The organism is Clostridium sp. ATCC 25772 (assembly GCF_001573875.1).
Lineage (GTDB): Bacteria > Bacillota > Clostridia > Clostridiales > Clostridiaceae > Clostridium_J > Clostridium_J senegalense.
In genome coordinates, this window is sequence record NZ_LFRG01000033.1 from 1 (window position 1) to 42,286 (window position 42,286).

Genomic DNA, 42,286 nt, shown 5'->3' on the forward strand with positions numbered 1-42,286 from the left:
TTCAATATTCATAGTATCATTAAATAATTTTACATAGTCTTTTACAGCAAAATATTTAAATTTGTTTAGTATGCTTAATATAAATTCGCTATCCACTACTTTAAATTCATCCATACCTCCTGTATATGATTTTATACTTGAAAATCTATAAGTTTCTGGAGTGTTTCTATAACCTATAATGTCTTTTGGATTTCTATGAATATATAATGATGCTGCTATTAGATATCCATCACCTTCTATTATGGTACTTTCAAATCTTTCTTTGTATAATGTTCCATTTGATCTTTTTTTCTTATTATAATAAAATGTATATCTCTCTTTTATGCTTTTCATAATAACTGAGATATCACCACCATATGAATCCACTATAAGATGAACATGCGTATCCATTAAACAGTAAGCATATATCTTAAATTTATATTTTTCCATGCTTTTTGATACTTTGTCCATAAACATTTCTTTATCATAATTATCTTCAAACAAAGGTTTTGCTTTGCATCCTCTTATTCTTACATGATATATTGCATTTTCTGCTTTGACTCTTGCCTGTCTAGCCAAAATAAAATCCCTCCTAAAATGACTATTCTTATCTAAAGCTTTGACAGTATATAAATAATTAATCAAGAACAAAGTAACTTTTATATAATAAAAAAAGTTATTGCAAAGCTAAATTGAATTTAGCTTTGCAATAACTTCTTAAATCTATAATTTTAATCTTTTTTTTAGTGTTAACCCTATTGTAATTGCTGCTATGTACTTTATTATATCAACTACGATAAATGGCGCTACACAAACTATTAATGCATCTTTTAAAGTAACTTGTGCTAGAAAAGCATATTGCATAGCCCCTAGTCCATAATTTATAATCATAGAACCTATTACACCTAATATCATATAATATAATTTATCTGTCTTGTATGATATATACCCCATTAACGCAGCTATTAAGGGAAATGATAAAATAAATCCTCCAGTGTAACCTACTATTAAATGAAAACCTCCACTAAGCTGTGTAAAAACTGGTATTCCTATAGAACCTAGTAATATGTATATTATTTGTGATATAAAACCTCTTTTGCTACCTAAAACAACACCAGTTAGAACCACTGCAAAAACCTGCATTGTAATCGGGACCGTTGAAAAAGGCAATGGAATTGCTATCTGTGCAAGAAGTGCGGTTATACTCACAAATAGCCCGCATATTATCATGTCTTTAACTGTAATTTTCATATTCCCCTCCGTAAACTTTAATTTATATTTTAAGTTTACAATCATTTTAAAGTATTGTCAACTCATTTTTATATTAGGTTTACAATGTGTTTTCATAGTAATTTATCATAACTTATTGCAACAAAATACATATTTAACTAAAAATAAGGCACTTTTTTAGTACCTTATTTTATACTTATTCCTATTTTAACACCAAATGATCTATTAATCCTTTTAAAGTATTGTCCTCTAATTTTTCATTCTCTATACTTGATTTTAATATGGTTTCAGCTTTATTTATATCAATATTTCTTTTTATTAATTCCTTTTCAAAAGTTTCATTCCATTTTTTCGCCCAAGATTTTTTATCATTTTTAATAATTATCCTTTTCAGCGATTGATTAAAGGCTAAGTAACAAGCGATAATTGTAGTTTCACTATAATTTTCTATCTCATCATTTAAAGCATAAACTATATATGATAATCCTTTATTTAATAGGTTTTTATATATATTTATTTCTTCTTTTCCTTCAGTGAATCCTATAATAGACTTAGCTGTATATAGTATTTTATCCTCACTAGTATCTAATATTGAATCTGAGAACGCTCCACTTGCAAATTGATGAGATGCTAAAATCCTCATCATTTCTTTTCTAGTAGCTTCTGAAAAATCTTTATTTAAAGAATTTCTGTAATATACTCCACAAAAATCATCTATATTGTCACTTTCTTCATATTTTATATTAACTGGTAGAAATTTTTTAAATGCAGTATTTAAAACTGGATCATATACTTCTTCTATAAGAATAAAGGATGTTTTACTTGTTAAGACTCCAATCTTTTTAGATAATTCTATAAGTTTATTTTTCATAGAATTATAAACTTCACTTCTTTCAAATCTTATTCTTTGTTCAATAGAATCGCATCTTTTTTTATACCAAACTTTTTCTATAACATTTGCATTTTCTTCAAGCTCTAAGTTATTTAAACTAACTCTTCTTTGAACTCTCCTCTCTCCAACCATTCCAGTTAAAGTAACTACCCCTTCTGCTTTTCCTCTTACTTTAGCAAATATAGAAAATGGCTCCTCATCATACATATACTCTATAGTTCTAGGATATGTTTTTTCAACATTCATATCTCCAAAATCTAATTTTATATCTGTAACTTGCAATCCCCTTATTCTATTAAATTGGTTTAATATAGTATCCTCAATTTTATTGTTATCATTTATATACTCTGCTTTACCATAAGTTATTCTAGCTAATTTGTTTATAAAATACGTATTTACTGATGCATCTATACCAAAAGGAAATATTCTACTATTTTCACAAACTTTTTCAACATAATCTAATATTTCTTTTTCATCATCTACTATATCATCAGTAAATAGTAATATAGTATTTTCCTTTCCTTTATGGTCATCTTTTAATCCATGTTTTATACCTTCAAATATTAGCGCATCATCTTCACATTGAAGATTATCAATAAATTTTGAAGCTAAAATTAAGTTTTCTTCATTATATAGGACTTTTCCACCTTCATTAAAATAATGAAGCGTATCACCCATAGCAACTATATTAAAAGTATCCTTATCATTTAAGCTTCTAAGACATATTTGAAGAGCATTTTTAGCTTGTAATAATTTTTCTCCCTCCATAGAACTAGATATATCTACCAAAAATTCATACTCATGTACCAAATTTTCTTCTTCCTCTTCTATATCTGGCATAAATCTTAAATACAATATATTACTATTATCTTTAGGGTTTTCATATATCATTCCTGTTGTTTCTTCTAATTCTTTTTCTGTTATATAGATAACTAAATCCCTATCTAAATATTCTGTCTTATTAAAATAAATTTTATATATATATCCATCGCCTTTTTCAACTGCTATATCATGAGTTGAGCTTTCAAATTCTACTTCATTAAAAGGTTCAACTAATAAATTTAAATAGCATTTATAATCATTTTCATTCATCAAATTCTTGCTATTTTCTATGTTTATCGGTTCAACAATTTGAGGTATTGTAAGTTTTAAACTTTTTTCTTCATATTCTAATTCTTCTATATATGATATTTTAAGTTTTATAGTTTCTCCTGATATAATTTTTCCTATAGATATTTTAAAATCATTTGCATTAATTTCTTCTAATAAAAAATTAGAACTTTCTTCTTTTAATTTATCACAAATCTTTTCTGCTTCTTCTTTACTTTCAATAGTAGTCTTTATAGTTCTTCCACCAATATTTGCCTCAAATCCTGAAAGTACTGCTGTTTCTGGAATTGGGAATGTAAATACCGCCTCTACATCATTTCCCCCTCTATTCTCATAAATATAACTTGTAGAAAACTCTACAAATTCTCCACATACGTAGCCAGTAACGTCTACTTTATCTAGTATTACATTGTTATCAGTATCGTATATTAAATTAGGACTTTTCATAAATTACCTCTCCTTTAAAGTTTATCTATCTTTAAATTTGTTAATAACTTTTTAAATACTATAGGATTCCAAATTAAATTTTAAACTTATTCATTTATCAAATGAGAAAATTTAAATTAATATTTTATCAATAACTAACAGATTATTTTAGTTAAGAGTGAATAGTGAACAGTTGTGGTTATTACTACTCACTTCGTTCCTAGTAATCCCCAACGTACCTTTTTATAAATTTGCAAAGCAAATTATATTGATAGATTTTTTTAAATCATTTTCAGAAAGTGGTTGCCACTTTCATCCTAAATTCATAATTCATAATTCTTAACTAACTATATTTGTACTTATTTTTCTCAACTGATAACAAAAATTTGATGTATAAATTTAAATTTGAGCTTGTTTCCCTATATCATTGATAATAAAACTTCAAAATAAACTTAGATTTTTGGCCTCGTTAATCACATAATTTATTTTAAATAAATACTTAATATATTATTCTTCTAGTTGTTCAATTATGTATTTATCTAAGACTAAAATCTTTATAAATTTATCATAATCATATATTAATATAAATTTTATCAAATAATTTAGAATAAGTTAAGATTATTTTGAAATTTGTTTATTTTTAAAGTAATAAATATATTTGTCGTGCTTAATTTTAAAAATAGAGCAAATTTATTTTGCTCTATTTCTATATTAATATTTATCTAAATCTCTAATAATATACTAACCAAATGCTTATCTTATTACTCTTAAATTTTCTTTTTTACGGCATTTTATAAAATTTCAATTTATATCAAATATTGATTTTCTAAATTATATTACCTTTTTTATTTAAATACATTTCAGATTCATCTTTTATAACTTTTGCCACTCCATCATAAAAATTTTCTACTTCGTCATACTCAAATGGTATTATCACTTGATTTCTTTCATCAACAAAACCCCATTTATCATTTAACTGTACTGAGAATAATCCTTCATTAAAATCAAATACATTTTCGTAATTACAAGGTATAACAATTTCACCAGATTTATTTATAAACCCATACTTATCCCCATCAAATATAGCTGCGTACTGAGAAATAAAATTATCACACCATATATATTTATTTTCTATAGCAAATTCACCTGTTTTATCTATAAAACCATAAAAATTATTATAACTTACCGCTGCTAGACCCTCATTAAATCCATTGGCAAATTCAAATTCTTTATCAAAAACTTTTTTTCCATTCTTATCTATAAAGAAAAACTTGTCATCTATAGCTACTACCGCTAGACCATCACTAAAACTGCTTCCAAAATCATATATAAAGTCCACTATAACTTCTCCACTACAATTTATAAATCCAAATTTTTCTCCTTTGCGTACTAAAGCCAATTCTTCTTCAAATTGACTTGCGTCATCATAAGAAAAAGGTATAACAACTTCACCTTTTTTGTTTATGTACCCATATTTCCCTAGTAATTTTACACTTCCAAGACCCTGTGTAAAACCTTTAGCTTCTTCATATTTAAGTTTTATAATTTCATTTCCACTCTCATCTATGTAACCAAACTTATGATGTATTTCTACAACTGCAACACCCTCATTAAAATAATTTATATCATCATATTTAGGATTTATAATTATCTTACCTTCCCTATTTATAAATCCACATAACCCATCTATTTCTACTAAAGCTATATCATTTTCAAATTCATCTGCAAAATCAAATTTATAATCTATAATTAAATTTCCCAACTCATCTATATAACCGTATTTATCATTTTTTTCCTTTGGGTATAATTTAACTTCCATTTAACAACACTCCTAACTATATTTCTATATCTTTCAAAATTATATAATACTCTATTGTACTTAAATAGTAAAGCCAATGGGCACTAAACCCATTGGCTTTTATATGGATAAAATTCAAGGTATGGTGCTATAGGTTTTGCACCATTTAATAAATCTCGTTAGCTATTTTATTTTCACATATTTAGGCAAACCATTCTCATATTGAATTTTAGGTTCACCAAATATTAAAGGAAGTGTATATTCATAAGCTTCATCAGTTACATTGTTACATTCATTATTAATCCAATTTTTCGGAAAGTATTTGACCTTGTTTGCAACTAAATTTGTGCTTAAAGTAAATACTTCTGATTTATATGGAATATTATTCACCCTTTTTATAGCAACCATATAGCCACTTTCTATGTTTTCACAATTCTCTAGAGCAAATTCTCCTAAATTATATGCTTCTTCTATATCCCTTTGAGATGCATAATGCATAGAACATCTTTGAAGTGTAGATAATTCAACTGCTCTTACCTTTTTCACACCACTTTGCTTTAATAAATTTTTAAGATAATTGGCTACACCACCTAATTGAGCATGTCCAAATTTATCAGTACCAAAGGAATTCATTTGTGATATAAAGTTCCCATCTCTATCTCTTAGCCCTTCAGAAACAACTATAGTTACTGTATTTTTAACTTCAAGTTTTTTCTTCACATCATATAAAAACTTTACTTTATCAAAAGGCATTTCTGGTATATATATAAAATCAACTACTGGCTTATTATTTATTCTTGCAATAGTTGCACTTGCAGCTAACCATCCTGTATCTCTTCCCATAGACTCAATTATAAAAACATTTTTAGTGTTGTATACATCAGCATCTAAACTATTTTCCAATGCCGTTGTTGCTATAAATTTAGCTGCACTACCAAAACCTGGTGTATGATCCATAACATCTAAATCATTATCTATAGTTTTAGGTATTCCTATAAACTTAATATTAGAATTTATCTCTTTTCCGAAAATGCTTAATTTATTTACTGTATCCATAGAATCATTACCACCGATATAAAAAAATGTATCTATATGATATTTAGAAAGTAATTCAAATAATTTTATGTACTCTTCTTTAGAACTATTAGCATTTTCTAATTTATATCTACAAGATCCCAATCCTGATGATGGAGTATATTTAAGATTACAAACAATATCTTTATCAATTTCAGATAAATTTACTATATTCTCATTTAATATACCCTCAATCCCATTTATACCTGCATACACATTATCAAATTTTTTATATGTTAAATTTTTTTCAAAAACACCTATTACACTTGAATTTATAACAGAAGTTGGACCTCCTGATTGAGCTATCAAACAATTTTTCATACGCTTTCCTCCAACACTAATATAATTTATATTTAAAGGTAAATCTATTTTAAATTATGTATATATCACTAAAAATGTTAAACACTATTTATTTTCAAAATATCAATATAGTATAATACTTTAATCAAAAATACTTTTTTCTTTAAAAAGTATATCACATTTCTTTTAATAACGCTATACTATTTATTTTATTTTTTACTATTTTTTATACTTATTTTTTATTATCTAAAATAACATATTTTATTTAATTATTAACTGTATGTTAAATAATGTTATAATTAGTATATAAATAACTATTGTGGAAAGGGATGAAAAATATGATTTCATTAATTATAGGGGCAATTTTTTTTATTTTAGGAATTATTATGTTTGTCCAAACTCTTATAAAAAAAGAAGCCTCATCTAGCAATTTATATGGCATTTCTAAAGAAAAATATATAGTTACAAACAAAGAAAACTTCACTAAAATTATGATTAGACAAAATTACATATGCTCAATATACATTATGTTTTTAGGAATACTTTTAATTTTAACAAAGGAATCTATACTGGCCAGTTGTGGAGCTTTTATTATGATTATACAATTAATATGTAGCCATTATGCAAAGAGATATGTTGAAATACTCTAATTTAAAAATGATTATATTTTTTAATATATACAAATTATAAATATATATGTATAGATTTAAATTCCGTACTATATATTAATTGATTTTAAAAATTAAGGGGAATTATAGTGAGAAAAAATAAATTATTAAATTTTCTTAGATTAGCTACTTTGTCAGTGTCCGTGGTATGTATTTTAATAGATTTAATTAAAGGTAAATTTGGTTCATATTGGTTAATAGGATGGATTTCAATGATTCTATCATCTATAATAAGTCTTAGTATACATAAGCTAGTAAAAAATAACTAATGCAAAATTTATTTTATTCCTAATTAATTATGTTATTAAATAAAAAGGACAGATATATTTGCCCTTTTTATTTAATATTCACATTTATTATCTTTACTCTAATGGGTCTACTTGTGGTGAATTTTTAACTAGAATTATATATTGAAAATAGTCTGTTGTTACTTTATCATTATCCAATATAATTTCATCTCCAATTAATAAATTTTGATCTAAAGTTTTTGAGTATGGTGATTTTTCTCCATTTAATTTAATTATGGAGTTATCAGTATTTATGTGTTTTTCAATTATATTGTTATTATTATAATCTGTGTAATTAATTACACCATTTAAATAGTGATTGCAGTTTTCATATAATGTCATTATAGTGATCATTTTAACATTATTATCTTCATTAATTAACGTACTAAAAGATTCATTTTCTTTTAACTCATCTGATAAGTTTATCCCTGAAGCAGTATAGCAATGTTGTCCGCCAAATTGTCCAAAATATTTTCCTTCATTAAAATATTTTGATATTGTTTTAAAATTGTTATACATAATATTGTCTCTAATATTAGTAATATTGCTTAATATCTCATCTAAATTTTTATTTTCATCATCAAAATTAATAGCATTTTGAGTATTGTATATTGAATTTAATACTAAAAATAAATCTCTATTATTTTCTTTGCTTAAATTTTTCTTATAATAATCTTTATAACCATTCATTTCTTCATATAGCTTTAATATGGATTGTTTTACATTGTTATAATCTTCCTTATTAACGCTATTATTATTTGCTACTTCAGTACTTATTTTATTAATTTCTATAATTTTCTTAAGATGTTGTTTACTTTTGCTATCTAATTTTATTTTAGATAATTCTTCTTGTAGATAATTTAATGTTTCATCAGTTGTTGCTGCATCTATGCCTAAAGTGATAATTCTATCCTTTTTATCTAAACTTGAGTTGAATTTATATAATTCTTTGTAAAATTCATAGTCCTCTTTATTTGAAAAATATATATCATCTAAAAGCTTTTCATCACCTGTATCCAAATATCTATTTATTTTTATACTATTAACATAACTACCTTCAAGCAATAGATATTTTAAATCAAAATTTTTACTCATATACTTTAAAAACTTCATCTTAATAGAATAATTAGCTTTAGTTCCATGGCCTTCACCTATTAAAATCAAATCTGATTTTTTCATATCTGAATCTAGAAAGCCTAAATTTGAAAAATCATCAACTTCTTCTAAATTTAATGCCTTAACATTTTCATTTAAATAAGCATTATACATTTCTTCTGTAATTTTTTCTTCTTCACAACCTATTAAAAATACACATAAGAACATTGTAATAATAATTACTGAAATTTTTTTCATTTACACTCCCCCCTATTCCTTAAACCCCTAGTTATATTATAATGTATATAAATGTAATTCAATACCTATGATAAGTATTCTTAAAATTTTAGTTCAATAAAATATATCTATAATTTCTTTAAAAATTTCACAGATTAACATTCTAAATTTTTTTATTATTACTCTTCCCACTACGATTTTCTAATTTTTAAACTTAATTTTACACCTATACTTTTTCTATATACTACTATCTAATTTTAAATAGATGCATTATTCAACTTATTACTTTTTCTTTTTCTACTACTAATCCATAAAATTAAAGCTCCTAACATCATTAATATTGTAGATAGATAAAAACCTATTACTTTTGAACCTGTTAAATCACAAACTACTGCTGTTATATAAGGGGATAGTACTGAACCGGACATTCCAAAGAAATTAAATATCCCTAAAGTTAATCCGTAATTCTTTGGTTCTGTAATCTCTGCAACATAAGAAACAATAATTGGATCTATTGCAAGTTTTCCAAAGAAGCCATAACAAATTAATCCAATCAATAATATTACTTTTGAACTAGCCTGCGCACTGACATAAAGTGCGATTGCCGAAAGTATAATAAGATAAACTATTATTTTTAATTTATACTTATTAAATTTATCAGAAATTTTTCCAAAAAATATTGCACTTGGTAATGCCGAAAATGCACTTACAGCAGAAATGTACCCCACCATCATCCCTTCAAATCCACGTTCAGCTTGTAGAAAATTAGGTAACCAAGTAGCCATCATGTAATATCCATAACAAATTGAAAAGTAAACAAATGAAACAGCTATTAATCTTAAATTTAAAATAGTTTTTAATGAAGTTTTTGAAGTTCCTTCACTTTTTGATTTTTTCACTATTGGTGTATTGTTTGGTAAAAATTTTATAAAAATTAATAGTACCATTACAATAATTGCGCTAGTAATAAATAATAGTGTTCTCCACTTTAAACCTAAGATACTTAAGAATGTAGATCCTATCATCCCAATTTCCATACCAATAGCCGTACCACTATTAATCACTGCATTTGAAAAAGTTCTTTTATTTAACGGAATATTTTTTATTGAAAGAGAGTAGGAACAAGCAAAAAATACACCACTAGCTAATCCACAAAAGAAATTAGCAATATACATAACTTCTATTGAAGGTGCTAATCCCATACAAAAGCTAGCTATTGCAAAAATAATAAAACTTGGTATTAAAATTCTCTTTTCCCCATATTTGTCTGACATTATACCTGCTGGTATTTGTATTAAAGTGTAAGCTAAAAAATAAGAACTAAATACTAATGCTAATCTTGAATCAGATTGAACATTTAACCCCTCTTTAATGTTGGGTAAAACAGGATTTAAAACTGTTCTACTAATCCAAATAATAGTCCATCCTAAAAATAATATGGTTATAATCTTCTTCCAAGAAACTACTTCCGAATTATTTTCCATTAAATTTCCCCCTAAAATAATAAATTTATGATATTTTACAAAATATTTAAACATATCACAACATTATAAATAAGAATAATAACATTAAACCTTCTTATATTTTACATAATTTATATAATATAGTAAACAAATCCACTATAATTACATAGAAAAGGTATGAAATAGTTAAAGCTCTAGTCTTCTTTACACTATTTCATACCTTTTATTTCACTTGTTTTTTATTCTAATCCTATTTATTTGATTCTTTAAATAAATCCATTAATCCTGCAAAAGCATCATTTATTGGTGCGTCAGCTTCTTTTTTCATCTTCTTCATATAATTATTTACATCTCTTTTATTAACTTTATCACTTTTTTTATCAAATCTTTTATTAAATGATGAAGCTTTTTCTCTAAAGTTACAGTTTGCACCAGAACATACATAAATTTGTCCTTCTCCATGTCCTTTTAAAATAAGCTTTTTCTTACACTCTGGACATCTTGCATTTGTTGTTCTACTTATAGATTCTCTATGTCCACATTCTCTATCCTGGCATACATTCATAACACCAGTTTTAGTTTTTACTTCTAACATATATTTCCCACATTTTGGACATTTACTTCCAGTAACATTGTCATGTACAAATTTATCACTACTTGATTTTACATCTCCAACAAGTTTAGTTGCATAATCTCTCATAGAAGTTATAAATTTTTTATCATTAGCCTTACCCTTGCTTATAAGTTCTAGATCACTTTCCCATTGCGCAGTTAAAAGTGGTGATTTTAAATCTTCAGGAACTAAATCTATTAGTTGTATTCCTTTTGATGTAGGAATTATATCTTTACCTTTTTTCTCAATATAAAACATATTATATAATTTTTCTATTATATCAGCTCTTGTAGCAACAGTACCAATTCCACCTGTTTCACCTAAAGTCTTAGCAGCATTTTTATCTACATGAACATATTTTTGTGGATTTTCCATAGCAGATAGCAATGTACCTTCATTAAATCTTGCAGGTGGTTTAGTTTCTCCTTTTTTCATGTCCACAGATAAAATTTTAACTTTTTCACCCTTTTCAAATTTAGGTAGCATTTGCTCTCTTAAATCATCTATATCCTCTTTGTCATCATCCATTTCTCTATCATATACAGCTTTCCATCCCTTAGACTGTACAACTTTACCTTTAGCTAAGAATCTTTCGCCTTTTACATTTACATCAACTGTTGTTTGAATGTATTCAAACGGCGGCAACATTACAGATAAGAATCTTTTTATAACTAAATCATACACATTGCGTTCTTCACTACTTAAATGTGAGATAATTACTCTTTCTTCCGTTGGAATTATAGCATGGTGGTCACTTACTCTATTATTATCTACAAAAGATTTATTAGCTTTAATACCTTTTCTTATTATATCATCACAAAACATTCTATAATTCCCAAAAGAAACAGATTTTAATCTATCTTTTAATGTTGGAACTATATCTGTTGTTATATGTCTTGAGTCTGTTCTTGGATATGTTAATATTTTATGATTTTCATAAAGTCTTTGCATTATAGATAAAGTCTGTTTTGCCGAATATCCAAATATTTTATTACAATCCCTTTGAAGTTCTGTTAAATCATAAAGCATAGGTGCATAATTCTTTTTAGCACTTTCCTTAACTTCTACTACAGTTCCTTCTTCTTTATTTGTTTTAGCAACTATACTTTCTGCCACTTTCACATCAAATATTCTAGAATTATTCTTACTATCTACATGTGTTAAATTAAACCCATTGCATTTCCCATTTATTGTATAGTATGCTTTTGGTTTAAAATGCTTAATTTCATTTTCTCTATTTACAATCATTGCAAGTGTAGGAGTTTGAACTCTTCCTGCTGAAAGAGATGCATTATATCTACAAGTTAATGCTCTTGTAACATTTAATCCTACAACCCAGTCAGCCTCTGCTCTAGCTGTTGCTGCCTTATAAAGATTTTCATATTCTTTTCCATTTTTTAAATTTTTAAAACCATCTAAAATAGCTTTATCCGTTTGAGAACTTATCCAAAGTCTTGAAAGGGATCCTCTATAGTGACATTTATCAAGTATCCATCTTGCAACAAGTTCACCTTCACGACCTGCATCTGTTGCAATTACTACAGACTCTATATCATTTCTTCCTAAAAGTTTTTTTATTTCATAAAACTGTTTCGAACTTTTCTTAATAACTTCAAGTTTCATTTTATTGGGAAGCATCGGTAAGTTTTCCATGTTCCAGCTTTTATATTTATCATCATAGCTTTCTGGTGATGCTAATGTTACTAAATGACCTAAAGCCCAAGTAACTATATATTTATTTCCTTCTATATATGATCTTTTATTTGAATTACATTTTAAAACCTTAGCTAAATCTCTTCCTACACTAGGTTTTTCCGCTAATACTAATATTTTTGACATTTTAATACCTCACTATATTTCTATATTTAATTTTAGTAATATTAACAAAATATAGGTCTGTAAACTTATTACATTGTTAAATAACAAAATAATTTTTCACTTTAAACCAACCTTTTGATAAAGATAAATAAAATTATTAAAAGTTAAATTTCAAATCTATTTACCTACTTTTAATTTACTAATTGAACATTTTGGTAGTTACTACATAAATGTTATACTATAAAATTTAAATTATCAACAATAACCGGTTAAATAATTATTTTTTCATTGCAAATAATGTTAACATTCTCTATTTAAAGTAATTAATATATTTTACTTTAATGTATTATTTTTCAATATGTTATACAATCCCAATGCCTTATTGTAATATTTTATGTTTTATCTTATTTTATGTAAATATATTTTTTTAAATTTAAGTGCCAACTTATCCGTTTTTCACATATATTAAAGTACAGAACTATATTTTAACTTACCATATTTTATAGTGAAACAAGCTCTAATTTAAATTTAGATTATTACAAGCTTTTATCACTATTTTATGTATTCAAGTTCTGAAATAAATAAATTTAATGTCAATTTGAAAGACCATAATAAACTATTTTATGATTAATTTTATACTTTACAGAGTAGTTTTGTAGAAGTATTTTATAATATACTAAGTTTTATCCCTTAGTAACTTCATACCATAGAGGTGTTAGTATGCTAGAAAATGCTTTTCAAAAAGATTTAAATATTCTTAAACAAAAACTTACTTTTGCAATTGGTAACTACTCATATATTAAAATAGAAGAACCTATATTCTTGAAAAATAATATATATCTTATAAATGTATTTGTAAATTGTAATGACAATATAGCAAAGTGTATTAGAGCAATACTTCCAAAGTTTTATAATCTAAAAGATACAACAGTATATGTTAGAGTGTTCGATTCTTCTAATACAGAAATTAATTTTGAATTTTCCTCTTTCACAGAAGAAGATGTTGCACATTTATTTTATATTGCACTTTATAATAATATGTATTTTAAAGGCTGTTTGCTTACAAAATACTACTTGCCTATAGAGATATTAGATTTTATAGGACAAGTTGTCATTGTAGTTTATAGTGAAGTTCTTTTCTCTAAAAATACAATTAAACTTTCTTCTCCTATAGAAACCATTTTAAATGAAGTTTTCATTTTATATTATAACCCTGATATAAAAGTTAGTTTTGTAAGTAATAAAAATATTTTCTTTAACACTAAATTCTTATAGTAGCAACGGGAGCTATTTAAAATTAACCTTTTGTTAAAACTGCAAAGCTCCCTTGCTTTTTTTATATTAAAATTATTTATTCTAAACAATTGTAATCCAAAAAAGTACTAAATTGTTTTGGAATATGGGAATTTATGTTGATGAATTTGATACTTCACCTGATGTAGTGTTAGGTGGAGATTTATGGCTGTCTATGGATTGGGCAAGATTAGGATTTTCAGCAATATTATGTGTATTATCTGGTGTAAACCTATTTAAAAAAATTGACAAATAATCTAACTTAATAAACTGGTACCTATTATAGACTGTACACAATACTAAAAGTGTCTTATCTATAGATACCAGCTTATCAAAGTTTTCTTTTTAATTTAATTATTTTTTAGCTTTTTGAATTTTAACCTTTTTTCCTTTTACAGATATTTCTTTATAACTGCTTAAAAGTTTTTTTCCTTTTCCGTTTAATATATCAACAAAAGAACATCCATCTTGAACATCTATTATACCAATGTCATCACCAGTAATTCCTTCAAGATTGCTTATAGCTCCAACTATATCTATTACTCTTATCTTCTTCTTCTTTCCACCATTTATATAAAGTTTTACAACATCACTATGTATAGTCTCTTTACTAATTTTCTTTTTATTATCTTTTAAATCATTTTGACTTTCTTTAAACTTTTTCTTTCCTTCTCTAACTTTTTCATCAGTTGGGAATTCTCCCTCTTTTATTTCATAGCCTACATATTCTTCTATTTGTTTTAAAAATCTTTTTTCATAATTATCAACAAAAGTTATTGCCTTTCCTTCCTTACCAGCTCTACCAGTTCTTCCTATCCTATGCACATAACTTTCCTTTTCCATTGGTACTTCATAATTAAACACGTGGGTTATACTATCTACATGTATACCTCTTGCTGCTATGTCTGTTGCAACAAGAATTTTAAACTCTTTGTTTTTGAATTTTTCCATAACTTGCATACGTTCATTTTGTAGCATATCACCATGAAGCTCTTCGACTAAAAATCCTTCTCTTTTCATAAGTCCATACACATACTTAACTTTATCCTTAGTATTACAAAATACTATTGCACTATCCGGTATTTCACTGTAGATATTAGTCCATAAAGCTTTAAATTTTTGTTTGTCTTCAACGTGTAAATAGCTTTCCTCTATTTTAGCCTTATTTAATACTTTAGATTCAACATTTAAAACTTCTGGAGATTTCATATAATTCTTACTTAAATTTTCAATTTCCTTTTCAATAGTTGCAGAAAATAATGAAGTAACCCTTTCTTTAGGTATCTCATTTAAAATTTCTTTTATTTGATCTATAAAACCCATATTAAGCATTTTATCTGCTTCATCTATTACAACAAAGTTTATGTTATCTATTTTTAATGTTCCTCTATTAATATGATCTATTACTCTTCCTGGAGTTCCTATAACAATATGTACTCTTTGTTTTAATTCTCTTATTTGATCGTTAAAAGGTTGTTTACCAAAAATAGCTGCTGCTCTAACCTTTTTCAATCTTCCTATGTTAGATATGTCCTCTTTAACTTGCATAGCTAATTCCCTTGTTGGAACTAATACTAATGATTGTACTACTGAATTTTCTACCTGTGTTTTCTCACATAAAGGTATACCAAAACTTGCAGTTTTTCCGCTTCCAGTTTGGGATTTAACTATAATATCTTCCCCTCTTAAAAGATATGGTATTGCTTTTTCTTGTACTTGTGACGGTTTATTAAAACCTAAATTTTTTAAAGCTTTTAATATATGTTCATCTAGATTTAAATCTTCAAATAATATATTTTCCATTAAAACTCTCCTTATTATATAATTATTTATAAATGTAAATATAGTGTTATAAAACAAATTAAAGGAGGCACATTATCCTCCTTTAAACCCACTATACACTTGATATATAAAAAAATAATAAATTAATACACTTATATATTAATTATTTTTTCTATATGTCTTGCATAAAATTCCACCTTTAAAGTCTCTATATATAGTATTATAATTTATTAAATAATTCAACACCTTTATTTTTTAATATATTACATAAAATAAATATAATACATATCAAAACTAAAGCTAAAATGCTAATAAATATATTTATATTTTTAATTTTTAAAAATATAAAGCTAATAACCGGTATAACTACAATAACCATACCAAGCATTACTCCTAAAAATGAACTTAAACTTTGCTTTACTACTACTGTTTCTGATGTCCAAACAAGCTTTGGAAAATATAAATTTATAATAAGCCCTCCTATAGCTACTGTAATTCCGTATAATGTAGGTATTATTAAATACCATAGCAACTGAATTAATGTTGCTTTAAATGCTATTGCTAATAATACCGAATTTATTATTACAGCTGGTAAAATTAGACTTAAGTTAAAGATAATTTTACTTTTAAATATATCTATTGTTCTTATAGGAGATGACTTTAATATCCACAAATTATTACTTTCTAAAGATATTGAAGATGAAGTTGTGCATGTCATTACTACACAAAATGACATGATTACTATTACAAAATTTCCAATAAGGTCCTTAGCTACTGGAATGTCTAAAATTTTCATTAATTGATCCTGTCCGAAAAACAAAGCTATTATTGACACTATTGTTAAAAGAACTATGCCAAAAAAAGTATTTAAAACATATACACTACTTGAAAAATATCTTTTCATTTCTTTTTTAATTAATGCCTTTAATTGAGATGACTCAGCTAAGTCCTTCATTTTATAGTTATCTTTTTTATAAGTTTCCATAAGTTTAGAATTTATAACTTTAAAACTTTTATTAAATACATATATAAATAAACTAAATACTGCTATAGAAAGTAATATAAAATTAGAAGCATATAAAAAATTTAAATCTTTTATTGCTAAAGTAAAGTAGTAAGATGGTAGATACGCTTTTTTAAGCATATTACAAATACCATTCACATCTAATGCTTCTGGACTAATACTATTATCTAAATTCATAGATATTGCCATAAATAATATTACTGCTATAAAACTCATTATTATTGTTGCTAAATTTTTATATTTCATTCTTGATGAAACATAACTTATTATAAAAGCTATTATAGATGCAACTACTATTGGTATAAATGGTACAAATATAAAAAGTATAATGAAACTTATAACATTTAAAAAGTTTGAATTACTATTTATAAAATAAATTATAGCTGGTGGAACCATTACTATAATCTCTACCAAATAATTTATAACTACTAAGTTGAGAAGTTTACTTAAAAGTATTGTATATGATTTTAATGGCAATGCCATTAAAAAGTCAAAATCCTTTTGACCAAAAAGAAATCCCTGTGCTTTATATAATGATGTGAAAAATATAAGAGCAGTACTCCCAATAACTCCAAAATATAATAAAATTTCTAATCCTCCAACAGTACTTAACAGCTTTCCTATTTCCATAAAGTATTTAGAGGCAATAAAAACTACCATTCCAATGCTTATAGCAACAGTTAAAAACATAAGTATTATTCTACTTTTCTCTTTTTTTGAAGTTTCTTTTAGTAGCTTATTTATACCTGTTAAATTTAAAAAGTCTACTTTTATAAGTGCAATTAAATTACTCATTATCAACCAACTCCATAAATAAATCTTCTAATGAACTATCTCCTTTAACTTCATTTACAGGTCCATTAGCTACAATTTTTCCACCTTTTATAATTGCAATTTTATCACAAAGTTTTTCTGCTACTTCTAAAACATGAGTTGAAAAGAAAATAGAATGTCCATTTAAACAAAGCTTTTTCATTATACCTTTTAATGTGTGCGCAGCTTTTGGATCTAAACCAACAAAAGGTTCATCTAGTACTAAAAGTTTAGGCTCATGAATTAATGCAGATATTATAGCAAGTTTCTGCTTCATTCCATGTGAGTAAGATGCTATTAAATCACCTAATGAAGTTGTTATTTCAAATTTTTCACTATATTCCTTTATTCTTTCTTCTCGTTCTTTTTTACTTACTCCATATATATCAGCTATAAAATTTAAATATTGAATTCCCGTTAAAGCATCATATAAATCTGGATTATCTGGTATGTATGCCATAATTTTTTTACATTCTAAAGACTTTTCTTTAATAGAAATATTATCTATTAGGATATCCCCTTCCTCAAAATCTAATATTCCTACTATAGATTTTATAGTTGTTGTTTTTCCTGCACCATTATGACCTATAAATCCAAATATTTCGCCATTTTCAACTTGAATTGAAACATTATCAACTGCTTTTTTTCCACCAATATAAGCTTTAGATAAATTATTTATCTTTAACATTGTTAATCCCCCTGTTATTTATTCTTTATTTCATATTAGATATTTAGACAATTATCTAAATATCTAATATGATTATATTACTTTTATTTTGTTTTGTCTATATTAAACATGATTTTAAATACCAACTTAGAACCCTATATAAAATCACTTTCCATAGTAAATTAAAATTTATACCATTAACTTAATAAAAGCTTATAAAATTAAATTTTACAAGCTTTTAATACATATTAAATCAATTTATAAATTAATTTCTAAAATACTTTATGCTCTTTCTATTCCTTCAACTAATTCATCCATTAACTCTTTAACTGTAGTTATTTTATCTATTTTATATCCATTATCTCCTATAAATATTAATCCGTCATCTACATTCCCTTTTACTGAACTTATAAGAGCTTTTGATATACAATATGGGGTTTTAGTTGGATCACATGGTATTAAACAATTATAACATCTTGTTATTTTTTCTTTTTCCTTTGAAACTTTTAAAATAAAATCATTTTTAACTGCTCTACCAGGCATACCTACAGGACTTTTAACAATTCCTATATCTTCTTTTCTTGCATTTACATAAGCCATTTTAAAATTTATATGAGCATCACATTCCTTTGTAGCAACAAACCTTGTTGCCATTTGTACACCATCTGCACCTAATTTAAGATAATTTGCAATATCTTCCCCACTATAGATTCCTCCAGCTGGCACTATAGATATATGTTTTTTATATTTTTCTTCATAAGTTCTTTTTAACTCTAAAATATCTTTAACTGTTTTATTAAAATCTAAGCTTTCTATATTTTCAAGCTCTTCATTATTAAATCCTAAGTGTCCACCTGCTCTAGGACCTTCTACAACAATAATATCTGGAATCCTATTATATTTTTTATCCCAAACTCTTAATATCAATTCTGCAGCTTTTACACTTGATACAATAGGCGCTATTTTTACATTATATCCTTCCACTAGTTTAGGTAAATTTCTTGGTATTCCTGCACCAGAAATTATAAGATCAACTCCAGCTTCTAATGCTACTTTTACATGTTCCTCATAATATCTTGTTGCCACCATTATATTAATTCCTATTATTCCATTTTTACACTCTTCTTTAGCTTTTAAAATATGTTTTTTTAAAGCTCTTAAATTAGCCTCTATTGGTTTTTTTTCAAAATCATCTTCGTCATATCCAATTTGGGCCGTAGAAATAATTCCAACTCCTCCACACTTTGCAACTGCTGCTGCTAAAGACGATGATGAAATTCCAACTCCCATTCCACCTTGTATAATTGGTAGCTTCGCTACTAAATCACCTATTTTTAATCCTTTAAAAAGCATAATTATAATCTCCTTTTACAAAAATTATTTTGATAATCAAAATATTTTATAATCAAAATAATATTATACATCTTAAAATTTGTCAACTTTTATTCCATAAAATGGTTTTGAGTTGAATTTATATTAATTTTAAAGTTTTAAATAAAAAATAGAGAACTCTACATTTTATATTGCAGAGTTCTTTATTAAATTTCTTTATAATTAATACCTAGTTAAAAAAACTTTTATTTTACTGTTAATTTTACCAGATAATATTTAATGCTATTTAACATGATATATCATATTTATTAGATTACTAAATAGAAAATACATAAATAATATTGTAAGAAATATATAAAATACAATTCTAAAAAACCTATATTTAGAACACTCTTTTAATATCTCTTTAACTTTTAATAAAATATCTTTAATTGCATAAATTCCCGCTATAGCAATTGTTAAATAAAAGACTAACTTTATATAGTAGTTACTCATTATTTTCTCATTTCTAAATAAAAATAAAAACGTAATAAGTAAAATAAAATTTAATATTCTTAGCATAGTATAAATCCTACTTTTCATTCTTTACATTACCTTTCTAATCTTTTACTTGAATTGATTATATCACATAACTTCCATTTCCTTACGTGGATTTTTCCTAATTCCAATTATCTTAAGTATTGTAATTTTATATATAAAATCAGCTCTATCAAAATAAACTTTACCTACCATATTAAATTTATATTAATTTTAAAGTTTTAAATAAAAAATAAAAAACTCTACATTTTAAATTGTCGTAGAGTTTTTTATTGGTAATTTAATTTCAAATATAGTTTTTTCATCATCGCTATATGCACATATCATTCCATCATGTAATTCAATGATATTTTTAGTTATAGCTAAGCCTAATCCAGACCCGCCTATATTACTATTTCTTGACTTTTCTACCCTATAGAATCTATCAAATATATGAGGGAGATCTATTGATGATATTGATTGACCATAATTTATAATTTGAATTACAGCCATATCTTCTTCAGCTTTTGTTTTTATATCAATATAATAGCCATCTTTTCCATACTTTATCGCATTAGACAATAAGTTTTCAAATGCTCTTACTAATTTATCTCCATCTGCACTTACTACCAACTTATCTTCTGAAAAATCAACCCTTGATTCCATTTCTGCACTCTTAAATTGGTACTCAAAATAAGCTACTACCTGTCCTAATAAATCAACTAAATTTATATCTTGCTTATGTATATTAATAGTATTATTTTGCATTTTAGTAAGTTCAAATAAATCATTTATAAGTACATTTAAACTCTTCGACTTTTCATATGCTATATTAACATAATACCTAAGTGCAACTTCATCTTTATATTTATCATTATCAATAAGTTCTAAATATCCCATTATTGAAGTTAGAGGAGTTCTTAAATCATGCGAGACATTAGTTATTAAATCACTTTTAGTCTTTTGTGCATTTCTTTCTGCTACTGTTATATTTTTAAGTTGTTTAGATATATCATTTATATTGTCTGCTAAATTTTTAATATCTCCTTTTCCATCAATATGTATTTCCTTATCTAAATTTCCATTAGCCATTGTTTCAGTTTCTTGTATAATAGCTATAAAATTTTTATCCTTTTTATAAGTTATAATTAAATAGAAAATTAAAAATAAAACTAATCCTACTATAAAATTAATATATACTCCTACTATCTCATACTTAAGCACTCTCCAAAAGAACCAAAAATAATAAGCAAAATCATTATCAAATTCTACATATAAATAATTTAAAAATATTTTTATAATATATGCTGTTATTAAAGTTAATATTGAAGACATTAATATATCTCCTAATGAAGATAAGCGATATTTATATAGTCTTTTATTTCTCAATTTTATAACCAACTCCCCATACTGTATGAATTATCTTATTGCCTTCCATATATTCCTCTATTTTATCTCTTATTCTACTCATATGTACCATAACCGTATTGTTTGACTGATAATACCTTTCTTTCCACACCTTCTCAAAAATTTCTTCCGCACTAAAAACTCTTCCTTTATTATTAGCTAACAAATATAAAATTTCAAATTCCCTTGCTGTCAAATTTATTTCTTTATCATTTATAGTTACTTTATGTTTGTTTTTATCTATGATCATTGATTCTATTCTTATCACATCTTCTAAATTTTGCAATTTAGCATTTAGAAAGTATGCTCTTCTAAGTAATGCTCTTATTCTTACTGTAAGTTCCAACTGATTAAATGGTTTGCATAAATAGTCATCAGCACCAGTCATGATTCCTTGTATTTTATCTATATCTTCAGATTTTGCACTTAACATAAGAATGGGCATATTATATTTTTCTCTTATCTTTTTGCAAGTTTCCAGACCATCCATTCCTGGCATCATTATATCTAAAACTATTAGACTGATATATTCCCTATTCAATATTTTTAAGGCCTCATTTCCACAACTTGCTTTAAATACAGTATACCCTTCATTTTTAAGATTTATTTCTAATAAATCTCTTATTTCCTTCTCATCATCTACTACAAGAATATTATTATTCATTTAATCCTCCATATATATGATTATTTTTCAAGTATTCTTCTAAGGTAATTTCATTATTATAAATAGACTTAGCATTTTCTTTACCCACATACCTAATATGCCAAGGTTCATATTCTACTCCCGTTATATGTTTTTTTCCATAAGGATATCTTATAATAAATCCAAATTTATAACAATTTTTTTCAAGCCAATCAGCTTCTTTTGTTCCTTTTACAAAATATCTATCTTCATTAGTAATGTCTATACATAAACCTGTTTGATGTTCACTAAATCCTGGTTTAGCTACATAATCATCTGCACTTTCTTTGCCCTCCCACATTACCCTACTTCCATAAGTCTTTTTTTGTAATTTATACGACCTATATCCCGAGTTTCCAAGTAATGTTATTCCATCTAATTTAGCTTCATTTACTAATTCTTCTAATGGCTTTACAATAATTCCTGATACATGTTTCTCCTCATCTGTAGCTTCATCTGTAAACTCTATATTAGGTATAGTTAAATCTTTAGGTTTATACTCTTCATCTAAACCATATTCATAATTTACTAACATTAACTCTGTATCTTTATTAATAATCTTTTTTTGCTCTGACAAATGGTTACTTTTTAAGTTCAGATTAATTCCTTCTAAATTTAAATCATATAATCCTACAGATAAATAAATAACTATATAAAAAAGTCCACAAATTATTATAGTAATTCTTAAGATATTTTTAAATATATTTTCCATAAAACTTACCCCTTTTTCTATGTGATAAATATATTTTAGAAAATAGAGTTTACAGTATTTATAAAAATTTCTTAAGAAATCTTAAGTTTTAAAACATATATATAGTATTTTCACATACAAAGTTACTTTCCTTTAGTTATACCCCATTAATTTTTGAATAAAACCTTTAATATTTATAAAATCTAATAATAATTTAAAAAACATATTAAGATTTTACTTTATATCAATTGTATATTTTTAAAATACCTAGACCTAATTTTTTATGACAAAATAGAACTTAATATAATAAATTAAGTCCTACTCTATTTTTATTATAAGTAAATTTAATAAATTTTCATTTACTATTCCTTAAGTTTATATCTTCACCTTTGTATATTATTTCATAAACTTATCAATTGCATTATTTAAATCTTTAAGTACCTTATCATCACCTGTTTCTATGGCATCAACAACACAATTTTCAATATGATCTTGTAAAATAATTTTACCAATATTATTTATTGCTGATTTTACCGCAGAAACCTGTATTAATACTTCACTACACTCTCTACCTTCTTCAACCATCCTTTTTACAGATTCTAAATGTCCTATTGCTCGTGAAAGTCTATTTACTACAGCCTTTGTATTCTTATGTGTATGCTTATGTTTATTATTTTCATCCATATAACTATTCTCCTTTTTATTCATTATATTAATTATATAACTATCTTCTTCCATTTTCCATTTAAGAAGCGCTTTAATAAAAGAATCCCTCTAATTGTAATATCAATAACATAAGCCATCCATACACCTATCAAACCAAACCCTAATAAAACACCAAATAAATAACCTATCCCTACTCTAATACCCCAAATACCTATCAAAGTGGAATACATAGGGAACTTAGTGTCTCCAGCCCCTTGTAGCGCACTAGTAAATATTTGTGTTATAGCTACAAAAGGTTGAAATAGAGCTATCAATCTTAAAACTTTTATAACCATTTCTTGAACTTCTTTTGTATTTGTAAAAATGCTTGCAAGTTGTGGCGCAAAAATAAAAAATATAATTCCAATACTAACCATCAAAATAGTGGTTATAGAATATGATAGAAAAACCATTTCATTAGATCTTTTAACATTATTCTCTCCAAGAGTTATTCCAATAAGGGTTGTTGTGGCAACACCAAATCCCATTGCTGGTATATAAGAATAACTTTCAATATTCCCAGCTACATTATGGGCTACATATGCTGATATACCAATAGAAATAATCATACCATTATAAACTATTTGACCTAATCTCATAATTAATTTTTCAATTCCTGCTGGTATTCCTATTTTTACAATAGACTTAATAGTTTCCTTTTCAATACTCCATTTTTTCAATTGAAGATTAACTCCATTTTTATTTTTTTTCAGTTTTACTATAAGAATTACAACATTCATTATACGTGAAACTGTTGTAGCTAGTGCTATTCCAACAATACCCATTCCTATATTTATAAAAATGAAATTTAATATTATATTTAATATATTTGCAATTCCAGTAGCTATCATTGGTGTCTTAGTGTCCTTTGTTGCTCTTAAACAACTAGATAAAATAAGTGCTAAAGAAAGAATTACTGATGGAACTACCACAATTATGTAATAAGGTGTTGCATAAGATAATACTTTATCAGAAACACCTGATATCATTAATATTTGTTTATAGAATATAAAATTAATTAAACCAACTATTAAACCAATTATTGCACCTAATATAATAGATTGTTTTATAACAGAATTTACTTTATCAATGTCTTTTTTTCCAAAATTTCTAGCTACAATAGCACTTGTTCCTATACTAATAGCTGTAAAAAATGTAATAAACACATTAACTATTAAATTTGTAACTCCAATTGCTGCAATTGCACTATCATTAATTTTACCTGCAAAATATGTGTCAACGGTTCCTAAAAAAGTTTGAAGAATATTCTCAATAACTACAGGTATAGCTAAAATACAAATAGAAGCAATATTATTTTTATTTTTCCTTAAATATGACATTATCTCACCCTTTCATATCCCCCTATAGGGGATATGAAAAGAATATCATTTATATGTAAATTTTACAATACTTAATCTTCACTTTAATTACTCCCGTATTTTATCATCTTAAATTTTTTAAAAACATTTTTAATATAAGCATAACTAAAAAAAGAGATGGATTGCTTTTTTAAAGTACTCCATCTCCTTTATTCTAATATTTTACTTATAATAATTATCTTTCTACTACAGGTATATAAATATCCATTACAGTGTCTTTTCTTCCATGACATCTCTCATCGTAAAATTCAAAATCCAATTTACTTTCATCAAATCTATATTTACTATCTTTAAACCAATCTTCAAATATATATTTCCAAGTTTCTTTTATTATATTAGCAAATTCTTTCTGTTCTATATCATTACTTGTGTCTACTGGTGGAGTTGTAAATATAGCATATGTTGCTTCTGGTACATCTACTGATATCATATCATCTGTAACCTTTGTAAAATCATCAACTATAACCCCAAGAAGATATATTGCATCTCCACTTTCATCATTTGATGACACACACAATCCTACTTCGCCATGTTTTGGTGGATTTAAGATTTCATACATTTTACTTTCTAAATTTTCACCATCATAATTACTCCAAAATGAAGCAATATCTTTTGTATAATTTCCATTAGTAACATTTGTTTTAATACCATATCCAGCAACCTTAAATGCTGATTTTTTTAATATAACAGGATTCATAATATACCCTCCAATTTTCAAGATTGATTTTTCATCAAAATATCCATCCATACGTTTTAAATACTCTGTAGGACTAAATCCATATTCTTTTTTAAATGCCTTTGAAAATCCATTATGTGTATCAAAACTATACTCAAGTGCAATATCAATTATTTTCTTTCCACTAAATAGGTCTATTGCTGCTAATGCAAGTCTTCTTTTTTTTACATAATCCATTAAAGTCATTCCTTGATTAATATTAAATACTCTAGAAAAATGAAAAGTAGAATATCCACATTCTCTAGCTATTATTTCTGGTGTCAAATCCATCTTTATATTTTTTTCAATAAATTCAATGCACTTTGATATAGACTTGCTGTAATTCAATGTATCACCTTTCCTTTTCTCACTTGTTAATTATATTTTATCAATAAAACTTAAACTCTACTGTTCCTAAATTGCTAAAAAAATGTTAGTACTAATAACCCCTCTACTATTTTCTTTCCAACAAAATAAGTTTAACCTATTATTAAAATTAATCTTCTATACGTTAATATATCCATTGAATAAATTATACTTTTATAAATACTTTTTAATTTTCTTATTTTGAGATTTGTACACATTTTTATAAAGAAAATAGAGCTATTGCTCTATTAATTTTAATTAACTTTACAATAGCTCATTTAACTTAAATTCTAAAATTGAAAGTATTTGATTTACATAATAGTAATAAAAGATATATATTTTAAAGGAACTATATAGAAAGTTGGTGGAAAACCAATTTCTACACTTTGAACCCATACCAATTGAGAATCATAAGCTACTATTCTACCTCTTACAGGATTGAAAGAACGATCAATAGCGTCTACACCTATTTCATATACAGCAGTACTATTAAATGGATTACACTTGCAATTAACTAGTACATCTAGTATATCTTTATTACATGAACAATCATTACTATAAATTTTTATGCCTTTATATAATCTTTTTAATTCTCTTAATAAAATGTCAACGCCTCGTGGTTGAACTACAAATGCTACAGCTCTTAAAGCACATACTGGTATTATTGTGTTTCTATCTGTATTATCAAATGCTGGATTATAGCCAGCTGGTACACTTATATCTGCTTGTAAAGATACAAAATCATCATAAGTCAATGAAGGAGTGATTCCTCCAACTGCATCAAGTCTATTAAATAAAGTATAAAACCTCAAGCCATAATGTTGAGCAGGAACATCTATAGTTAAATCTAAATAATCAAAATTTAATACTAGTTCTAAAGCTTTTATTAAACTGTCTTTTAAACATAAACTGTTTTTTGGACATAAATTATTGTGTTCTGGTTTATTATTACAATAATATTTTTCTGAATATTCACCCATGCAAAAACACTCCTCATAACTATAATTTATAGGTAAACTTCGACCTATACTATATTATATTTAAGTTATGCATATAAGTTTCCTTTTAATTTAAATTTTTTTAATTATGAATACTCATTATTACTTTTCTGTATTATAATTGAAAGCCACTAACTATGTGGTTTTCACAATATTTTATTTTTTTATAATTAATTGTAAAACTTTTTAAAGTAAACAAATTTATATTACTATTTCTTTTTATTTTTTAAAAATATTTTAAATTTTCAAAAAATTATTTAAATAAGTTCATAAAAAGTACAATAGTTGGAATACCTATAACATCAATTAAAAATGCACCTACCAATGGAACTATTAGAAAAGCTTTTGCAGATTGTCCATATTTTTCAGTAACTGCACTCATATTAGCTATAGCATTAGGAGTCGCCCCAAGTCCATGTCCTGCCATTCCAGCTGCCATAACTGCTGCATCAAAATCTTTTCCTACTAACTTAAATACAACAAATGTAGTGTATAATATCATAAATACTACTTGTGCAATAACTATTATTAATAATGGTCCAGCAAGTCCTGATAACTCCCATAGCTTCAATGTCATTAATGCCATTGATAAGAAAATTCCAAGACATGTATTTCCCATAATATCTATTAAATTAAAATTTAATTTTACAATATGTTTTTTATCATTTATATTTCTAAAGATTACTGCTATAAACATAGCACCTACATAGCCTGGTAAAGAAAGCCCTGTAACATTTGAAAACCACTCACTTACAATTGACCCTATTGTCATACACACTGTTATTACAGCTAGATGAATCATAATGTTCTTAGTTGTAACTTTTGAGCTATTTTCATCATTTACTACTTCATCATAGGATGTTGTATCATACTCACTAATTGTAGACGGTTTCAATTTGTATTTATCTATTAGTCCCTTTGCAATAGGTCCTCCTATAAGACCTCCACATATGAGCCCAAATGTAGCTGCTGCTATAGCAACTGTTTTTGCCCCACTAACGCCCATAGTCTCAGCAGTTTTTCCAAAGGCAGCTGCAGCTGCATGTCCACCTTCCATAGATACCGAACCTGCCATAATTCCAAACATAGGATGAATGCCAGTAATTTTTGCAAATACAACGCCAATAACATTTTGAGAAATAGCAAGAACCCCACAAAGAATCCAATATATAACTAAGCACTTTCCACCCTTTTTAAGTAGTTTAAAACTTGCACCAAGTCCAATAGTTGTAAAGAAAGCTATCATAAAAGGTGACTGAAAAGTTGTATCCATATCAATTGTTACTAAATTGCTTTGTTTTAAAATTAAAGTAAGTATTGAAAATAGTAAACCGCCAATTACAGGTGCCGGAATACAGAATTTTCTTAAAAAAGATACTTTTTTTATAATCCAATAGCCTAATAATAATAACAAAATTGCAATGGCTAAGGTCGCCACCATATCAACTTTAAGAACAAGTAAACCTTCTATTATTTCTGTTTTCATGATTCTACCCCCTATAAGTCATATAAAAATAGATAATAAAATGGCTTTATATCTTACTAGTATTTTAATATTATTTCCATATATTATCTACACATATAATAACTATTAATAAAAGGTTTACATTGTTTTTGCCTATTGGTTCAAATGACTTAAACTATTGAAAATCCATAATATATATTATCTTAAAATTAATGTTATAATCAACTGCTAATATATAAATAATATCTTATGAAAAAAGGAACAATATGCAAATATTTTTATAGAATTAAATTTTTAGATACTGTATTCTGTAACTATCCTTATGAAAATAGAGAACTACTTACAAGCGCTTATATATATATTTGTAACTAAATTTATAATTATTGAGTTGAAACAAAAGGAATTTATCTTTTTATATATTTTAATATTGTAATTCCATTGTCAATAATACATTCTTGTAGGTGTAAATCTATTTTAGGGTTATTTTTTAAAAATAGCGGTCTTCCACTTCCTAATATGGTAGGTATTATACCAATTATATATTCATCTATAATATTAGCCTTTATAAAGTTGTCAATAAGAACTCCACCACCAAATAAAAATATGTCTTTACCTTCTTTTTTTCTTTCTTCTAATATTTTATTACATATGTCACCATTAATAAAATGTATATTGTCATAGTCCTGTATGTTTTGGGATGTTGCTACATACACCTTTTTCTCTTTAAAATCACTTAAAAAGTTTTGCTCATAACAATTTTTACCCATAACTACAACATCTATATTATTTAAAAACTCATCATAATCCCATTTCTTTTCTGTATTTAATTTATCATAGCCATCTCCAACTATCCAATCAAATCCTCCTGTTTCTGATGCAATATATCCATCAATACTTATTGCTAAATTTAATATTATTTTTCTGCCCATACTATTCTCCTAACTTTCTATTATATCTAGTGTATTGCCCCACTAATACTTGTATTTATATGTTTCATACATAGACTACATATAAATAATGTAGTCTATACTTTTTTATTTAATATACATTCAATATTGTAATATTGGACATTATAATAACAAATTATTACATCTTTTATACTGATGTATCCTTAATTCATACTATCCAAAAGTTTTATAATGCATTTGGATGTGTAATTCATCTGCTCTTTATTTGTTATAGTAGCTTCTCCATCGCCACTTTGATGTCCATAATCCCCAAAGCCTCCATGATTTCCACCTTTTATTTCAATGAATTCTGAGTTACTTGGCATAACATTTTTAGCTTCTTTTACTTTATTTAAATTTGCTACCTTATCATTGCTTCCCCATAAAGATAAAGTTTTTATGTTGCTATTTCTAAAATCTTTTTTATCTTGAGGATATGATGCTAACAATACTAACCCCTTTATACTATCATTTTTAAGTGCATAATCCGATGCCATAACTCCACCTAAAGAGTGTCCTCCTATAACCCAATTATGGATATCATTATACTTATTTATTATATCATCTGCTCTATTTGGAGATAAAATTGCTAAATTAAATCTCATTTTAGCAATAACAACGGTATATCCATTAGAAGCTATTTCTTTAGCTATAGGTGCATATGCTGACATTTCTACCTTAGCACCTGGATAAAAAATAAATCCTATATCTTTACCATTAGCTACTGGTTTAAATAAAATATCTCCATCTTTTTCTACTTGAACTACTGAATCAGATTTTAAGTTATCCAATGCTAAAGAACTAGCTCTATAATAAGAATTTACATAAATAAAAAATGTTGAAACTAATATTACTAATAAAATAGTCATTGCTGTAACAATCTTAAATTTTAAAGATTTTTTTCCTTTCATATTAAACCTCCTTTACTTAATCAATTTATCTATTTTAAATAAATATTTTGCCATGTTTAAAATCTCATATTATAACCACTTTTTTATTTTTTTATAATATAAGATTTATATTATATTCATCCCACTTATACATACTTTTAAATATATATATAATTATTATATAACTCATTTCTTAAAATAAATTATTATTACGCTATTTATTATAAATTGATTTATCTTTTAACTTCTTACCACTTGAATTGATAATTATTTTTAATATATTTCCAAACCCTTTTTTAAACAAATTAATATTTACATCATAAAAATAGTTTGAATTAAGCCAACCTTTTTCTTTCCAAAAATCATAGTCTGCTTGAGAAGTAAATGTCTTGGTTCTTAAACAGTTAAACATAAAAATATCATAAAACGTAGGAATATGTGGTATATTATCTATTATAATTTTTATAAATATTTCCGATAACCTTTCAACCTTTTCAACCTTTCTTTTATGGTAATTTTTATCATATACCCATGCTGAATTTTCATTTTCAAAAAACATAGGAGATACAATGCCAATTGTCCCCACTAAATTACATCCCCAACCACATACAGTCATTTTGAGATATTTATTTACTTGCCTATGTCCACCACCACCTGTGGTCACAACTGTTAATACTGGTTTTCCTATTAACTCCTGGCGGTGAAACATATACGATAATCTATCAAATATTCGTTTTAATGGTGCAGGCACTTGATATGCATATACTGGTGAAGCAAAAATAATACCATCAGCATTTAAAAACTTATCCTTAATTTTATATAAATCATCTTTACATGGACAAAACTTTTCACCCTTTTGAAAACACATATCACAGCCTTTGCATTCCTCAATTATATAATCATTTAAAAATATATATTCAAAATCTACAGTATAATTTTTTTTAAAATTCTTTTCAATTAATTTACATATGTTATAACTATCTCTTTTTCTAGGACTCCCCATCAATACAACAACTTTCATTTAATTAACCCTTTCTTTCTAACACATCAAACATGTTATATTTGTATTATATATTCAATATTGGTTAATATCACGTATCAATTAAAATTATTTTATACATTTTTATTTTTTGCAATACATTTATATTAAATACAACAAAAGCGTGCATTCACACGCTTTTACATGTATTTTATAAGTTTTTATAGAAATTTACAAATGAAGTCATTTCAGAAATTTTTAGCTACTATTTTAAAGTTCAAATTTCTCTAGAAAATCAAGTTATAAGATAGTAAGCATTACACTTACTAAGTAACATTATAGATATTTTTTATCTGTAAGCTGTTTTTAATGCATCTTTTAAAACCTTTGGATGTTTTTTATAAGGAGTCACAGGACGTACTTTTTTATTTTTAACATTAAATAATGTATATATGGCAGTTCTTGCTGCACGTACAGAATATTCTTCTGTAAATACCATATCTTCTGGTATTTCAACAAATTGACTAATCATAGCAAAATTTGTTGAACCCTTTGGCACAACCTTTGGACGATCTGTCATCTTACGTGGTTGAAACTGTGAATCTATATATGGCATCATACATGGAATAACATTTACTACCGTCTCTATTATCTCCTCAAGTTCATCTTCCATATGTAAATGATGTAAAAGTTCTATTAATATCTCTTCACCGGTACAATTGCGCATAGGCTTTTTAACATAATCACCAATTTTATCTGTATATAGACCATATCCCCAAAAGATAGTTGTATCCATTGGTTGATTTTTAAAATGTGGTTGTGCTGCAACAACAATACTCATTAACCAACTAGAATCTTTAAATGTCATCAAAGCTCCACTACCAGGAATATTAGAAGAATATTTTTCAATTAATTTTAAAAGCTTATTACCTTTACAAGTTACAGTAAAGCTTTCCCAATTAGTTTCTTCTGGATGTCCGAAGAAAGGTTCTGGATTACCTAATCCATCCTTCTTATCAGCTACTTTCCTCCAAAGTTCTCCGGATATTGGATTTTCCGGTTTATACTCAGCAGGTGTGTACATATCACCTAAAGTTGCACAATCAGTCATACATCCATTTGTCATAATACAAACATCTCCAGGATTTAATTTTATGATTTCTTTGCCATTATCATTTTCTATATGTATAGCAGTTACTGTAATACCTTCTCCCTGTTTAAAATCTAAATCTGTTACATTTGAATTAATACTAAAATCAACTCCAAATTCATCTAGATAAGCCCTTAATGGAAGAATAACCGATTCATATTGATTGTATGCTGTACGTGTAACACCTTCTAAAGTTTCAATACGGGAAAATTCAAAAATCATACGTTCCATATAACGTTTAAATTCAAATAGACTAGACCATTTTTGGAACGCAAAGGTTGTTTGCCACATGTACCAAAAGTTAGTTTCAAAAAAATGAGGGGTATTTTCAAACCATTCCTCAATAGTCATATCATCTAAACTCTCTTCTGGAGTAATCATTAATTTACCAAGAGCAATCCTATCAGAATTATTAAATCCCATGGTAGTAACATCTTGAATAAATCCATATTTGTCTATTAATCGTGCTTGTGCATGGGTTGGATGTAAATGGTCAAAATTAAGAATTTCTTCAGTAACGCTTTTGCCTGGCAACTCTAGAGATGGAATACTTGAAAATAGTTCCCAGAAATTTTCATAGGTTTCTTCATTTAACATTCTACCACCACGACATACAAAGCCATATTCTTCATTACCTGCACCATCATTACTACCACCAAGGACTTTCATGCCTTCTATAATATGAATGTTTTCACCTTTAAAATTACAATCTCTTATAAGGTAGGCTGCACCAGCTAAAGAAGCCAATCCACCACCAACAAAGTATACTTGCTTATCTTCATTATCACCATATGTAATTGATATTTCAAATGTTTTTGAGTTATTTTTAATCTTTTTCGCTCCTACAGATGCTATAGTTACTGCACCAGCTAAAGCTCCTAATATAATCAAGGGATTTATACTATTTTTTTTACTCATATAACTATCCTCAACTTTCACTTTATTAATATATTATTTTCTATATTAGTTTAAAACAGATTAGTTATAATTATTCAATTTGTACATTTTATCTTAAACTTATACCTTTTTTTATAATACTAAAAACCGTATCACTTAATTAGTAATACGGCTAAAACTTATCTATAAATATAAACTAATATCTTATTTATTAATATCTACATGTTCTATGTTTTTTATAGATAAATATGCAATAAATACCCCTATAAGAGCAAGAGTTATTGGTACTGCAATAATGGAATTTAATGAAATCTCATTACTATTTGAACCTACAAGTGATAACTGAAATATATCTATAATATTTTTCTTGACCATTTTGGCATCTCTTTATTACTCCATATAAGTTTTCCATGTTGAAATTTCATTATTTCATTAAGTTTATATGTATTATCATAAATATTTATTTCATCACATAACTCAATTAAACCTATTAAATTTTCTAGCGAATCATAATATCTTCTTTCAATAGCCTCATCTGGTATTCCATGTCCACCTTTACTAACTCTTATTTTAACTCTTTCTTTAGCAACCTCAGGACTTTCTACACCTATATAATTCATTACAATATAAAAATTATTATTTTTTGCTTTCTTTATATTATTAATAATACTTTTACCTGATAAAGTTGTTTCTTGATTAAATGATGTTCCTTCCAAAATATAAGTCTTTATTAATTTAACAGCTTCTCTTGCACATCTTATTTGAAGCTTATTATCTTTCCATGAGCCGATTTTTCCCACCATTTCATCAGTGTTTATTCTTTTTTCATCTCTATTTTCACTTAAATACATACACTTATACATTGATGTTTTTCCTGCACCATTTACACCTGCAAAAATAGTATAATGTTTCAACTTATCTTTCATACTTATAAACCTCCTGAAAAACTATTTATACAGTATTATATATCTAACTATAATTTAGTTGTCAAAACTTCTTGCTAATTCCAGAATATATTTTTACATATATAATTTTCTAACTTAATAGAGTCTATCTTGCAAAAATACGTGAAAAAAGCTGAAATAATGCAACTAAACCACCAATAGCAATACCTATACCTAATTTTAAAATAATGTAAAGTTTAGTACCTATTAATGGGATTGTTTTAATTTTTTCATATTGAACACATGAAAGGGCTTCTACTCCCCAACCAGCAAAAAATAAATAAATACTGCAAAATAAAATCAATACAAATTGGCGTTGCCCTTTAAACCCTTCCATATATGTCATATACATAGGAACAGTGGCAATTCCTATACCAAATAAAATTTTTATCATAAGTTTTATTTCTTTAATATAAAAAAGGAAAATATCTCTTTTATGATTTTTGCAATACTCCTTATAACTAGCTTTTATTGTATTTTGAGTGTGAAACCCCATTTTATTCATGTTATTATAGCGCATTTTCACTTCGCTAAAACTACTATTTGATGGGATTTGTAAAATTGTAAATATATCGCTTTTCATTTCATGCTCCTTAAAAGGATTAAAATCTGACTTAAAATATTCATTTTAGACAAATATAATCCTTATTTAAACTCTTTTATTATTTTATTTTCTTATGTCAACATAATAATATGACTTTAAATCTTTTTTTAATTTTCCTTTAAAATTATTTTTATATATTTTTTATGTAAAAATAAATTTCCTTATCCAATTCATATTAATCCTATGCTTGTTAAATTTCTATAAATTAACACAGCTATAGGGTTCCAAGTTGACTTTTAAAATTACCCATTACAAAACTTGGATACCCCAAATAGTGAGACATGCTCTGAATCGCTTAGAATTCAACACTATATCTTGTATGAAAATATTTTAAGGTTATTGAATAAATTTAAATTGGAGCTTGTTTCCCTATAATTCTTATAATTAAAACTTACTTAAAATATGTTTCAAACCCATTGTTCACAATATATGAACCCTTTGGAACTTGAATTGTTACAATACATATGTTTAAACAATCTACACATGATCCCATTGCATTTATTAAACATAAAAATATAGTAAACCAATTTAATAATCCAAAAATATTAAGAATGAAAGGTAATAGAATTGATAATAAAATGAATGGCATAATAGAAATAATTAAAAACCTGTTCTTTTTTATTTTTTCAGTAGTAAAAACAAATCCACAAACTCCATTAATACCCCAATATGTTTTATCTGATTTTAATACATTAGGTATGAAACAAGCATGTAGAAATTCATGTATTGTCATAAACAATAAAATCACACCAATATATATTAGCGAAAATGAATCTAATTTGAATTCAATACTAAAACTATGGGTACTACTAAAAAACTCTTTTAACGGTGGATACAAATAAAATGCAATAGCAACAGAAATAATTCCATTTATAAACATGAAAGGCACTGAGAGTAAAGTTGCCATAGCTAAATTAGATGGTTCCTTTAGTTTTTTCCATCCTTCACTTATTAATTTGTTGCTTAACTCTTTATCCGAATTGGGTATTTTTTTTATATATTTCATTAATCACAATCCTTCCTTTAAATATATGATATATTACCTATATAACATACTGAAAATACTATAACATGCTACTATTTTTCATTAAATTGTATTTTATATAATATTTATTGTAACATAATTTACAAAATATCACATATATTAGACTTATATTTACAAAAATTTTACTTTATTATAAAATTTCAACTTATTTTTTTTATAAAGTAATTTTTTCACCTTTTTAATACGTATAAACTCCCATAATTTTGCATGCAAAACAAAACAAGATAGAACGTTTAAGTCCTATCTTATTAACTTTATAAAATTTATTAATTATAAATATATATAAGAGTATCTAATGCAACAACTAAAATTCCTGCTAATCCACCTAAAATTCCTATTATTTTTACTACATACTTTTCAGGAAATACTTTTTTTGCAAACTTATAAATAATAATTCCTAAAAAACCACCTAATGTGTTTAAAAAAACATCATTTATATCTAATGCTCCTATTCTAAATATATATTGAGTTAATTCCACAATTACACTGATTTCTAAAGATAATAGTAAAGATTTTTTCCAATTATCTTTTATAACTATATTATAAAGAATAGGAAGTGGTACGAATAACAAAATATTTCCTATTATTGAATTTTTATTATAACCTACAGAACAATTAGCATCCCAAATATCTTTAAATAAAATTAGATTTATTCCTCGATAATCTGGATGATTCCATGTAATTAGCTGCAATGGATTATCTAAGTACTTAAATATTAAAATATTAAGTAATATAAGAGTGTAAACTATTATAATAAAACCATATATAAATTTCCATTTTTTCTTCATTTTTAAACTTCCTTTCTATTAATGGAAAAAGTTAATGCTATAAAAGAGATTATAAATACTATTAATACTTCAATCATAATTTCATATGGTTCCCAAATTCTGAAATCTAAAGAAAATTCATTCATACTGATAAATACCTGATGAGTTGATATAGGAATTGCATTTAGTAAATATTTTATTAAATTTGTTGAAAATGACATAAACTTACTTACAATTATATAAAACATATTTAAACCAACACCTATAGCTATAACTACAGTGGTTTTCTTTAATTTTAAAGATAAATATCCCATTACCGTAGATAACGCAAAAACCCCTATAACTTCTGCCATTGCCATAATTAATATAGTTTGTCCTATTGTAAAATTACCATAAGAAAATAATGAAATCATTTTAAAGCTACTTTTTAATCCTTTAAATCCAAACTTAGAACTTATTATAAATACTGTTCCTAGAGTAGCTATTATAGTCAATAAAACTCCATAAATAATTACTGGTAAAACTCTTATGAACATATTTTTTTTATAAAATTTTGTTGTCATAATAATATCCATACTACCATCTTCAAAACTCTCTGAATAAGTACTTGTTGCAAAGAATGTTACTAGAAATGCAATTATCATATAAATGATTTGAATGTTTCCTAATACAAAAGGATATATGCGATGTTCATGATATTGCTTAAATGGAATCTTAACTTGATTTAATTTCTCCTTAGCTATTTCTTGTTGTGAAGAAGGAAGTTTCTTGATTAATGCCTCAAATTTATATTTCCAACATTGATAAAAATCTTTTGCAAATTTATCTGGGTAATCCTTGACTTTCCCCTCAGTATATAAAATACCTGGATAGGTATTAACAAGACTATTAATAACCTCTAGCTCATATATATAATTTAACTCTTCTGATTTTTCATCACGAACTTTTTTAAGTGCAATTAAAAGTTCATCTTCTTTAATATCTCCCTCATAAAAATACTCTTGTTGCAAATTATAGTTTATGTCATTTTCATCATGTATTAACATAAAATTTAAACCTAGTGTAATAATTAAAATGCCAATCACAGAGAATAAAACATATTTTGTAAACAAGCGGCGTTTTATTTCTTGAAACAACATTTTATTCCCCTCCTAACGTAAGTCCATGAAGCCAATATTAAACTAATTAAAATTAGTAATAGACTTATTGTTAATCTTAGTTTGAAAGATAATATTGCTTTGCCAAAAATAGAAACCACCGGTACCCCAATATTTAAAAAAGAAAATATTACATTACCTGGTAAAATAAAATTAATAAAGTTTAGTATTGGATTGCTTAAACCCATGGATACAGATAATATAAATCCACTAATAATCACTAGCACTATAATAATCATTACTATTGAAGTTTTCTTACTTATAGATGAAATGAAAGTGGTAAATGCAGAAATAGTAATTGTTCCTATTAATCCAAAAATAATTATATTTTTCATAAGTTCATCTAAATTATAAGGCAACACTGTTTTCATAAATACTTGGGCTGATGTTTGAAGGGCATCTGCTGGTAGATAATGCTTTAAAATTACTACATATGTTCCCATTCCCACAGTATATATTAGAACTGCCATAATTAGTGGTAACAAAAGTTTGGGACATAATAAATTTTTTCTTCCTTTTTTAGTTGTGGATATAATTTCATCTAAACCACTTTCTTTATCCCTTGCAACAATACCACTTGAAAAGAATCCAGCTATTATTAAAAGAACAAAAGTAAAAATTTGTATATGTTCAATACCATCACTCCAAACCTCAGAACCTCCATAGTAAGTGTATGGTTTTTCTACTTCATTCCACATTTTTAAAGATAATTCTTTTTCAGCTTCATTTTTCAACTTTAAATTCATCATATACTCATAGCATATATCTTCATTTTCATAAAAACTTTTTCCTGCATTCTCAGGAAGTTTTGCATATCCATTTATAGATTCTCCCCTAATGTTTTTCAATTGAATATTCTGCATTACTAAACTATCAGCATAAACAGCATATTGTAATAAATCTTTAGTAATTTTTACATCACTTTCATCATCACTTCTTAATGCATTAACAAATGTATCACGCCCTTTTTGAAATTTACCTTCAGTCATTTTTCCAGCAGTAACATTTCTATCCTTAGCTGCAATTTCTATTGCTGCTTTACCTTTATATTCTTTATAACATCCTGTTTGCATAAAATCTGCTGTAGCTCCTCCTATAATAAACCAAGCCCATAAAACAGCAAAAATTATAGGAATTAAAACATATAATATAAATCTTTTTGCACTTATTTGACGTTTAAATTCAGAAATAAACAGATCCATTATTTAACCTCCTTTATTTTTGAAAGGTAAAAATCATTAAGATTAGGTTTCACTTTTTTACTATTTTCTAATGGTTCTTTTGCAATATATCTAATTGCTACTAATCCATCTCCTTCATTTCTAAAATTCATTACTTTATACTTCTTTTCTAACATATGAACCTCTTCTTCTCTTACCAATGCTTCAAAAACCATACCGTCAATAGAATTAATTAAAGCATTACTTTCTCCATATTCAATAATTGCTCCTTTTTCCATAAGTATAAGATAGTTTGCAATAAATTCTATGTCAGAAACAATATGAGTAGATAAAATAATAATCTTTTCTTTACTAATTGTTGTTAAATATTGACGAAAGTTTTTTCTCTCTTCAATATCTAAACCAGCTGTTGGTTCATCAACAATTAAAATATCTGGATTATTTAACATTGCTTGACAAATACCTACTCTTCTTTTCATACCTCCAGAAAGCTTATCTACTTTTTTACGTCTTACGTCAGATAGGTTAAACTGTTGTAACAAATCTATAATCCTTTTATTTCTTAATTCTTTATCAATTCCTTTTAAAGAAGCTATATATTTTAGAAAATCCTCTACGGTTTGATTTTTATCATAACCAAAATGTTGAGGTAGATAACCTATTTTATCTAAATACTTTCCACCTAAACTAGAGATTGAATGACCATCAAAAAATATTTCTCCTTTACTAGGCCTTAAATTTCCTACCATCATTCTCATAAGTGTTGTTTTTCCAGCTCCATTATGTCCTAGAAGTCCCCATATTCCAGGTGTAAAATTTAAATCAACATCCTTTACAGCCTTTAAATCTTTGAATTCTTTTGTCACTTTATCAATTTTTAATTCCATGTTATTCCTCCTAAAATAAATAAACCTTTGTTCTAACATTAGTTTATCAATGATTGGACAAAGGTTTATTTATGATTTATTTAGAATTTATAAAGATTTTATAAAGATTTTGGTAAATGAATAATAAATTTAGTATGTCCTTTTAAGCTTTCTGCTTTTAATATTCCATCATGTCGTTCAACAATTTCTTTTGCAATAGCAAGTCCTAAACCAGAACCAGATGATTGACTTCTAGCCTTATCTCGACGATAAAATTTTTCAAATATAAGCTCAAGTTCTTGCTTAGATATTATATCTCCATCATTTTCAACAATTATAATTACTGAATTATTTTTCTCTTTACCAGTTACTTTAATAATTGAATCATTATTACTATAACTAATTGCATTTTTTAATAAGTTATTTAAAACTCTCGCTAAAAGTGTTCCATCACCATAAATTCTAAGATTTGATGAAACATTCAAATCTAATTTCAATTGTTTTGGTAATAGTAATGGATATAATTCGTCAGTTATTTGTTCAAGAAAAAACTCTCCATTAATTTCTGTTTTATTTAAAGGTATATCTTGAAGATTAAATCTTGTAATATCAAAAAATTGATTAGTTAAATCCTCCAAATGATATGCCTTGTCCAATACCCTCTTTAAATATTCTTTACGTATATTTTCAGCTACTTCTGATTCTTCTAAAATATTAAGATAGCCAATAATACTAGTTAATGGTGTTTTTAAATCATGGGCAAGATATGTAACTAAATCATTTTTCTTTTGTATTTCCATTTCTATACGTTGTCTTATCTTTTCTTTTTCATTTAAAATTGATTTAATTTCCATATCAATCACCTTAAATTCTTGAACTTCACTTGGATTTTCTCCATTTTGAAATAAACTTATTCTTTCTTCAACTTGCTCTAAAATTTTTTTATTTTGTCTATTACTTGATATTTTAGAAGCAAAATGAACACATATTTCTAAAATTAAAAATCCTCCAACAGCAAGAAATGTTAATATATCTCTTAATCTATCCCATCTAAAACTTCCCCTTATAATATGAAATCCACCTACACTTAATGCTTCTTCTCTATCATCAAGAATTGTTCTTACAAAATACTCTGCTACACTTCCTTGTAAATAACCATCAATAAATATAAGTACAAATATATATGCTATAAATGCAATAATATAAAAATTCCATTTCCACTTCTTACACTTCAATTATGTAACCTACCCCCCATACAGTTTTAATATATTGCGGTTTTTCTGACGAATCACCTATTTTTTCTCTTAAATTTCTAACATGTACTGTAATAGTATTAGTTGATTTTGAGAAATACTCATCATTCCAAATTAAATGAAATAATTCCTCTCCACTTAAAACTTGTCCTTTTCTGTCTAACAAAACCTCTAAAATCTTAAACTCAGTTGGTGTGAGCTTGACATCTTCTCCATTGATGTTTACCTTTTTGCTTTTCTTGTTTAATATAAGACCCTTATAATAGATTTTATCTGAGTTATCCATATCAAATTCATTATCTCCGTATTGATTATAACGCCTAAGTTGTGCTTTTACCCTAGCAATAACTTCTAATGGATTAAATGGTTTTGTAATATAATCATCAGCACCATAACTTAATCCTAATATTTTATCCTGATCTGCATTTTTAGCTGTAATCATTATAATAGGAAAATGATATTTTTTTCTTATATTTTTGCAAATAGTAAGTCCATCTATATCAGGAAGCATTAAATCTAAGATAATTAAATCTAGTTTATTATCTATTTGTTTCATAGCTTCATATCCATTTTCAGCTTCTAAAATCTCATAAGACTGACCTTCTAAATAAATCTTTAAAATTTTTCTAATATCTTCATCATCTTCAACAATTAATATTTTCTCCATAATGTCCCCACCTTTATTAATTCATATATTTATTATACTATAATAGTGCAAAAATACTTGAATAATTTTACAACTGAATAAAATAAAAAACATTTATGATAAATCCTTGTTATA

Annotated in this window: 38 protein-coding genes; 4 read left to right on the forward strand and 34 right to left on the reverse strand. The window is 25.9% G+C overall.

Annotated elements, in window-relative coordinates; all coding sequences use genetic code 11:
* The 5 genes from AZI32_RS11950 to AZI32_RS11970 form a co-directional block, all read right to left on the reverse strand.
* Nucleotides 1-558, reverse strand: a 558-nt coding sequence (locus tag AZI32_RS11950; protein ID WP_206406636.1) for a transposase, incomplete at its 3' end; no start/stop codon positions are given.
* A gap of 144 nt (nucleotides 559-702) precedes the next feature.
* Nucleotides 703-1,230 carry a biotin transporter BioY gene (locus AZI32_RS11955; RefSeq protein WP_061996060.1) on the reverse strand — a complete coding sequence of 176 codons (528 nt, stop codon included), beginning with the start codon at nucleotides 1,228-1,230 and terminating at the stop codon, nucleotides 703-705.
* Nucleotides 1,231-1,411: 181 nt separating this feature from the next.
* Entirely contained in the window at nucleotides 1,412-3,658 is a 2,247-nt protein-coding gene (locus AZI32_RS11960) for a VIT and VWA domain-containing protein (RefSeq protein ID WP_061996061.1), read from the reverse strand.
* 805 nt (nucleotides 3,659-4,463) lie between these two features.
* Complete coding sequence (locus tag AZI32_RS11965) at nucleotides 4,464-5,456, reverse strand: WG repeat-containing protein (RefSeq protein ID WP_061996062.1); 993 nt, start codon at nucleotides 5,454-5,456, stop codon at nucleotides 4,464-4,466.
* A gap of 162 nt (nucleotides 5,457-5,618) precedes the next feature.
* Complete coding sequence (locus AZI32_RS11970; RefSeq protein WP_061996063.1) at nucleotides 5,619-6,830, reverse strand: 6-phosphofructokinase; 1,212 nt, start codon at nucleotides 6,828-6,830, stop codon at nucleotides 5,619-5,621.
* Between the two features lie 317 nt (nucleotides 6,831-7,147).
* Here AZI32_RS11970 and AZI32_RS11975 point away from each other — a divergent pair, with 317 nt between their 5' ends.
* On the forward strand, nucleotides 7,148-7,459 hold the full coding sequence (locus AZI32_RS11975; protein ID WP_061996064.1) for a hypothetical protein: 312 nt from the start codon (nucleotides 7,148-7,150) through the stop codon (nucleotides 7,457-7,459).
* A gap of 107 nt (nucleotides 7,460-7,566) precedes the next feature.
* Entirely contained in the window at nucleotides 7,567-7,746 is a 180-nt protein-coding gene (locus AZI32_RS11980) for a hypothetical protein (protein ID WP_061996065.1), read from the forward strand.
* A gap of 93 nt (nucleotides 7,747-7,839) precedes the next feature.
* Here the strand turns inward: AZI32_RS11980 and AZI32_RS11985 are convergent, their stop codons facing one another.
* The 3 genes from AZI32_RS11985 to AZI32_RS11995 all read right to left on the reverse strand — a co-directional run bounded on the left by AZI32_RS11985 (nucleotide 7,840) and on the right by AZI32_RS11995 (nucleotide 13,011).
* Entirely contained in the window at nucleotides 7,840-9,117 is a 1,278-nt protein-coding gene (locus AZI32_RS11985; RefSeq protein WP_061996066.1) for a hypothetical protein, read from the reverse strand.
* A gap of 236 nt (nucleotides 9,118-9,353) precedes the next feature.
* Nucleotides 9,354-10,580, reverse strand: coding sequence for an MFS transporter (locus AZI32_RS11990; protein WP_061996067.1), 1,227 nt, complete (start codon nucleotides 10,578-10,580; stop codon nucleotides 9,354-9,356).
* Nucleotides 10,581-10,809: 229 nt separating this feature from the next.
* Nucleotides 10,810-13,011, reverse strand: coding sequence for a DNA topoisomerase III (locus tag AZI32_RS11995; protein ID WP_061996068.1), 2,202 nt, complete (start codon nucleotides 13,009-13,011; stop codon nucleotides 10,810-10,812).
* Nucleotides 13,012-13,710: 699 nt separating this feature from the next.
* Here AZI32_RS11995 and AZI32_RS12000 point away from each other — a divergent pair.
* Both AZI32_RS12000 and AZI32_RS12005 read left to right on the forward strand, forming a co-directional pair.
* The gene (locus tag AZI32_RS12000) at nucleotides 13,711-14,265 is read left to right on the forward strand and encodes a hypothetical protein (RefSeq protein WP_061996069.1); all 555 of its coding nucleotides are present in this window, start codon (nucleotides 13,711-13,713) and stop codon (nucleotides 14,263-14,265) included.
* Nucleotides 14,266-14,389: 124 nt separating this feature from the next.
* Nucleotides 14,390-14,539, forward strand: coding sequence for a hypothetical protein (locus tag AZI32_RS12005; protein ID WP_207710428.1), 150 nt, complete (start codon nucleotides 14,390-14,392; stop codon nucleotides 14,537-14,539).
* A gap of 98 nt (nucleotides 14,540-14,637) precedes the next feature.
* Here AZI32_RS12005 and AZI32_RS12010 read toward each other — a convergent pair whose 3' ends face one another.
* From AZI32_RS12010 to AZI32_RS12135, 26 genes are all read right to left on the reverse strand, one after another.
* The gene (locus tag AZI32_RS12010) at nucleotides 14,638-16,077 is read right to left on the reverse strand and encodes a DEAD/DEAH box helicase (RefSeq protein WP_082761237.1); all 1,440 of its coding nucleotides are present in this window, start codon (nucleotides 16,075-16,077) and stop codon (nucleotides 14,638-14,640) included.
* Nucleotides 16,078-16,285: 208 nt separating this feature from the next.
* Nucleotides 16,286-17,884, reverse strand: a complete 1,599-nt coding sequence (locus AZI32_RS12015; protein ID WP_061996072.1) for a hypothetical protein — start codon at nucleotides 17,882-17,884, stop codon at nucleotides 16,286-16,288.
* Nucleotides 17,877-18,590, reverse strand: coding sequence for an ABC transporter ATP-binding protein (locus tag AZI32_RS12020; protein WP_061996073.1), 714 nt, complete (start codon nucleotides 18,588-18,590; stop codon nucleotides 17,877-17,879). Before AZI32_RS12020 ends, AZI32_RS12015 begins: the two co-directional genes overlap by 8 nt.
* Before the next feature lie 261 nt (nucleotides 18,591-18,851).
* Entirely contained in the window at nucleotides 18,852-19,922 is a 1,071-nt protein-coding gene (locus AZI32_RS12025) for a nitronate monooxygenase family protein (protein ID WP_061996074.1), read from the reverse strand.
* Between the two features lie 765 nt (nucleotides 19,923-20,687).
* Entirely contained in the window at nucleotides 20,688-21,806 is a 1,119-nt protein-coding gene (locus AZI32_RS12035; RefSeq protein WP_061996076.1) for a HAMP domain-containing sensor histidine kinase, read from the reverse strand.
* The gene (locus AZI32_RS12040; protein WP_061996077.1) at nucleotides 21,796-22,488 is read right to left on the reverse strand and encodes a response regulator transcription factor; all 693 of its coding nucleotides are present in this window, start codon (nucleotides 22,486-22,488) and stop codon (nucleotides 21,796-21,798) included. Before AZI32_RS12040 ends, AZI32_RS12035 begins: the two co-directional genes overlap by 11 nt.
* Nucleotides 22,481-23,218, reverse strand: a complete 738-nt coding sequence (locus tag AZI32_RS12045) for a M15 family metallopeptidase (protein WP_061996078.1) — start codon at nucleotides 23,216-23,218, stop codon at nucleotides 22,481-22,483. Before AZI32_RS12045 ends, AZI32_RS12040 begins: the two co-directional genes overlap by 8 nt.
* A gap of 375 nt (nucleotides 23,219-23,593) precedes the next feature.
* Nucleotides 23,594-23,881 carry a metal-sensing transcriptional repressor gene (locus AZI32_RS12050; RefSeq protein ID WP_242865299.1) on the reverse strand — a complete coding sequence of 96 codons (288 nt, stop codon included), beginning with the start codon at nucleotides 23,879-23,881 and terminating at the stop codon, nucleotides 23,594-23,596.
* Nucleotides 23,882-23,913: 32 nt separating this feature from the next.
* Nucleotides 23,914-25,242 carry an MATE family efflux transporter gene (locus tag AZI32_RS12055; protein WP_061996079.1) on the reverse strand — a complete coding sequence of 443 codons (1,329 nt, stop codon included), beginning with the start codon at nucleotides 25,240-25,242 and terminating at the stop codon, nucleotides 23,914-23,916.
* A 214-nt stretch (nucleotides 25,243-25,456) separates the two neighbouring features.
* Nucleotides 25,457-26,344 carry an AraC family transcriptional regulator gene (locus AZI32_RS12060; protein WP_061996080.1) on the reverse strand — a complete coding sequence of 296 codons (888 nt, stop codon included), beginning with the start codon at nucleotides 26,342-26,344 and terminating at the stop codon, nucleotides 25,457-25,459.
* 329 nt (nucleotides 26,345-26,673) lie between these two features.
* Nucleotides 26,674-27,342 (reverse strand): hypothetical protein, encoded by a 669-nt coding sequence (locus tag AZI32_RS12065; RefSeq protein WP_061996081.1) that lies wholly within the window; start codon nucleotides 27,340-27,342, stop codon nucleotides 26,674-26,676.
* A gap of 271 nt (nucleotides 27,343-27,613) precedes the next feature.
* Nucleotides 27,614-28,846: a sodium/glutamate symporter gene (gltS, locus tag AZI32_RS12070; RefSeq protein WP_061996082.1), complete on the reverse strand. Its 1,233-nt coding sequence runs from the start codon at nucleotides 28,844-28,846 to the stop codon at nucleotides 27,614-27,616.
* Nucleotides 28,847-29,229: 383 nt separating this feature from the next.
* A complete protein-coding gene (locus AZI32_RS12075) occupies nucleotides 29,230-29,754 on the reverse strand; it encodes a dihydrofolate reductase family protein (RefSeq protein WP_061996083.1) in 525 nt (174 codons plus the stop codon).
* Nucleotides 29,755-29,936: 182 nt separating this feature from the next.
* Complete coding sequence (locus tag AZI32_RS12080) at nucleotides 29,937-30,683, reverse strand: alpha/beta family hydrolase (protein WP_061996084.1); 747 nt, start codon at nucleotides 30,681-30,683, stop codon at nucleotides 29,937-29,939.
* A 193-nt stretch (nucleotides 30,684-30,876) separates the two neighbouring features.
* Nucleotides 30,877-31,683 (reverse strand): NAD(P)H-dependent oxidoreductase, encoded by an 807-nt coding sequence (locus AZI32_RS12085; RefSeq protein WP_061996085.1) that lies wholly within the window; start codon nucleotides 31,681-31,683, stop codon nucleotides 30,877-30,879.
* Between the two features lie 307 nt (nucleotides 31,684-31,990).
* Nucleotides 31,991-33,709, reverse strand: a complete 1,719-nt coding sequence (locus AZI32_RS12090; protein WP_061996086.1) for an oleate hydratase — start codon at nucleotides 33,707-33,709, stop codon at nucleotides 31,991-31,993.
* 183 nt (nucleotides 33,710-33,892) lie between these two features.
* Nucleotides 33,893-34,063, reverse strand: a complete 171-nt coding sequence (locus AZI32_RS18845; RefSeq protein WP_199870174.1) for a hypothetical protein — start codon at nucleotides 34,061-34,063, stop codon at nucleotides 33,893-33,895.
* Nucleotides 34,042-34,602 (reverse strand): ATPase, encoded by a 561-nt coding sequence (locus AZI32_RS12095; protein ID WP_157450904.1) that lies wholly within the window; start codon nucleotides 34,600-34,602, stop codon nucleotides 34,042-34,044. Before AZI32_RS12095 ends, AZI32_RS18845 begins: the two co-directional genes overlap by 22 nt.
* Before the next feature lie 136 nt (nucleotides 34,603-34,738).
* Complete coding sequence (locus tag AZI32_RS12100) at nucleotides 34,739-35,215, reverse strand: hypothetical protein (RefSeq protein WP_061996088.1); 477 nt, start codon at nucleotides 35,213-35,215, stop codon at nucleotides 34,739-34,741.
* Between the two features lie 412 nt (nucleotides 35,216-35,627).
* Entirely contained in the window at nucleotides 35,628-36,242 is a 615-nt protein-coding gene (locus AZI32_RS12105) for a DUF3267 domain-containing protein (RefSeq protein ID WP_061996089.1), read from the reverse strand.
* 305 nt (nucleotides 36,243-36,547) lie between these two features.
* Nucleotides 36,548-37,069, reverse strand: a complete 522-nt coding sequence (locus AZI32_RS12110) for a VanZ family protein (RefSeq protein WP_061996090.1) — start codon at nucleotides 37,067-37,069, stop codon at nucleotides 36,548-36,550.
* A 2-nt stretch (nucleotides 37,070-37,071) separates the two neighbouring features.
* A complete protein-coding gene (locus AZI32_RS12115; RefSeq protein ID WP_061996091.1) occupies nucleotides 37,072-38,187 on the reverse strand; it encodes a hypothetical protein in 1,116 nt (371 codons plus the stop codon).
* On the reverse strand, nucleotides 38,169-39,407 hold the full coding sequence (locus AZI32_RS12120) for an ABC transporter permease subunit (protein ID WP_061996092.1): 1,239 nt from the start codon (nucleotides 39,405-39,407) through the stop codon (nucleotides 38,169-38,171). The genes AZI32_RS12115 and AZI32_RS12120 overlap by 19 nt, the downstream gene beginning before the upstream one ends.
* Nucleotides 39,407-40,273 carry an ATP-binding cassette domain-containing protein gene (locus tag AZI32_RS12125; protein WP_061996093.1) on the reverse strand — a complete coding sequence of 289 codons (867 nt, stop codon included), beginning with the start codon at nucleotides 40,271-40,273 and terminating at the stop codon, nucleotides 39,407-39,409. The genes AZI32_RS12120 and AZI32_RS12125 overlap by 1 nt, the downstream gene beginning before the upstream one ends.
* A 98-nt stretch (nucleotides 40,274-40,371) precedes the next feature.
* Nucleotides 40,372-41,487 (reverse strand): HAMP domain-containing sensor histidine kinase, encoded by a 1,116-nt coding sequence (locus AZI32_RS12130; protein ID WP_061996094.1) that lies wholly within the window; start codon nucleotides 41,485-41,487, stop codon nucleotides 40,372-40,374.
* Nucleotides 41,477-42,172, reverse strand: coding sequence for a response regulator transcription factor (locus tag AZI32_RS12135; RefSeq protein ID WP_061996095.1), 696 nt, complete (start codon nucleotides 42,170-42,172; stop codon nucleotides 41,477-41,479). Before AZI32_RS12135 ends, AZI32_RS12130 begins: the two co-directional genes overlap by 11 nt.
* Between the last annotated feature and the right edge of the window lie 114 nt (nucleotides 42,173-42,286).

What these genes read in the sequence shown, in the direction of transcription:
- AZI32_RS11955 (WP_061996060.1), bottom strand. Translation starts at nt 1,230, where the DNA reads ATGAAAATTACAGTTAAAGACATGATAATATGCGGGCTATTTGTGAGT.
- AZI32_RS11960 (WP_061996061.1), bottom strand. Translation starts at nt 3,658, where the DNA reads ATGAAAAGTCCTAATTTAATATACGATACTGATAACAATGTAATACTA.
- AZI32_RS11965 (WP_061996062.1), bottom strand. Translation starts at nt 5,456, where the DNA reads ATGGAAGTTAAATTATACCCAAAGGAAAAAAATGATAAATACGGTTAT.
- AZI32_RS11970 (WP_061996063.1), bottom strand. Translation starts at nt 6,830, where the DNA reads ATGAAAAATTGTTTGATAGCTCAATCAGGAGGTCCAACTTCTGTTATA.
- AZI32_RS11975 (WP_061996064.1), top strand. Translation starts at nt 7,148, where the DNA reads ATGATTTCATTAATTATAGGGGCAATTTTTTTTATTTTAGGAATTATT.
- AZI32_RS11985 (WP_061996066.1), bottom strand. Translation starts at nt 9,117, where the DNA reads ATGAAAAAAATTTCAGTAATTATTATTACAATGTTCTTATGTGTATTT.
- AZI32_RS11990 (WP_061996067.1), bottom strand. Translation starts at nt 10,580, where the DNA reads ATGGAAAATAATTCGGAAGTAGTTTCTTGGAAGAAGATTATAACCATA.
- AZI32_RS11995 (WP_061996068.1), bottom strand. Translation starts at nt 13,011, where the DNA reads ATGTCAAAAATATTAGTATTAGCGGAAAAACCTAGTGTAGGAAGAGAT.
- AZI32_RS12000 (WP_061996069.1), top strand. Translation starts at nt 13,711, where the DNA reads ATGCTAGAAAATGCTTTTCAAAAAGATTTAAATATTCTTAAACAAAAA.
- AZI32_RS12005 (WP_207710428.1), top strand. Translation starts at nt 14,390, where the DNA reads ATGGGAATTTATGTTGATGAATTTGATACTTCACCTGATGTAGTGTTA.
- AZI32_RS12015 (WP_061996072.1), bottom strand. Translation starts at nt 17,884, where the DNA reads ATGAGTAATTTAATTGCACTTATAAAAGTAGACTTTTTAAATTTAACA.
- AZI32_RS12020 (WP_061996073.1), bottom strand. Translation starts at nt 18,590, where the DNA reads ATGTTAAAGATAAATAATTTATCTAAAGCTTATATTGGTGGAAAAAAA.
- AZI32_RS12025 (WP_061996074.1), bottom strand. Translation starts at nt 19,922, where the DNA reads ATGCTTTTTAAAGGATTAAAAATAGGTGATTTAGTAGCGAAGCTACCA.
- AZI32_RS12040 (WP_061996077.1), bottom strand. Translation starts at nt 22,488, where the DNA reads ATGAATAATAATATTCTTGTAGTAGATGATGAGAAGGAAATAAGAGAT.
- AZI32_RS12045 (WP_061996078.1), bottom strand. Translation starts at nt 23,218, where the DNA reads ATGGAAAATATATTTAAAAATATCTTAAGAATTACTATAATAATTTGT.
- AZI32_RS12050 (WP_242865299.1), bottom strand. Translation starts at nt 23,881, where the DNA reads ATGGATGAAAATAATAAACATAAGCATACACATAAGAATACAAAGGCT.
- AZI32_RS12055 (WP_061996079.1), bottom strand. Translation starts at nt 25,242, where the DNA reads ATGTCATATTTAAGGAAAAATAAAAATAATATTGCTTCTATTTGTATT.
- AZI32_RS12065 (WP_061996081.1), bottom strand. Translation starts at nt 27,342, where the DNA reads ATGGGTGAATATTCAGAAAAATATTATTGTAATAATAAACCAGAACAC.
- gltS (WP_061996082.1), bottom strand. Translation starts at nt 28,846, where the DNA reads ATGAAAACAGAAATAATAGAAGGTTTACTTGTTCTTAAAGTTGATATG.
- AZI32_RS12075 (WP_061996083.1), bottom strand. Translation starts at nt 29,754, where the DNA reads ATGGGCAGAAAAATAATATTAAATTTAGCAATAAGTATTGATGGATAT.
- AZI32_RS12080 (WP_061996084.1), bottom strand. Translation starts at nt 30,683, where the DNA reads ATGAAAGGAAAAAAATCTTTAAAATTTAAGATTGTTACAGCAATGACT.
- AZI32_RS12085 (WP_061996085.1), bottom strand. Translation starts at nt 31,683, where the DNA reads ATGAAAGTTGTTGTATTGATGGGGAGTCCTAGAAAAAGAGATAGTTAT.
- AZI32_RS12090 (WP_061996086.1), bottom strand. Translation starts at nt 33,709, where the DNA reads ATGAGTAAAAAAAATAGTATAAATCCCTTGATTATATTAGGAGCTTTA.
- AZI32_RS18845 (WP_199870174.1), bottom strand. Translation starts at nt 34,063, where the DNA reads ATGGTCAAGAAAAATATTATAGATATATTTCAGTTATCACTTGTAGGT.
- AZI32_RS12100 (WP_061996088.1), bottom strand. Translation starts at nt 35,215, where the DNA reads ATGAAAAGCGATATATTTACAATTTTACAAATCCCATCAAATAGTAGT.
- AZI32_RS12105 (WP_061996089.1), bottom strand. Translation starts at nt 36,242, where the DNA reads ATGAAATATATAAAAAAAATACCCAATTCGGATAAAGAGTTAAGCAAC.
- AZI32_RS12110 (WP_061996090.1), bottom strand. Translation starts at nt 37,069, where the DNA reads ATGAAGAAAAAATGGAAATTTATATATGGTTTTATTATAATAGTTTAC.
- AZI32_RS12115 (WP_061996091.1), bottom strand. Translation starts at nt 38,187, where the DNA reads ATGTTGTTTCAAGAAATAAAACGCCGCTTGTTTACAAAATATGTTTTA.
- AZI32_RS12120 (WP_061996092.1), bottom strand. Translation starts at nt 39,407, where the DNA reads ATGGATCTGTTTATTTCTGAATTTAAACGTCAAATAAGTGCAAAAAGA.
- AZI32_RS12125 (WP_061996093.1), bottom strand. Translation starts at nt 40,273, where the DNA reads ATGGAATTAAAAATTGATAAAGTGACAAAAGAATTCAAAGATTTAAAG.
- AZI32_RS12135 (WP_061996095.1), bottom strand. Translation starts at nt 42,172, where the DNA reads ATGGAGAAAATATTAATTGTTGAAGATGATGAAGATATTAGAAAAATT.